Raw genomic sequence first — 57671 nt, 5'->3', positions numbered from 1 at the left:
ATTACCAAGCGCCATACCCATTTTTTTGACACCATAATCTAGTGCCAAAATAAGATGCGGCTTTACCGTTGGTTCAGCACTCTCGGCAATGCCAGTCTCAATGGTAATGTTACTGGTATTCAGGTCACTGGTACTAGGGTCACTATGACTGACACCAGCAGCATTGAGGCTATCAATGGCACTGTTTATAGCGTCTTTGCTAGTGGCTGTAAAAGGGCTATCTACCATAGTCACGGCTATCCTGTGGTTCTGTATCTGTATTTATAAGGCGTAATTCATAAAACATATGATATCAAGCGTGACCAATATCACTACTGAGATAATCAAAGTTGACACCGATTTTGTCCGCAGCGATTTGCCAACGTTCTTCAAATGGCGTATCAAACAACAAATTAAGGTCGGCGGGGCACACCAGCCAGTCACCATTACCCAGTTCTTGGTCTAACTGCTTTTTGCCCCAGCTGGCATGACCCAGACACAGTTGATAATGACCGACACCTTGTCCTGCAGCGATACGCTTTAGGATATCCTGGCTGGTTGTGATACAGACGTTCTCCGAAATCGCAAAAGAAGACGCCCACTCTGGTTGACCAGTATGCAGCACAAAACCAACCTCAGGATACATGGGACCACCTTCTAGTGCCACATCTTCCATCACTTGTGGATTGGTCACTTCGATATCTAAATCTTCTAATAGCTTACCGACTCGAGATTGCTCAAGTGGACGATTAACCATCAGACCTAGCGCACCATGCTTGTCATGACGGCAGATATAGATAAGCGCCTGCTCAAACCTGGGGTCTGACAGCTCTGGTGCAGCAATCAAGAAGTGATGGGTCAAATTGGTTTTAGACATAGAAACAAACGCAACCAAATAAAAAGGGTGAGAGACCACTATATGGTGATAACGGATAGAAAAGCAAGATTCACGCCACATGCTACTGACGGTTATAATTGTCTAGTAAACACTGTTATCTAGTAAACACTGTTTTGCTGACAAACAACAGATAATTTAGCGATAGTAGGCGTGCTATCTGATAGTAGGTTATTTGACATCAGACAATAAGCTGCGAGCATGATCACGAGTGACCTCTGTAATGGTCACCCCGCCAGACATACGGGCAAGCTCATCTACTTGTGCACTGTTAGTCAATATGAGTAGCTCGCTTTCAGTTTGCTCTTGATGATGCTTTTGTACCAATATATGCTGATGCGCCTGCGCTGCGACTTGGGCTTGGTGAGTAATGGCAAGCAATTGCTGCGTTTGCCCTAGTGTGCGTAGCAGCTCACCAACGACTTGTGCCGTACCGCCACTGATACCGACATCGACTTCATCAAATACGAGCATGGGCTTGGCAGCATTATTATCAGCATTGGTCGCTTGTAGTACTTGCATGACCAGCGCCATGCGCGATAGCTCACCACCTGAGGCGATTTTGTGTAGTGGCTGCATCGGCATACCGACATTGGCACTGAACAGTAAGTCGACATCGAAGCACCCCTGCGCGTTATAGTGACCTGGCTCTGCCTTTTCGGTAAATATGAACTCGCAGCGAGCATTAGGTAGTGCAAGCGGCTGTAACTGCTCAATAAGCTGTTTACTGATTGAGGGCGCCACTTTTGTACGCGCTTTATTTAGCTGAGCTGCCAATGCCAGATAGTCCTGCCAAGCTTGCTCGATTTGAGCAGCCATTACATCACTGCTCGGCTCATTTTCTAATTGCTCTAATTGCTCTTGCCATCCTTTTGCTTCGTCGATCAAATCACCTGCTGGCAAGTTGTGCTTACGAGATAGGCGATGACCCAAACTGATGAGATTGTCTAATGATTGCAAACGCTCAGGGTCAGGCAGTTGCTGCTCGGCATAGTCCGACAGTAGGGTCGTGGCTTCAGTGATTTGTTGCTGTGCCAAATGCAGCTGTTCAGAGGCTTGCTCAAACGTTTGGCTGACACTTACTTGATGATCACAGAGTTTAATAGCTTGTCCAAGCAACGTCATAACGTCTGGTTCGTCAGTATCGTTATCGAGCAGATGCAAGCCATGACTGGCCTCCTGCATGAGGGCTTCGATATTGGATAACTCTTCATGCTCAGATTCGACGTCTGCATAATCGACAGCCAATAAAGGTGCGATATCCGCCAGTTGGCTTTGTAGCAATTGAATACGGTCTTGACGCTGTGCTTCACGGCTAGCGATGTCATCAGCGCGGCGCTTTAGCTGCTGATACTCCTGATAGCTACTGGCAGTTTGTTCAGCTAGCGGCGTGATTTGTGCCATCTCATCTAACCATTGCACCACAAACTGTGGTTTCAGCAAGGCCTGCTGAGCATGTTGACTGTGTATATTAACCAGTAACGTGCCTAAGCTTTTTAGCTCAGCCAAGCTGACAGGTGACCCATTTAACCATGCTTTTGAGCGTCCTGTATCACTGAGCTGGCGACGAATAAGCACTTCAGGCTCTTCTAACGCTCGATCATTTTTGATAAACCACTCAGCGATAACAGGGTCATTTGCGATATCAAACTGAGCATAGACATCTGCATGTGCTGCGCCATGCCTGACCATCGCACTGTCTGCGCGCGCGCCGACACATAAAGACAGCGCATCTAATAATAACGACTTGCCAGCCCCTGTCTCACCAGTGATGACATTAAAGCCTTCAGCTACACTCAGCTCATGCTTAGCGATCAATGCAAACTGATGTAAAGTTAATGATACTAGCATCAACGCCTCTCGTGACAGACAATGGACTTCATATAAAACTCAAGGAGTTATCTATGAAACGGGATAAATAATGAGATGATTTTATCTATTTAACCGTATTAAGTAGATAGATATTGTAGGCAAATAGTATGGTGCTAAATAGGTTTAAATACAAACTTTAAGACGATGTATAATAGACTTTCTTCTAGGAAGAGTATCATATAACTATCGAAAATAGACCGCAAGTCATTACTATAATGTCTACAATATCAACTATTAGGATAGTTTGATGTCTCAAAACCAAGTAGGTATATAAACAGCCAATATATAAAATAACTCGGGCAGTGCTCATGACAGCCTATCCCTTATACTGATTAAATAGTCATACGAAAAAACACTAATTAAGTCGATGGTTATTCAGTACTAAGCAGTATTTTCCTAGTCGCTTTAACAAACTTTATGGATATAATGTGGTAGCATAATCTCACACAATGATAAAATGTAATACATGACAACAAGTCATGAGTTTGTAAAATTATAGGCGTATAGTGGGAAGCACAATGTCCCGATCAGTTGTTGTTCCAAAGCGTTTTCATAGAAGCTGCGATTACTTGTAGTGCGCAGACATCTAGTATAAAAGGATACAGTACGCATAGCAGAAGTGTCTGGTCATGACGCTATGCTGGGACGACTGTAACCCGTTACTTATTTTTTAGTTTTACCATAATTATTTGATAAGGAAGCCACGATGACAGCGGCGCAATTTACTAACGTAACAGTCAATGCACAAGCGACAATATCTTATGACGGTCGATGCTCGAGCCATACCATTATGTTTGAAGATGGTCGCCATAAGACATTGGGTGTTATCCTACCCTGTGATAATCTGGTAGAGCACTATCACTTTAGTACCAATACCTCTGAGCGTATCGAAATCACCAGCGGCGAATGTGAAGTGAAAATCAACGGCGACGAGGAGTTTAGCTACTACCGTGCAGGTCAATCATTTGTCGTCGAAGGCAATAGTGGTTTCAATCTTCGTACCGAAGAGATCGTTCAGTATGTCTGCCACCTAGAGGGCTGATCATATTAGAAGGCTGATAGTGTTAGCAGTACGATAAAAATACCGTTACGCTAATATCATTAATGATTGGCTAATAATGTCAACAACCAAAAAATAAACAATATCAGGTTGGTATTGTTTATTTCTGTTTTTAAGTCTTGTTCAATTGGCAATGAATAGTCATAGCTACATCTATTATCAGTGCTAACGACATCCTTTTTACTCCATCGCTTATCGCGATACCCACCTAATATTTAATAGGCCTACTATGGCAAAACCCATTTATTTTTATGGCATCCATGCGATTGATGCGCTACTTGAACATCGTCCTCTTGATGGTCTTAGCTTATTTGTGCAGCAAGGGCGCGAGACTGACAGTCATGTACAAGCCATCATAGCCCAAGCTGAGGCTAATGGTATTAGTATTCAGCCAACCCAAAAAGACAAGCTAACGCAGTTATGCGGTAGTCCGCAGCATCAGGGCGTGGTCCTCAATGCTCGTCCACTAGGTTTCGCCGATGAGGGCTTACTCGATACCATTATTGGTCGTGAGCAGTGCTTGTTATTGGTACTGGACCAAATCACAGACGCGCATAACTTTGGTGCATGCTTGCGTACGGCAGTTGCCATGGGTGTAGATGCGGTTGTTTGTCCCAAACATCACGCAGCAAGCCTAACGCCCACAGTAGCCAAAGTATCGGTTGGTGCAGCAGAAATGATGCCGATTATCAGTGTCACAAATTTGGCACGCACGTTGTCACAAATTAAAAGTGCTGGTGTATTTGTATTTGGTACGGCGCTCAATGCCGATGCCAAACCAATACATGCTGCTGATCTGACTGGGAAAACTGCTATTATTATGGGTTCAGAAGGAGAGGGAATGCGTCGCCTAACAATGGAAAGCTGTGATGAGCTTGTATATATCCCAATGTCAGGAAACGAGCATGGCAATTTACAGAGTCTAAATGTGAGCGTTGCAACTGGTATGGCATTGTACGAAGTTAATCGACAGCGAACTTTAGCTGCTGGGCAAGCATAAGATACTCTTGATGTAAGGGTTCTAGCTGTAGGTATAAGGATGCCAGATCACTTTCATTGAGTATGACGTTGTCCGCATGACGATTACGCTCTTCACGACTGAGCTGATTGGTCATAATGGCTTTGATTTTTTGTATACTTTGATCATCACGCTGACTGGCACGTGCAAGCTGCGTGTCCTCAGCGGCGTCCATGACTAGAATACGTTGACATAAATTAGCAAGTCCTGCTTCCGCAGCCTCAATCAGTAGCGGTGCGGACAATATCACATAGGGGGAGGTACTAGCCTCTAGCTGTGCTTTTGCCGTTTCACGTATCGCTGGGTGAGTGATAGCTTCAAGCTCAATCAGTGCTTCGGGGTTTGTAAACACATGAGTGCGCACAGCAGCTCTATCCATTGACCCATCACCGTTCAACACCCAATCACCGAATTTTTTCTGGATTTTGCGTAACGTGTCGCTGCCTTTGGCAACAGTTTCATGTGCAATCACATCTGCATCAATGATATCGATACCTTGTTCAGCAAACCAAGCGCTAGCAGCGGATTTACCACTACCAATACCACCTGTCAAACCGACTACAAGTGTTTTATTACTCGTTTGGGGACTTTGTGATTGATGCGAATAAGGGTGAGGCGTGTTTTTTAACATAGTAGCAGCTTGTCTAGTATATATAGTAAGGAATGCAGCGATAAACCAACCATTAGATTTCAAAAAATCTTGTTTATTCGTTTATACATGTCTGCTGAAAAGTTATGAGAATCATTTAGTAAGTATACATGCCAAGATACCAACTGACGATATCTGAACCATACAACAACGCCACGATGCCTGCGATAGCAATGTAAGGACCAAAGGCAAAAGGCTTGCTCTCACCTTGCTTTTTCATCAAGATTAACCCGACAATTGACCCAAGTAGGGACGATAATAGAATTATTAAAGGTAACATCATAGGCCCAAGCCAAGCGCCCAATACTGCTAATAGTTTAAAATCGCCTTGTCCCATTCCATGTTTTTTTGTGATCAAGTAAAACACCTTCACGACGATCCATAGCGACAAAAACCCTAGCAGTAACCCCCAAATCGACTGTATTGGCGACACAAACCAACTTTGTGAGTTCACCGCGAGCCCCAAACCTGCCAATGGAAACGTCAAACGGTCAGGTAGTAGCTGCGTATCAAAATCAATCCCTGTTAAAGCCACTAATGTCCATACCAAAACCAGAGCGGACAGCCCTGTAGCATTTACACCGAATTTATAGATCACTAACACTGATAGTAGGGCAGTTACCAGCTCGACTAAAGGATAACGTATACCGATTGATGCTTTACAATTGGAGCAGCGTCCGCGCAGCATTAACCAACTGATTAAAGGTATATTCTCATACCATCTGATTTTGTGGGCACAATGAGGACAGCGAGACGCTGGCCGACTCAAAGTGATTGGCTGGTCTTTCGCTACAATGTTTGCTATCGGTAGCGTGTGCTCGCGCGGCATGTCTACTTGTTCAGTCATGAACTGACTGCATTCTTGTCGCCATCCATGCAGCATCATGAGGGGAGTACGATGAATAACCACATTCAAAAAACTACCGATACAAAGACCCAATAGACTAAATATAATTAAAGCTAAGGCAGTATGTTCTTGTAGTAACTGTATAAATTGCATCGATCTATTATCCTACTACAGAGCCCATTTGGAAGATTGGCAGATACATCGCAATGACTAGACCACCGACCAAGACCCCCAGTACTGCCATAATTAAAGGTTCCATCAAACTGGTTAAACCATCAACAGCATTGTCTACTTCATTTTCGTAATAGACGGCGACTTTATCCAGCATCTCTTCCAAGCTACCGGATTCTTCACCGATACCAACCATCTGAATGACCAGACTTGGAAACAAGTTGGTAGATCGGATAGAGAATTGCAATTGCTGACCAGTAGACACATCATTTTTAATCTGCTGCGTAGCATTGTAAAATACAACGTTGTTGGTCGCGCCAGCAGTAGAGTCTAAAGCATCGATAAGTGGTACACCGGCAGCAAATGTTGTAGATAGTGTGCGAGAAAAGCGAGCGATAATTGCCTGATAGGCGATATTGCCAAAAATTGGTGCTTTTAAGACAGCGCGGTCTAAAAAATCACGGAATTTTTTAGAGCGTTTTTTAGCTTCTGAAAAACCTATAATGGCGCCACCGATAATAATAATCAAAATAAACCACCATGCTTGCATCCACTCAGACATGCCAACAACCATTTGCGTAAACGCAGGTAGTTCTGCACCGAAGGAGCCAAACAGATCAGAGAATACAGGGACTACCTTTATTAGGAGAATCATAGTAACGATAATGGCAACTACAATAACGGCAATAGGGTATTTCATTGCTTTTTTGATTTTTGCTTTTAATAGCTCACTTTTTTCTTTATAGGTAGCTACGCGTTCGAGCATCGTTTCAAGTGCACCTGATTGTTCACCAGATTCAACAAGCGAGCAGAACAAGTCATCAAAGTAGCGAGGATGTTTGCGTAGAGCAGAAGCAAAGGTACCACCCGCTTCGATATCCGCTTTAATCTGTAGGACTAAATCCTTCATACTGGGGTTATCAAGTGAGTCAGCGACAATCTCGAAAGACTGGGTGAGTGGAACGCCTGCTTTCATCATCGTTGCTAGCTGACGAGCAAAGATAGCAATATCAATGGCTTTAATCGGTTTTTTGAAGGTATACAAGGGTTTTGGTTTTTTCTTGATACCTTTAACCGTGATACCCTGTTTGCGTAGGGTCGCTTTGGCTAATTCTAAGCTGCGACTGGTCGTTTCGCCCTTTACTTTCTGCCCGCGTCTGTTCGTACCATCATAGGTAAAGTCCAACAACATATCTGTCTTAGCTTTTGCCATGTTACTACCCTCAAAATGATCCAGTATAGATATTACAAATGTATAGGAGGATGCCGAACGCGTAATATTGGCTAGGCATACTTTATTTTAGCGTAAAAAACCAGTGTTTATCTGTTTTATTTTTAATTACTAGCTATAAACTTATGAGAGACCGATATCAACACTTAAGTGTCTATTCAGAAGTAACCCGCATCATTTCTTGTATACTAGTGACACCTTGTAGGACTTTTAAAATACCCGAACGGCGTAGATCGCGGAAACCATTTTTGAGAGCAGCATCTTTGATATCTATGGCATTGCCGTCTTCCATAATAATACGTGAGATATCAGGGCTTACCTTCATCACTTCGTAAATACCGACACGACCTTTGTAACCTTCACGGCATTCATTGCAGCCTACTGGCTCATAAATAACATTATCTTGATTGTCTAAGTCGGCATCAGTAAAACCAATTTCTAGCAGGCTTTGCCGTGGAATACTGATCGGTTTTTTACAGTTTTTACATAGTCGCCGTGCCAAGCGCTGTGCAATGACTAGGTTGACCGAAGTCGCAATGTTAAAAGAAGCCACTCCCATATTGCGTAACCGGGTTAATGTTTCGGGTGCAGAGTTAGTATGCAAAGTTGAAAGTACCATATGTCCAGTCTGAGCTGCTTTTATAGCAATCTCGGCGGTTTCTAAGTCACGAATCTCACCAACCATGACAATATCAGGATCTTGACGTAAGAAAGACTTGAGCGCATTGGCGAAGGTTAGACCGACTTTAGGGTTGACGTTAACTTGGTTGATCCCCTCAAGGTTAATCTCGACAGGGTCTTCGGCCGTTGAGATATTGGTGGCGCCCGTATTCAAGATGTTGATACCAGTGTAAAGTGATACCGTCTTACCAGAACCAGTAGGACCAGTGATGAGGAGCATGCCTTGTGGTTTGTGTAATGCCTCTAAAAACATTTCCTGCTGATCTGGTTCATAGCCCAATGCATCAATACCGAGCATTGCTGATGAAGGGTCCAAAATACGCAAAACAAGTTTTTCACCGAACAATGTTGGTAGTGAGTTTACCCGAAAATCAATGGCTTTATTTTTAGAGAGTTTGAGTTTAATGCGTCCATCTTGCGGTACTCTGCGTTCAGAGATATCCATCTGTGACATAACTTTCAAACGGGCTGCAATTTTATTGGCAAGTTGCACAGGTGGATTGGCCATTTTTTGCATGACTCCGTCGACGCGAAAACGTACTCGAAAAGATTTCTCATAGGGTTCAAAATGTAAATCAGAAGCTCCCATACGTATAGCATCAACCAGCATTTTATTGACGAACTTTACGACCGGTGCTTCATCGATACCTTCATTAAGTTTCGTCTCATTTTCTTCTTCCTGACCTTCATCGAAACCAATATTTAAGTCACTATCGGAAAAACTATCAAAGCTTTGCATCGTATCAGCGTAAACATCCTCAATTCGTTTCTTGAGTTTGTTTTCTTCAACAACGATGGTCTCGATCGACAAGCGAGAGTTAAAAGCAATGGCATCAATGGCATCAACACGGGTTGGGTCACTGAGTGCCACAAACAGGCGTTGACCCCGCTTGAATAGTGGCAAAGCATTAAACTTACGAACGATCTTTTCATCTACCAGGTCTTTTGGAATAACATCAGTGCTTAGTGCATCTAGATCAAATAATGGGTCACCAAAAGCTTGCGATAGCATTTGGGCGAGGTGATAAGCATCAGCCAGTTTATTGTCTACAAGGTAAGGTACCAAACCTATTTGCTGTTGTTGCGATTCCATTTGCGCTGTTTTCATGTTTGCTTCACTAACAACACCATCACTGATGAGTTGTTGGGCTAGACCACCATACTTACTGGTTGCAATAGACATTATGACCTCTCCTTAATACCAAATATTTTGCATACGTCTTCGGTACGTACTAATTATTTACAATTTAAAATATTTGCGGTGATTGATACATTGTTTTCTCAGTAAATCTCTTTAACACTTTATGATCTTGCTTAATCTGTCATTCTTGGCATATTTACGTAAAGAGAAGCCAATAACGGCATTTAATATGGTTATGCTTAATAATATACGACTTTACTTTAGTTTGAAGGCTTTATATTAACAATCAAATCGTCATAGTATAAAAGTATGGCTGACAACCTTGACGCTTGCATGCAGTGATCAAAACGCTCAGCGCTTCTTGATAGAACCCTACTATAGCACTTGCGAATTATTTGTTATACTGGCGCGCATATTAGCCGAATTGGCATCAATACATGAGACAAGGTAAATGAGTATGCAAGCTTGGGTGATCGGTAATTGGAAGCAAAATCCAGCAACTAGCAACGATGTTAGTGTGTTGTTAGATGAGTTGCTGTCTAAAATGGGCACCCAAAAACAAACCGGAACGACAACTTCTAATAGCCAATGTAAGTTAATGGTAGCACCAAGCTGTATTCATTTATCCGCGGTCAGCGAACGCTTAGCAAGCAGCACAATACTCAGTGCCGCTCAAGATATTAGCACCTATAGCGCGAATGTTGGCGCGTATACTGGTGACTGTTCAGCACAGCAAGTCGCCGATGCGGGTGCTACTTGGACAATACTTGGTCATTCGGAGCGTCGCCAATACCATAAAGAATCTCACGATTGCCTGTTGAACAAGTTATCTCATGCATTTTCGGAGAACTTAGGTGTGGTGTTCTGTATTGGGGAAACACAAACGCAGTATAATGAGCATCAAACACTGGATATTATTGATGCACAGCTCTCGGTAATAAAAGACTTACTTGTCCAGCAGCCACATCTTATCTCGCTGCTCTCTGAGAAACTGATTATCGCTTATGAACCTGTATGGGCTATCGGTACGGGTAAAGTGCCGACGGTAGAGGAAGTCAGTAAGACGCATCAGTATATCAAGCAAGCTATTGCAGGCTTTGCTAGCAATGTAGACAATATCACGGTGCTCTATGGTGGTAGTGTCAATGCCAGTAATGCTGGAAGCTTTGCTGCAGATCCTATGATTGATGGTGCTTTGGTTGGTGGTGCTTCACTAAAGGCAGAGAGCTTTTTAGCAATTGCGAATGCTTTTGATCAAGCTAATGCTTAATTAGATAAATAATTCCCATATATCAAGATCATAGCCTACAGAGACTATTACGTACTGTGGCTTTATCAGTGGGTAAAAGTAGGTTTAACAGTGCCCTTGCAATCGTGTACAATGCGCCTTATTTATAGAATCGACCTAGCATCGTTGGACATTAGATGCTACTCCCATTAACCCTAAGTTTTATTTTTCGTTATCAGTCGTCATTACGCGGCAAAAGAGGCCACCATGTTTACGTTTATATTAGCCCTGCATATTATTGTGGCCATTGCCATGATCGGCTTGATTTTGATACAGCATGGTAAAGGGGCAGATGCTGGGGCTTCTTTTGGTGCTGGCTCGTCAGGTACGGTATTTGGCGCAGCAGGTACGGCCAATTTCTTGACGCGCGCGACAGCGGCACTAACCGTGGTATTTTTTATTACGAGTATGACGCTTGCGGTTCATGCTCGTAAGCAGGCTGAAGATCAGTTCCGTTTGGACGCGCCAGTGTCAGTACCGCAAACACCGCGTCCGTTAACAGAAAACCCTGAATAAGTGTCTTTTGAGCAGGCAACGCTTGCTATTTTGGCACGTTAGATTTACAATGCTTTCCTGTTTTCGCAATGCCTATTTCTACCGATGCCTACCTTAAGCATTATTTACCGTAGATTAGATGCTAGAGAACAGCGTAGTAAAATGCGATTGTGGTGGAATTGGTAGACACGCCATCTTGAGGGGGTGGTGGCGCAAGCTGTGGGGGTTCAAGTCCCCCCAATCGCACCAAGTTTTATAGACGTAGCATATCGTCAGGTTAGATATTTTAGTAGAAAATACTTAATTTATAATTTATTTAAAATAAGTGTTGACACTTCTATAAAGTCTCCCTATAATATGCGTTCTAGATTGATGCGGGGTGGAGCAGTCTGGTAGCTCGTCGGGCTCATAACCCGAAGGTCGTTGGTTCAAATCCAGCCCCCGCTACCACTTTTTATACTGATGTTTTGTACACTAAATTTGTCAGTACCGATTAGCCCACCATTATGCTTGTGGGTTTTTTTGTATCTAAAGGTCGGTGTTATCGCGGTATCTATCCTACTTGTGCTAAGCTCTAAGTCAATAGAGTATGATATTACTCGTCACTGGTCATCATCGGCCGCCACTGGCACGATGCTCCTTAAGCAACACTATCTTTTATTCCTCACGCTTTCATCGATAGTAGTGCTTTATGAATAATAAAAGCATTGTTTGGCTGAGCTTGATGTTTTTTATGCTCATCCCTATATAAAGGCACAACACATTTGATATGTTTGTGATTTATAATTATATAATGACCGTGATTCTTCTTACCAAACCAAAAAATTTATATAGATAGAAGAGTAAGACTTCAATACGGTTTACTAAGTACGACAGATAAGTGAATAGGAAAAGACAAAAAGATTATGAAGCTTTCGACTAAAGTTGCAGAACTGACTAATATTATTGCCCCTGCTGTGGCTGCTTGTGATGTGTCATTATGGGGTATCGAGTTTGCGCCACAAGGTCGCCGCTCTTTACTGCGCATTTATATTGAGGCATTGCCAGAAGAGCAAGCTCAAGATAAGCATGTGACAATCGAAGACTGTGCAGCGGTAAATCACCAAGTAAGCGGTATTTTAGAGGTACATGACCCTATTGCTGGCGAATATGTTTTAGAAGTGTCTTCACCAGGTTTTGATCGTGCATTTTTCTCAGATGAACAAATGCATGCGTATGTTGGTCAAACGGTAAGCCTGCGTTTGATCCAAGCTATTGGTACTGGCGATCAAAAACGCCGTAAAGCAACAGGTACATTAGACAGTATAGATGAGAGCTCTCTTAAGCTAACGTCAAGCGATGGTGAGCAGTTTGAAATTGCATTGAGCAATATTGATAAAGCCAACTTAGTTTATGAAGATGTCTGAACTCATACTATGATCGTAACTGCTAAGAACTATAGAGTGACTCATAAGAGAGTGCTGGTTTCATCTTCAAATAGTTTACGCGGCTTATAGTAGCGATATAATAGCAACACACAAATTATAAAATTTAAGTCAATTAAAAAATGATAGGACAGGTATAGCATGAGTCGTGAAATCTTAACGGTAGTAGAAACTGTCAGTAATGAAAAGGGCTTAAATCCTGAAGATATCTTTGAAGCAATAGAAGATGCTTTGGTGGTATCGACTAAGAAAAAAGTATATACCGAACAGCCAGAAGTGGAAGTTCGCGTATCAATCGACCGTGCAACTGGCGATTACGATACTTATCGTTACTGGACCGTGGTTGCAGATGAAGACCATGAAATGCCAGCTTGTCAGCTTGCGATCACAGATCTAGATCAAGAAGAATGGTCAATCGGTGATATCAAAGAAGAGCAGATTGAATCGATCGAATTTGGTCGTATTGCGGCTACTCAAGCAAAACAGGTCATCATTCAAAAAATCCGCGAAGCTGAGCGCGCGCTTGTTGCCGATGCTTTTGAGCCACGTGTTGGTGAGATGATGTATGGCGAAGTCAAAAAACAGACACGTGATGGCTATATCATTGACTTAGGTGATAACGCTGAAGGCTATCTATCACGCGATCAGATGTTGCCACGTGAGCAATTACGTGCCAAATCTCGTATCAACGCTATCTTATATCATGTGAATCGTGAGAACCGCGGTGCACAGCTATTATTATCTCGCACGCACCCAGAAATGCTATCAGCGTTGATGCAAAAAGAAGTGCCTGAGATTGCAGAACAAATTATTGAAATTCGCAACGTTGCTCGTCTGCCGGGTACCCGTGCTAAAATAGCGGTTAAGACTAACGATCATCGTATTGATCCAGTGGGTGCTTGTATCGGTATGCGTGGTACACGTATTCAAGCGGTACAACAAGAATTGGATGGCGAGCGTATCGATGTTGTGGTCTGGTCAGATGATCCAGCCCAGTTCATTATTAGCTCTCTAGAGCCTGCTGACGTTAGCAGTATTATTCTAGATGAAGATGCCCAGACAGCAGACATTATCTTTAGCACCAATGATCAACTAGCACGCGCGATTGGCTCGCAAGGTCAAAACGTACGTTTGGCGTCTGAATTGACAGGTTATAAGCTGAATATGATGCTCGAAGAAGAGTACAAGCAGCGTCAAGAAAATGAATCGAAAGCATTTATTGAGCTGTTTTATGAGCGCCTAGAAGTTGATCAAGACTTAGCACAGGCATTGGTCGATATCGGTTTCACCAGTATTGAAGAAGTGGCTTACGTACCTGTTGAGACCTTCTATGACATTGAAGGCCTAGACGACGAAGCCATCGACATGATTCAAGAGCGTGCCAAAGAAGTTGTCATCGCAGACGAATTGGTCAAACAACAGAACATGAAAGAGCCAAGTCAAGAGCTCCAAGAGCTTGAAGGTATGACAGTCAGCTGGGCTTATAAAATGGCACAAAAAGACATCATTACCGTTGATGACTTGGCAGAACAAGCCGTCTTCGACTTAGAAGACATCGAAGGATTAGACTCTGAAACTGCAGGAAAACTCATCATGAAAGCTCGGGAATCTTGGTTCGATGAATAAGCGGTAACTGCATATCGCTGTCTTTTGGTGATATGCTATTGAGAATAAAGTGCTAATACTTACATGTTGTAGGTACTGGCCTTAACCCAATCATTTGTAGCCAACAACTGAATTGAACATATAGCAAATAATAGACAGTAGGTGATAATAAATGGCAGATAAGACCGTCAAAGAACTGGCAGAAATGGTAGGCAAAACTACAAATGCTGTACAGCAGCAACTAGTAGATGCTGGCCTACCTGCTCGCGCAGAGGATGACCTAGTCACCGAGCTTGAGCAAGAGAAGCTAGTGACGTATTTAAAGCAAAGTCATGGTCAACAAGAAAAGCGCCGTATCAGTCTTAAATCTAAGACGACCAGTACCGCGCGTGTGACCGGCTCTTCAGGTAAGTCTAAGAGCGTCAATGTTGAAGTACGTAAAAAGAAAGTATTCGAGAAGCCTGACCCAGAGAAAATGGCTGAAGAATTGGCAGCCCGTGAACAGGCTTTAGCTGAGTCTCAAGAGCGCGCCGCTAAAGAGGCTGAAGAACGTGCAGCCACTAAGAAAAAAGCTGAAGAACGCCAAGCAGCCACATTAGCTGCAATGCGTGCAAGTTTAGGTTCTAGCAAAAAATCAGATGACAAGAACGATGATGTTTCTACATCAGTTGTTGTAAAAAAAGGTGGTAAAGCCACTGCTGAAGTTAAGCCGAAAGAGCAGCCGAAGAAAAAAGTGGCTGCAACCAAGCCTAAAGTAGAAACAGCTGCTGAGCGTAAAGCTCGCGAAACGCGTGAGAAAGAAGAAGCGCGTTTACGTGAAATCGAATTAGAAACCCGCCGCACTCAAGCTGAAGAAGCGCAAAAGCGTACGCTTGAGCAAATGCGTAAAATGGCCGGTAAATATACAGATCGCGAGCCAGTTACTGAAGTGCGTAAAGATGAACCATTGGCCGAAGGTTTGGTTGGTGATGCCCTAGAAGAATCATTTGAAAAAGAGCGTCGCGAAATCAAACGCGGTTCAAACAGTACTGGCACACGTGGCCGTCGTCGCAAAAATCAAGATGAGCGTGAAATTAAGAACCGTAAAAACGGTTTGCGTTCAACTCAGGCGTCACAGCACAAGTTTGAAAAACCAGTTGAAAAGATCGTCTACGATGTTGAGATTAGTGAGCAGATTTCAGTTGCTGATCTTGCGCAGCGTATGGCAGTTAAAGCTCGCGAAGTTACTAAATTGCTCATGAAAATGGGTGAAATGGCTCGTGAATCAGACACGATTGACCAAGCTACAGCAAGTTTACTTGTTGAAGAGATGGGTCATAACCCCGTGCCAGTCAGCGATACAAAAGTTGAAGATGATCTACAGTACGCTGTTGATGAGCGCAGTAGTAACATTCAAACGCGTCCACCAGTAGTAACTATCATGGGTCACGTTGATCATGGTAAAACGTCATTGCTCGATAAAATTCGTGAAACGAAAGTTGCGAATGGTGAAGCGGGCGGTATCACTCAGCACATTGGTGCTTACCACGTAAACACCGATCGCGGCGTTATTACTTTCCTAGATACGCCGGGTCACGCCGCCTTTAGTGCTATGCGTTCACGCGGTGCTCAAGCGACTGATATCGTGGTACTTGTTGTTGCAGCTGATGATGGTATGATGCCGCAAACAGCAGAAGCTATTGATCATGCACGTGCTGCTGGTACGCCAATCATTGTTGCTATTAACAAAATGGATAAACCAGGCGCTGATCCTGACCGTGTTCTTAACGAGCTGACTACCAAAGAAGTTATCTCAGAAGAATGGGGTGGCGATACGCCGATGGCTCGTATCTCAGCCAAAACCGGCGAAGGTATCGAGGACTTATTAGAATTCATTAGCTTGCAAGCTGAGCTAATGGAACTAGAAGCGCCTCTAGACGGTGCTGCGCAGGGCGTTGTTATCGAATCAAGACTTGAAAAAGGTCGTGGTCCTGTTGTTAGCGTATTGGTCAAAAAAGGTACATTGAAGCAAGGCGATTTGGTTTTGGCTGGTGAGCACTATGGCAAGGTTCGTGCACTAACTGACGAGCATGGTCAGCGTATCAAATCAGCTGGTCCTTCTATTCCTGTAGAAATCCTAGGTCTACCTGAGACGCCTGCTGCTGGTAGCGAGTTCTTGGTGGTTACGGATGAGAAGAAAGCCCGCGAAGTTGCAGATTTCAGAACCAATCGTGAGCGTGAGCGTCAACTCGAACGTCAGAATGCTATGCGTTTAGAGAGTATGTTCGATCAGATGGGTCAAGGCGATGTGTCATTCTTGAACATTGTGCTAAAAACAGATGTACGTGGTTCACTTGAAGCATTATTAGCTGCCCTAAATGAGTTGTCTACTGAAGAAGTGAAAGTCAGAGTCATCAGCTCAGGTGTTGGTCCGATTTCTGAATCTGACGTAACGCTTGCAGAATCAAGTGAGGCGGTACTATTAGGCTTCAACGTTCGTGCAGATGCGACAGCACGTCGCAAAGCAGATACTGCTAATATGGATATTCGCTACTACAGCGTAATCTATGGTTTGATCGACGATGTAAAATCAGCAATGAGCGGTATGCTTGCTCCTGAACATCGTGAAAAAATCCTTGGTGTGGCAGACGTTCGTGAAGTATTCCGCTCTAGTAAATTCGGTGCGGCTGCTGGTTGTATGGTCGTTGAAGGTACAATCTACCGTAACAAACCTATCCGTGTACTACGTGACGACCAAGTTATCTTTACTGGTCAATTGCAGTCATTGCGTCGCTACAAAGAAGACGTCAATGAAGTACGTACTGGCATAGAATGTGGTCTAGCGGTTCGTGGCTATGATGTCGAAGCTGGTGACAAAATCGAAGTTTTTGAAATCCAAGAGTTCGCACGTACTATCTAAAGCCACTGTTCGATAGCAGAGTATTCAGCAATGCAATAGGCGACATTCGCTAAGCATGTCGAATACTCCGTAAATATCTAGCGGTACATAGGCCTAACAGGTACACCCTGCTAGGCCTTTTTTGGCAAATATTCGTACTAAATTAATTGATAAGTCTATTAATAAAAATAAGTATCATTAAAGTAAGGTAATAAAATGAACCAACGTCTACAACGCTTGTCCGATCAGATTCAGCGTGAGCTTGCTGTTCTTATTCGTGATGAAGTCAATGACCCTCGTCTAACAGGGTTTGTCACAATCTCTAGTGTCAAAGTCAGCCCAGATCTAGGCTATGCTGATGTCTATGTCACCATCATGGAGCCTGAGCTCAATGATGCCATGACGAAGACCAACCATGAAGATAGTATCAAAGTGCTCAACAAAGCAGCAGGATTTTTGCGTACTGAACTGAGCCATAGCCTAAAAACACGTACTACGCCGCGTCTACGTTTTCATTATGATGAAGTGACTGCTCGTGGTAACTACATGATGGACTTGATCAGTAAAGCCGTCACTCAAACTGAGCAAAACGAGAATGACGAGTAAATTATAATTATGTCTATAGCGTCCAAACAAGTGGATAAAAAAGCGAATAAAACGCCTGACAAAATAAAAGTGTCGGGTGTTATTTTGGTGGATAAACCTCAAGGCATGACGTCACAGCAAGTCGTCTCTAAAGTGAAGTATTTGTTTAAATCACCTATGCATGACAGCAAAAAAGCAGGTCATACAGGGACACTTGATCCAATGGCAACTGGCCTGTTGCCGATTTGCTTGGGTGAAGCCACCAAATTCAGCCATTATCAACTGGATGCCGATAAATCTTATCAAGCAACTATTCTACTTGGTAGCCAAACGGATACTGGTGATGCTGATGGACAAATCATCGAACAAGCCTCTATTCCAGAGTTTGACGAAGACTTATTAGCGAGTATCGCACAGCAGTTTTTGGGTGCGCAGCAGCAAATACCACCGATGTATTCAGCACTGAAAAAAGATGGCAAAAAACTGTATGAATATGCTCGTGCTGGCATTGAGGTTGATAGACCACCGAGAGACATCATGATCAAGGCTATTGATCTGAATGTGATTGATGATCAGCAGATTCGTTTGACAGTAACGTGTACTAAAGGTACATATGTGCGTGTATTAGCGGAAGATATTGCAAAGGGTCTAGGTACGCTTGGGCATCTGACAGCACTGCGCCGTACACAGGTAGGTAAGTTTAGTATTGATAAATCTATCGTCTTATCATCGTTAAAAGAGCATGATTTAGAAGAACGTCAGTCTTGGTTACTACCTATCGATGCCTGTATCAATATCGATGCTGAGCTGATGCTTACAGAAGAGCAGTGTGCTCGCGTACATATGGGCCAACGTTTGAATGTATTTGATGAGCTAAATGGAAAACTCAGGGACTACATTTCTAATAATGTTTCTTATCAACTAACTAATGACAACGCCGTAAGTACCAATGATACCGATTTAGAAATCGACAAAGAAGGCGACGCTGATCTTGAGTCTTCTCAGCCTGTAGCACATGAAATACCTGTTGATATACGTTTACTCAATGAACAAGGAGAGTTTATTGGGTTGGGAGCTGTTAGTCTTAATGGGCGTTTGCAGCCAAAGAAACTTATTCAGCGCTGACACTGATATCACTTTGTATACAAACTATTAGTCTGATCCCCTCCGCTTTACTAATAGTTTACACTAATCACATACCGTCACATTTTATTGCAGGTTTCACCTATGGTGAAACCTGTTTTTTTTGTACATTAGATTTATCAGACAGGGAGTGCTGAGCTAAAAATCAAATGGATAAATATTATAAAAATAAATAATAAGAAGATAAATAATTAAAAATTAAGACTGACCTCATAAGGATGTATTTCAATAAAAATAGGATAGGTCAGTGGAAGATGTGAGATTGAATAATAATAAAATCAGTTTATCGAGTTAAGTAAACTACAAATAATTATAGATAATAAGGAATATCATGAAGACGATTGCTTTTTTACTACACAACAATTTTGAGCAAGCAGAGTATGAAGAAGTTAATAACAAACTAAAAGAAAAAGGTCATAAAACTCTTCTTATCACTACTAATAAAGACAAAGAAGTCCAAGCTATGCAGCAGGATGTTGATAAGGGCGATATCTTTACGGCTGATATTTTTGCGAAAGAAGCGAATGTTGAAGATTACGACGCATTGGTATTACCAGGCGGCACTGTAAACGCAGACACGATACGTGGCAACGAAGAAGCTCATCGTATCATCAACGCTATCAATGATGCAGGTAAGCCACTGGCAGCAATATGCCATGCTCCTTGGGCGCTTATTAATACGGGTATTGCCAAAGGAAAAACGCTTACTTCTTACCAATCATTGCAAACCGATTTAGAAAACGCAGGCGCCAATTACGTAGACAAAACAGTACAAATCGATGGTAATTTGATTACTTCACGTAATCCAGACGATATTGACAACTTCGCTGATGCAATACATAAAGCACTGTCTTAATCTTTTCATCTGGTTGAAGTTTAACCACGAATACATTTTAATTAATTACAACTATACTAGGGGAACATTATGTCAAACTCTAACCCAAACGACACTAAACTTGAGCAACAGCGTTCTGATTCAGCGAATGCGGCTCTTAAAAGCCAAACTGAAAACAATCATACTGAAGACAGTGAAGCTGCAGCAGATCGCATTGCAGATAATCTAGAGAGTGCTAAAGAAAACAAGTAATACATCTAATGCGTCATTCTTAACTGAATGACGCTATTTTTTTTGGTACTTATTTAGTTATTAAACAAACACTAGTAATCACAAAGTCTAAAAACAATTTAGGAGTTAATATGAGTAATTCAGCAGATAACATGGACGAGCAAGAAAAAGAAATTGCACAGCTCTCAGAAGATATCAATCCTAGAGAAGATAAGACGCCTGATAGTTTGGCTGAGGCAACTACGGCACCACTCGAAGATGACGAGTTGGGCGGTAACGCTAAGGAAAACGACGTTAAGTAGCAAATGAATGGTAACTTTGCTAGATAGACGATTAGACTTACAAGTATTATTAAAAACTGCTGCTAGTTCAGCGGTTTTTTGTTATAATCATCCTCACATTTAAATCAGGTTCTAGACAGTACATTGTATCTTGCCCAGCACTAAAACTAGGTAGGAAGTCAATATGCAGGAGTTTAGGCTTATTAAATGATTGTTATCTGTAACTGAGCTTGTCGTACACTAGGTCAACTCTAGTAATGCAGGGTTGTCCTGAATGGCGTACAAGTTATTTTATTTATTATTCTATTGCTTTAAAGCCGACTTAAATTGTAGTCCGTTCTAAAGCTCTTAGCATTGCCGGAGATATTTATGCTAACTAATACCGATCGTGAACAAATCATCGCTCAATACCAACGTGGCGAAAATGACACTGGTTCTCCAGAAGTTCAAGTAGCTTTGTTAAGTGCTCGTATCAATGATTTGCAGAACCATTTTAAAGCACACAAAGCTGACCACCACAGCCGTCGCGGTCTTATCCGTATGGTTAACACACGTCGCAAATTGCTTGATTACCTAAAAGGTAAAGATCTTGGTCGCTACACGACTCTTATCAGCCAATTGGGTCTACGTCGTTAATCTGACAAATACATCATGAGGGGCCACCAAAACTAAAGACACCATTATATGGCACAATCTTGAAGTTTTCGTTATACCATTCGGGACTTGTTTGTTGTTATCGATAATATAGATTTTTATAAAACGGCGTGGAATAGTTTCACGCCGTTTTTTTATGCTTATTCATTTTATAAGACAGGTTCAGATAATCTCGTAAATCATTAGGTAAGACGCGCAGTGTAGACAGCAGCTTTAGTAAAAACAGCATGAAATGTATATACGATCGAATTTTTTCTATTGATAGTCGCTGTGTTTTGCAATTAATTGGTCAATGGCTCCAAATCACTGTAAAATAATGCTTTGTGACTTTTACAACATATCTACTCCATACATGGCGATTATCTAAAAGTAGTAGTCTCTTAGCCTATAAGTTGATTGGATGAGCAAATACCTGACAGGTGATATCCGATAACTGTGAGTGCAAAGGTAGCCTACATGATTTTTAGCACTAAAGTCTTTTGACTTGACGCCTTTTTGATAGTATTTATAGTAAAGTCAAAATTGCACGACCGAATATATATGATAGTACGATGTCTAACACAGACAGATATAAGAGATAACCAATTAACGTTATTGGCAGTGATTGAGATGAGTTTTTAGAAAAAGAGTGTCAATCAGTAGTAGCCATATACATAGAATTTTAATGACAGATATCAGCTTATTAGGTTGCTGATATCACTTTTGTCAGTCAACATTAGGAAGATTATATGACAATGTTTAACACCATTAAGCGTGAATTTCAGTACGGTAACCAGCAAGTCGTTATCGAGACAGGCCGTATGGCTCGTCAAGCAAACTCTATTTTAGTACACATGGGCGGCGTAACAGTATTAGTTGCAGCAGTCGTAAAGTCAGAAGCTAAAGAGGGTCAAAACTTTTTTCCGCTCACCGTAAACTATCAAGAAAAAATGTATGCAGCGGGTAAAATTCCAGGTGCTTATGGCAAACGTGAAGGCCGTGCAAGCGAATTTGAAACTTTAACCTCGCGCTTGATTGACCGTCCGATTCGTCCGCTATTCCCAGAAGGCTACGTAAACGAAATCCAAATCACAGCGACGGTTGTATCATCAGATAAAACTCAGTCTGCAGATATCGCTGCACTAATCGGTGCTTCAGCGGCATTAGCTATCTCTGATGCGCCATTCAATGGTCCTGTTGCTGCTGCTCGTGTTGGCTTTATCAATGGTGAATACGTTCTAAACCCAACGTCTGAGCAGCTTGAGAGTAGTGATCTAGACTTGGTTGTGGCTGGTACTAAGTCTGCGGTATTGATGGTTGAATCTGAAGCAGCAGAGCTGTCAGAAGACCAGATGTTAGGTGCAGTATTGTACGGTCATCAGCAGCAGCAAATTGTTATTGATAATATCGCTTCAATGGCGGAAGAAATTGGTACTGCTAAGCAGCAATACTCTGCTCCTGAGCGTGACCAAGCACTTACCAGCAGCATGAAAGAGCAGTTCGGCGAGCAAGTGGCTGACGCTTATACCATTACTGATAAGCAAGCACGTTACACTAAGCTTGACGAAATTAAGCAATCAATTATTGATGCACTTGCTGGTGATGCTGAGTCAGAAACTTATGCTGATACCGTGTCTGAGCTTAAAGAAATCTATAACGACCTTAAATATCGTACCGTTCGTGACAATATCTTGTCAGGTAAACCGCGTATCGATGGTCGTGATCCTGAGACAGTTCGTGCGCTTGACGTACAAGTTGGTGTATTGCCATATACGCATGGTTCAGCACTGTTCACCCGCGGTGAGACACAGGCATTGGTTACGACTACGCTTGGCAACAGCCGTGATGTCAACATGATTGACTCACTAGGTGGCACAATTCGTGACCATTTCATGCTGCATTATAACTTCCCGCATTTCTCAGTTGGTGAAACGGGCCGTGAAGGTATTCCAAAACGTCGTGAAATTGGTCATGGCCGCCTTGCACGTCGCGGTGTACAAGCAATGCTACCAGATAGCGAACGCTTCCCATATGTGATCCGTGTGGTATCAGAGATTACTGAATCTAATGGTTCATCTTCTATGGCGTCTGTTTGCGGCGCAAGCTTGGCATTGATGGACGCAGGCGTACCATTAAAAGCACCAGTTGCTGGTATCGCGATGGGTCTGGTTAAAGAAGGCGAGCGTTTTGCTGTCTTATCAGATATCTTGGGTGATGAAGATCATCTAGGCGATATGGACTTTAAAGTAGCTGGTTCTAAAGACGGTATCACTGCACTTCAGATGGATATCAAAATCGAAGGTATCACGCCTGACATCATGGAGCAGGCGCTTAAGCAAGCACATGCTGGTCGTATCCACATCTTGGACGCAATGAATCAAGTATTGCCTGAAAGCCGTACTGAAATCAACGCTCATGCACCAAATTATGCGGTTATCGAAATCAACCCAGACAAGATTCGTGATGTTATCGGTAAAGGCGGCGCAACTATCCGTCAGTTGACTGAAGAGACTGGCGCAGTTATCGACATTGATGATGCCGGTACTATTCGTATCTTTGGTGAAAACAAAGCAGCCACCAAAGCCGCTATTGGTAAAATTGAAGCATTAACTGCTGAAGTTGAAGTTGGTAAAACTTATGAAGGTACGGTTGCTCGTATCGTAGACTTTGGTGCATTTGTTAACGTATTACCAAACACCGATGGTCTAGTGCATATCTCACAAATCGCAGAAGAGCGCGTAGAAAATGTATCAGACTATCTAAAAGAAGGCCAAGTCGTTAAGGTACTCGTACAAGACGTTGACAACCGTGGTCGTATCAAACTTACTATGAAAGGTGTTGAGCAAAACTAAGGCTCAGTATTTGATGTAGTTTGACCCAAAAAAACCGCCTTGAGTACTCATAAAGAGTATTTCAAGGCGGTTTTTTTTATCTTTAAAAACGATAACTGAGCAATTCATAATCAGTTTATAAGTAACAGTCAGTTTATAAGTAATAGTCTGTTTATAAGCTGATGCTTTTTGGGACGTGCACATCGATACGTAGCTTTGGTAGGTCTTGTAAATAGGTAGTCAGTAATGGCAATGTATCAGTCTGCCAATCTAGAGGCAGAGAATTTGCTTCAGTACTTTGGTGAGTTGCAGTATCACGTGGATTATCAAAAATAAGTGGACGTGCCAATAGTGCAACTCTGCGTATGCCTTTATAACGTATGAGCGGCATCATCTGCTGTTGTAGATCAATCAAGGCAGTGGTGAACCAACGCGTACGCGCAGGATGGTATGGATGATTTGATACTACAAGGTTAGCGATATAGCTTGGCTGATTGCCATTACTACTGATACCCAGACCTGCTTGCTCACGCATGCGCTTATGTAGTAAGCAGCTGCCAATATTTAAGCTACCATCACGGCAAGCACGATGATAGCGATGATAGTTATCAGGGTACAAGGTTTTGGCTCGTGCAAGGACAGGGTCCAATAGAACGCCAGCGTTATTGACAGGTAATATGAGCAGTTGTGCTCTACTATTCAATATAGACGCATGCGTAAGTTGCAGGTTCGCCATCCTAAGCCTCTTTATCAGAAATGCTGTTTTTATTGTAGCTCTGTTTGACCAGCGCTATCTGCTTCTAGCTGTGCTATTTGCTGTTCGAGTAGGGCGATCTCTTCTGCTTTCATATCGGTGAGTTTTTTGCTCATGGCCAACTGCTCAGCAGCCAGCTTTTCTTGTTCAGCTAAGCGCTTACGCTCATCTTCTAAACGATCAATCTCTTCTTTGGCTAGGCTGTCAGTCTTTGGTATAGGCGCGTTTAAGATAGCGGCGGGGCTGGGTAGTTCAGTGCTTGCACTCTCATCTAAAATGACACTTTCATTCATGTCTTCGCTATCATCAATGATAATATCGTGCTCGTCATTGGTCATGTCTTTTGAATTTGAAGCGGCTTTAGCGGCCTCAGTTTGCTCAGCCATTGTTGGTGATTTGCTAATAGGTAAGACAGGATCTGGTTGAGGCTTCGCCCAAATAAAGTAAGCCACAGCGATAAGTAGCAACGCAAAAATAAGGGTAATCCAAACTCGTCGGCCAGCTTTTGCAGAGGTTGCTCTAGAAGACTTGGTAGATAAAGGACGCATTTTTTTACGGTTCATATTATGATCGATTTATGTCAAGAATATAAGTAGACATACTATAGCAAACTCAAAATAAAAAGCCTATCTATTGAGAGATAGGCTTAATAGACCATGAAACAATGAGTGAGTAATACATAGGTACGCTGTTTGAGACAATTGCTGAGTAGTCAGCACTAAGCGACCAGTTTTTGACAATTAAGGTTTGAACTTTACGGTGCCGCTAGTACCTGTAGTCATCGCATCACGAGCAAGCTGATCCTCGAGATGGTTTTTGGCACTGATCGCATCAGGATCGGGACGATGCTCTGAATGTCCACATTGGGTACACTCAATGTACTCATCTGGCGCTGGCGTGACAATATTGACTTGTACTACCGCGTCCATCTCCTGGCATTTTGGACAACGCACTCCTGCCAAAAACCGACGCTTGGGTTTAGATGACTGATAGCGCATTTAGATAACCTCGTGCGTCGTCTGGTCGTTTGTAGCGTCGATGTTCTTAGTATCGACAAAGCCATTGTGACGTAGTAGAGCATCAATACTGGCACTACGACCACGGAAGTTTTCAAAGTTGGTCTTGGCTGGGAAACTACCACCAACGGATAAGACAGACTCACGAAAAGCTTTACCAGTTGCTGGGTTAAAAATACCCTCTTCCTCAAACTTACTAAAAGCATCCGCTGATAATAGCTCTGCCCATTTATAAGAGTAATAACCTGCCGCATAACCACCCGCGAAGATATGACTGAAGCCATTAGCAAAACGGTTATAGTCAGGCGTCTGCATGATAGCGATATCGCTACGTACTGCATTGAGTGTTGCTAAGATACCATCGTAATCAAGGGCTGGGGTATGAGCGTGAATCAGTAAATCAAACAATGCAAACTCGATTTGACGCAGTGTCTGTAGACCGCTTTGGAAGTTTTTTACCGCCAATAGCGCATCCAATTTATCTTTAGGCAATGGCTCACCAGACTCGACATGGCTACTGATAAGGGCAATGCCTTCAGCATCCCACGCCCAGTTTTCCATAAACTGACTGGGCAGCTCGACGGCATCCCACTCGACACCATTGACACCTGCGACATCACCGACGGTAACTTGGGTCAATAAGTGATGCAGGCCGTGACCGAACTCGTGGAACAGAGTCAATACTTCATCATGGGTCAACAAGCTTGGTTTGCCATCAAGCGCTGGTGTGAAATTGCCTACCATGAAGCAGACAGGTAGTTGTCTGTGGTTTTGCTCTTCATAGCTATAGCGAGACTGAAAACCACTCATCCATGCCCCGCCACGCTTGCCACTGCGAGCAAATAAGTCGAAGTAAAAACCACCAATCAAGCGATCATCGGCATCAAACAGCTGATAAAAGCGCACGTCATCGTGCCAGCGTGAGACAGAGCTAACATCAGCATTATCAAAGTCTTGCTCTTGTACCGTAATACCGTATAGGCGTTCAACAATAGCAAACAAACCATTAATTACTTTTGGTAATGGGAAATAAGGACGGATCTCTTCTTGCGATAAACTAAACGCGCTTTGCTTTACTTTTTCGGCGATATAAGCGCTATCCCACGGTTGTAATTCATCAATACCATAATCCTGCGCACATTTTTGTAGTTGTGCCAAATCAGCCTTGGCAGCTGGAGTCGCTTTGGCAGACAAATCACGTAAGAAGGTTTCCACCTCCAAGACGCTATCTGCCATCTTGGTCGATAGGGATACTTCAGCATAGTTGTCAAAGCCCAATAATTTGGCCTTTTGCTCACGTAATGTCAAAATTTGACTCATGATGTCGGCATTATTTAGCGACTCACCTTTAGTATTGGTATGAGTATCAAACTCAGAAGCACGCGTGACGTAGGCGTGATACAGCGTCTCACGTAAGCTGCGATCATCAGCATGGGTCATAACTGCCAAATATACTGGGATATTTAGCGTTGCCACGTAATAAGGAGTAGGGAGCGCATCCACATCAGCTTGGCTGAGGTTATCGCTGGCAAGCTCACGTGCCTTATACTGCTCGCCTGCATCCGCCAATAGTGCCAACCCACTTTCTGTTAGACCCTTCAGCTGTGAGTCTGCTAGAGGCAATACAAATGCTTGGGTCGCATCTAAGATATGATCTGAGAATGTTGCAGACAAGGTAGATAGCTCACTTTGGATAGCAGCAAATTTTTCTTGCTCTACCTTAGGCAGTGCTACCCCTGATAGCTCAAAACTGCGCAGTGCCAGCTCAATCGCGCGCGCACGTGCAGGCTCAAGTGTCGCAAAGAAATCTGTGTCATTGACGATAGTCTGGTAACGACTAAAGAGCGTCTGATGCTGACCAACCCGTGTGCCATAAGCGGAGAGCTTGGGCAGTAGCTCATGATGGACATGACGAATCTCGTCGTTACTCATCACGCCATTGAGGTGTGACAAGATACCCCAGCTGCGATCTAGCGCCAGATTAATATGATCAAAACGCATGACGTCTGCCAATGCCTGTTCAGCACTTACGCTGGTAGCGTCCGTCACTGCCGAAAGGTTATCTAGAAAATTATTGGCTTCATCGATAGCATCAACGACTTGGTTCTGTAGTGTGTGTGGCGCGGCATCGGCAAAGTCGACAAGGCGCAAGTCTGAAGAAGGAGTAGTCATAAAAGTATCCAATATTAATTGTTGTTATAGAGCAAACTGTCGTATCAGATCGCACTCGTTACGGTTTCAATCTGTAATGCACGGCTATTTTTATAGTTTACGATTTATAGATAAGTTATATAAAAGATGGGTTCGTTTCATAAAAATACAACCTGAATGTGCACAAACTGAGCGCGCGCACAATGTATGAGTACATAATATGGTCAGTAGAGTTCAGAAGACAGTTGGTTGAGACGATGTCTGTCTTTAACAATATAGATTGCTCTATTTACAAAGCGCTATCATTTGCTTGCATTTTAACCCTACAGAGAGTGAGGAGCAGCTGCTAGGATTAAGACAAAGGAATTCAAAAATTATGCACATATAAAGTGTGTACAACATGGAAAAGCAGAAGATGATCAGCAAATGGCCTTAGCAGTTTTTTATGAGCAGTCTATAGTTTGTGATTATACTGATAAAACCATCGCTAAGTATGGCATAGAGTAAAACAACATAACGCTGTACTAATAAGAAAATATATAAAATCGAAAGTAAATGATAATAAAACAAGGAGCACCATATGAAAGCGACTCTCAAAAGTTTACGTGAAACCAAAGCGAACCCAGCAGTGAGTATCTTTGTGAAGACTCACCGAGCACATCCTGCTAACGAACAAGATCCTATTGCCCTCAAAAATCAGTTAAAAGTCGTAGAAGATCGTCTGAATAAAGAGTATGACAAGAGCACAGCGACAATTATCTTGGATAACATTCATGCCAAGACCAATGACTTAAATCATAATTACAACCTCGATACCCTAGCTATATTTGCCAGTACTGATGATGTACAAGTTATCCGTATGCCAATTGACACAACAGAACGCGTGGTAATCTCAGATAGCTTCGCGACGCGTGATTTGGTACGTGACATGGCAAGCGCTGTCCATTATTACACAGTAATTCTAACCCGTGACAAAGCACGTTTAATCGAAGCTTCTAATGACCGTGTCATCAGAGAGTTTGACAAAGACGACGATGCGCAAAACAATATGGAAAATATTCAGTTCCCTGTAGAGAACAACGGACTGTATACAACGGGTGATGGTAGCTCGGATCGCTCATCAAATAACGAAAGCAGCCATCTTAAAGAGTACTTCAACCAAGTTGATAAAAGTGTGCAAGAGCTGTGGGGCGAGCACAAAATGCCACTCGTGATTGTTGGCGACGCAAAAAACATCGGTTACTACAAAGAAGTGTGTGATCGTCCAGACAACATCATTGCCACGGTATCGAACGCTACTAATTTAGAAGATGGTAGTGCCCAGCATATCGTGGACAGTGTACAAGACGCTGTAGAAGATTACCGTACATCATTGCATAAAGCAGCATTGGGTGAAATCGATAAAGCTCGCGGTGCCAATATGTTGCAAACTGATTTGCAAGAAGTATATCGTAGCGCGTTCCAAGGTGCTGGCGAGACTCTTTATGTGCGCCGTGGTTATATACAATCTGCCAAGATCGATGAAAAAGCTCAGACCCTAAGTATTGCAAGCGATGTCACTGCAGAAGGCGTCACTGACGATGCAGTTGGTGAAATTATCGAGCACGTCATTCATAACGGTGGTGAAGCGGTGTTTATGCCACAAGACATCATGGGTGAAGATCAGCCTATTGCTTTGGTAACTCGTTACTAATTAAACAGGTTATTAATCAAACAGGCATATTTTATTAACGATGCTTATCCATAAATAAGCTATCGGCAATAAGTAATTACGATAAAAGAGCGTTGGTTCCATATGGACCAGCGCTCTTTTTTATCATGCTTATTACTCATGTCCATGAGTACACATTATATTGGTTACGGATTCGAAGCACTGGTTCATATTGAGTCAGTGCTTTTTGCTATTCTTCACTTTCTAACAGTCAAATTATCGCAGATAAAGCTAAGTAACGATGCATACTTAGCATGGTTCAGAATAGAGCGATATTTCTCATCATGGTGCACGATGTTCTATGATAGTGCGTTTTTTAATTTACCTAGTAACTAACTTCTATCTTTTATGAACTGCTACTGCCAATCATATCAGAGCCCTATTTTTAGGAGAGTATCGAACTTGCTATTATTTACTCAGCCTATATGTATTAGGCTATAAGCGTCCCTAGAAGTAAATTTATCTTGGAGAAATACGACTAATATAGCGAATTTTTTAGTGAGCTAATTTTAAGTTGTGCGAAAAATAAGAGCCAAATCGATAGTGATGGATAATGGCTGGCATACCGCTTGCAGAGTTAATAGTACACGGTTAACTACCGTATGCTATTAATCTAAGAGCTAAAAAAATGCCGTCTAGGGTTCCGATATAGTAGAGGAAGGCTTTCTAAAACTATATGACTGGTCCGAGAGATGGCGGTTCGAAAGAACTACACGGAGGGATAAAAGCCCGGGAGACTCTAAGTGACACTGCTCACTTAAGCTCATAACTGTGGAGTTTTTTATGTCATCCGTTTCAATCACTACTTCCGATAGTTCATATTCAGATCGTTTCACCATGCCTTTACCAGGTGGCCACCATTGGTGTGGACGTATCAACAAAAACACTGTATTAACGCTCAAATCACTGGCAGCCAATGCCAATGCTAGCCTATATGTGGTTAATGCTGATGAGAAGCTTGAACGCTTCAACATGCCAGATAGTCTAAAAGCACAACACACCTTATACCTATCTGAAGGTCACGTACTCTACTCCGATATGGGCCGAGTGCTGGCCTCTATTATCAGCGATGACCATGGCTGGAACGATGCTATTTGTGGCCCTAGCACCGCTGCTATGATCAGCTCACAATATGGCAAAAAAACCTTCCAAGATGCTCGTAACGAGCGCTATCAAAACGGTCTTGACGGACTATTAACAGAGATGTCGAAGTTTGCGCTAAATGAGCGTGACCTTACGGCAACGGTCAATTTATTCTCCAAAGTTACCTCGGATCTACAAGGGCAGCTGTCCTATATCGCTGCTGACAACACCAACCAATCTATCGCCCTACGGTTTGAGATGAATTGCTTAGTATTCATCTGTAACGCTCCGCACCCACTTGATCCATCAGACATCTATGATCCAGCTGATATTGAGCTAACCATTCAGCAGGCAGCGCCTATAGTTCCAAAGGCAGAGCTTGATATTTGCCGTGACTCTTGCTCGCAAAACCAACGCGGGTTTGAGAACAATGCACGCTATTTTGGCGACTATACGAACGCCTAACTAAAGGCAGTATTCGATAGGCGAAATCAGCTATTAAATGTTTATCAATTAAGCGGCGTTAAGTACTAATCAAGTGGTTATCAATTTCTAATTTTTGACTGACAAAACGAGTTTTATAGGCTCATTCACATAACATTTATGCCTATAACGTTTACAACCAGTCATATCAACTAAGAGAGCAGACTCATGACAACTAACAATGATACTAAAAATAAAGATCAAGCTATTCAAAATCCAGCATCAACAACTTTAAAGCCAATCGATCCCAAGACGATCAAGCTACGTGAGGTTTGTGCTGCTGGAGAGGGATGGATGGCCGAGGTTAAGAAAAACCAGACCTTGCGCATTATAGATACTGAAGGTAATCAGGCAGTCGATACTTTGTTTATCAGCTGTGCTGATACGGCTGAACGTTATAGTGCCACGGATACCTTGGCACAAAATCAAAAGCTGTTTTTGGAGATGGGCAGTCAGCTATTCACTAATAGAGGGAAAGTTATTGCCACTATCACAGCTGACACTTGTGGTCGTCATGATACGTTGGGCGGTGCATGCTCATGTGAGAGCAATACCGTGCGTTACGCTCATGATACTTATCCCATGCATAGCTGCCGTAACAACTTTATGCATACTCTAGCAACGCATTCAGTTGCTCAAAAATATGATCTGAACCTACGTCACGTCGGACCAAACATCAATTTCTTTATGAACGTACCTATTACGCCTGACGGTAGTTTGGCGTTTGATGATGGTATCTCAGCCCCTGGCAAATACGTCGATATCACCGCTCAAATGGACATGATTGTCCTGATATCGAACTGTCCTCAGCTCAACAATCCCTGCAACGGCTATAACCCCACGCCCATTGAGCTAGTGATTTATGAGTAAGTAAGCGATTTTCGAACAAGACGATACTGCCTATTAATGAGAATGCTGAGGAAGTTGTGATGTTTAAAAAAGTATTGATTGCCAATCGCGGTGCTATTGCTTGCCGAATTATACGTACCCTAAAGCAAATGGGTGTCGGCTCAGTCGTTGTCTACACTGATGTAGATCGAGGCTCACTACATGTCAGTCAGGCTGATGAAGCCATCAACATTGGCTCTGGTCCTGCCAGTGATAGCTACCTGAATATGGACAAAGTATTGCAAGCAGCGTTAGATTCAGGCGCAGAAGCCATTCATCCTGGCTATGGGTTTTTATCAGAAAACGCTGCATTCTGTGATCGCTGCAGTGATGCTGGAATCGCTTTTATTGGGCCAACCTCTGAGCAACTGCTGAGCTTTGGGCTCAAGCATACAGCTCGTAAGCTCGCCATTGACAGCCAAGTGCCATTGTTACCCGGTAGCGAGCTGCTACAAGATGTGGACGAAGCATTACGTGAAGCCGAGCGTATTGGTTACCCTGTCATGCTCAAAAGCACTGCAGGTGGCGGCGGTATCGGCATGCGTCTGGTATGGAATGAGGTCGAACTAAAAGATGCTTATGAGTCTGTGCATCATTTGGCACAAAGCAACTTCAGTGATGCTGGGCTATATCTCGAAAAATTTGTAGAGCATGCTCGCCATATCGAAGTGCAAGTATTTGGTGACGGGGCAGGTAATATCATCACCTTAGGAGAGCGTGATTGTTCTATTCAGCGTCGTAATCAAAAAGTGATTGAAGAAACGCCAGCGCCCTTACTATCAGACGTACAAAGACAAAACCTACAAGAGGTGGCGACTAAGCTCATGCAACAGGTCAACTATCGCTCTGCTGGTACCGTTGAGTTTGTGATGGATGTGTCGACGCAAGACTTTTATTTCTTGGAAGTGAACACACGCTTGCAGGTTGAGCATGGTGTCACAGAAGAAATCTATCAAGTGGATTTAGTACGTTGGATGATTGAGCTGGCTGCAGGCGAGTTCGTGTTGCCAGAGTTGCCATTGCACGCATCAGGACATTCAATTCAGGTGCGTCTGTATGCCGAAGACCCTGTCAAAAGCTTTCAACCAAGCACTGGGATTTTAACGGATGCTTATTTTGACCCAGCCGCTCGAGTTGAAACTTGGATAGAAACAGGCAGTGAAATATCAGCCTTTTATGACCCGATGTTAGCAAAAATTATCGTGACGGCACCTGATCGCAAGCAAGCACTGGAGAAAATGAGCCAAAGTTTGGCCATGTCACGTATGGCAGGTCTTGAAACCAATCTTGAGTATTTGCAGCAGATAGTGGCTTCAGAGACATTTTATGCAGGCGAGCAGACTACGAGGTTTTTGAACACTTTTACATGGCTCAGTCAAAAAATCGAAGTGTTGCAGTCGGGCGTACAGACGGCCGTACAAGATGTACTCGGCCGAGAAGGTTACTGGGATGTGGGCGTACCTCCATCAGGTGCGATAGATGGTCTGAGTCTCAATACTGGTAATCAGCTGTTGGGTAACCCATTTAACACTGCAGGTCTTGAGTGCGTGGTTACTGGACCGACTTTATTGTTCCATTGCGACAGTCAGATTGCTATTACTGGCGGTAACATGGCCTGTACCTTGGATGGTGTAGAGCAACCAATGTGGCAAACCATTCCTGTACGTAAAGGTCAAAAACTCATTTGTGGCAATATCACCTCAGGTTGCCGAAGCTATATCGCTATCAAAGGTGGCATAGATGTCCCTGAGTATCTAGGCAGTCAAGCGACCTTTAGTTTAGGTCAGTTTGGTGGTCATGCAGGTCGTAACTTACTTATCGGCGACATGCTACCCGTTGTACAGTGCGATACGTCCATTGCTACTAAAGCCTTACCTGCTGCCCAGCAACCGGCGTTTAATGGACTATGGCAAATCGCGGTTATGTATGGACCACATGGCGCGCCAGATTTCTTTACGGATGCTGATGTGACGCAGTTCTTTGAGCATGAATGGGATGTCCATCACAACTCTAGCCGTACTGGTATCCGTCTGGTCGGACCTAAACCTGAATGGGCGCGTGAAGATGGCGGCGAGGCAGGGCTACACCCCTCAAATATCCATGACAATGCCTATGCTGTTGGTGCGATTGACTTCACAGGTGACATGCCGATCATTCTAGGACCTGATGGACCAAGCCTCGGTGGCTTTGTGTGTTTAAGCGTCATTGTCGCAGGTGAGCGCTGGAAAATGGGACAGCTCAAAGCAGGTGATCGAGTGCAGTTTGTCCCTGTCAGCTACGATCAAGCTGCACAATTACATCAGCGTTACGATGACATGCTACGGGCTGATCACTGTGATTTGGTGGATTATGATTTACCTATTCATACAGAAAAAGCAACATTGCAAACAGCCATATTAGACACTTTACCCATCAATAATGACCAACCAAAAGTGGTGTATCGTCCTGCTGGAGACAGCTATATATTGATTGAGTACGGCGAGCAGGTGCTTGATTTGCAACTGCGCTTCCGCGTTCAGGCATTGATGGAGTGCCTACAAGCACAGCATATCGATGCCATTATCGATATGACGCCAGGTATTCGCTCACTATTAGTGCATTACCATTCATTGAAATTGCCACAGGCAGCACTACTAGCAATTCTCAAGCAAGCAGAAAGCGCGTTACCCGATATTAAACATATGCAAGTACCGTCCAGAATTGTCCATCTTCCCATGGCATGGGCTGACTCTCAGACTAAGCTAGCAACGGAGAAGTATCAGCAACTTGTCTATCCTGACGCACCTTGGTGCCCCGATAATATCGATTTTATCAGACGTATCAATGGCTTGGCCTCTGCCCAAGCGGTCAAAGATATTGTCTATGATGCCAGCTATTTGGTTATGGGACTTGGTGATGTCTATTTGGGTGCGCCTGTTGCCACACCGCTCGATCCCAGACATCGTTTGGTCACTACCAAATACAATCCTGCCAGAACATGGACACCAGAAAACGCGGTGGGTATCGGCGGCGCTTATATGTGCATCTACGGTATGGAAGGCCCAGGCGGCTATCAGTTTGTTGGTAGGACGCTACAAATTTGGAACCGCTATCGCTCGCATCCAAGCTTTGAAGCTGAAAAACCATGGTTACTACGATTCTTTGATCAAATTCGCTTTTATGAAGTCAGTGAAGAAGAGCTGTTATCGATGCGAACTGCCTTTAAGGCAGGTGAGCTCTCGATTGAGGTTGAGGATAGTGTGTTAAACCTCGCTGAGTATTACGAGATGTTGCATGAAAACAAGGACAGTATTCAGACGTTCAAAGATCAGCAACAAGCCAACTTTGATGCAGAGCGACAACGTTGGAAGCAGCAAGGTCTTGACCAGTATGTGGGCGAAGATATTGACGCGGTAGAAGTATCAACAGAGGTCTCTGTACCTGAGGGCGGGGTAGTCGTCAAAGCTCATATGATGGGCAGTGTCTGGAAGATTTCTTGCGCGGTAGGTGATGTAGTCGACGAGGGGCTGACCTTAGCAATCATAGAAGCCATGAAAATTGAGATACCAATTGTCTCACCCGTTGCGATGCAGGTCGTGAGTATTGAAATTGAGATTGGTACTACAGTGAAACCCGAGCAGCCTTTATTTGTACTTGCACCCGTTACCGTTAACGAAGCACAGGTAACAGACATCGCAAGCTAGTAGGTTTGGCAAGGATGCATCTGATTGATAGTCAAAAAATACCGACAACCATATTTGAGAATAAGAGAGAACACTCATGCAAAAGAATTGGACGATCAAAGATTGGCAAAGCGCTTATGCCGAAGGAACTACCCAGCTAAGTGATCTATTAGATCATGTGGCAGGCATTAGCAATGACAATAATGCTTGGATTGAGATTGCGACTCCTGAGCAGCTAACTGCGCAGATTGACAGTATCGCCGCGAAAAATCCTCAAGAATTGCCACTATACGGTATACCGTTTGCGGTAAAAGACAACATCGATGTAGCAGGGTTTCATACCACGGCAGGATGTACAGATCCTCTATATTTAGCTGATAAAGACGCGCATGTGATCGCTAAGCTCAAGTCGGCAGGCGCTATCGTCATCGGCAAAACCAATCTTGACCAGTTCGCGACAGGACTGGTAGGTACGCGCTCACCTTATGGGGCAGTGGCCAACAGTTTCAATCCTGACTATATCAGTGGTGGCTCAAGCTCAGGCTCTGCGGTCAGTGTGGCAAATGGTATCGTGCCTTTTGCATTAGGAACGGACACGGCAGGCTCTGGACGTGTGCCTGCAGGTCATAACAATATAGTGGGTTTGAAGCCTACAAAAGGCTGGTTCTCCAGTATGGGTCTCATTCCAGCGTGTCGATTACATGATGTGATTTCTATTTTTGCGCTGGGTGTTGATGATGCGTGGCAAGTAGCTCAGCTAATGAAAGGCTACGATAAAGAGGATGATTACAGTCGTATCCATCCTGCCACTGCGCCAGTCGCCTTTAGTCTTGGCAAAATTGCTATCCCTGATACCTTAGAGTTTTACGGTGATACCGAGTCAGAGCAGGCTTTTGAGATAGCCATCTCGCAGCTACAGACGATGGGTTATGAGATCACACCGATAGACTTTACCGTCTTCAATGAGTTAGCAGAGGCACTCTATAACGACAGCTGGGTTAGTGAACGCACCTTTGCCATTGATCAGCTCGTCGAGCGTGATGCGCTACTACCTGTCACTCGCCAAATCATCAGTCAAGCTGAGAACTACAATGCGGTTGATGCGATGAGTGCTGAGTATTCTCGTGCTGCATTAAGTCGCCGTATTCAACAAACGCTATCTGAATTTGATGCCTTAATGGTGCCAACCGCACCAACCATCTATACCATCGATGCGGTCAATGCTGACCCGTTAACGAAAAACAGTCACATGGGTACTTATACTAATTTTGTGAATCTAGCGGACTTGTCGGCGTTGGCGTTGCCGAATCTAATCGCTAGAGATGGCCTACCGCGCGGTGTGACCTTTATTGCCATGGGCTGGCATGACGAAGCTTTAGCTAATTTTGGTCATCAGTGGCAAACCGCTCTGGATATACCAATGGGAACCTCTCACCATCTTTATCACTCCAGCACATCTCAAACCCAAACCGCTCAATCTAATCAACCACAATCGCTTATTCCACTGAGCACAGATGATAGTGATAGTAGTGTAGCACTAGCCGTGGTCGGTGCGCATTTGAGTGGTATGCCACTCAATTATCAGCTGACTGATAGAGGCGGTGTGTTGTCTGAGCAAACCCAAACGGCACATGCCTATCAGCTCTTTGCATTGGCAGGATCGAAACCTGCCAAACCGGGACTGAAACGCCATGACGAAGGACGCTCGATTGCAGTAGAAGTCTGGCGAATCCCCAAAGCAAAATTTGGTGACATCGTCAACGAAGTGCCTACGCCATTAGGCATCGGCAATGTCGAATTGGCAGATGGACGCTGGGTCAAAAGCTTTATTTGTGAAGAGTACGGATTTGAAGGTGGTACGAATGTGACCGAGTTTGGTGGTTGGAAATCTTATATAGCTGAACAATCAGAGTCCGTAACTTATATCAAATAACTCTAATCATTATCCGAAAACAGTAACGCAAGCAATGCCGATATCTCTCATGGTATTGCACAACAATAATCAACGGACATTCCCATAATGGGCCTGTCTTTATTCAAGGAGCAAGACTCATGAATCGACGCTTATTTACTTTTGCGGTTTTCTCAAGCTTTATGCTATTTGGTTGTGACAACACAGCTACCGTATCAGCACCTGAAGGGGAGGCGGCACCAGAAAAAGTCACTGCCTCAAATGACGACCCAATCTCTATCGGTTACAGTGATTGGCCTGGCTGGGTAGCGTGGCAGATTGCAATTGATAAAGGCTGGTTTGATGAAGCTGGCGTCAATGTTGAATTTAAATGGTTTGATTATTCTGCTTCGTTATCTGCTTTTGCCTCTAATCAGCTGGACGCCATTTCTGTGACCAATGGCGACAATTTGGTCAACGCTGCGAGTGGTAGTGAGGGCATTATTATCTTGGTTAACGACTATTCAGCAGGTAATGATCAGATCATTGCTAAACCATCAGTCACTAGCATAGCGGACCTAAAAGGCAAATCAATCGGTGTTGAAAAAGGCTTGGTAGATCATTTGCTGCTCAATAGCGCGCTGGCCGATAACGGGTTGACAGAGGCTGATGTGACACTGGTCAATGCCACCACAAACGAGTTACCGCAAGTCTTCACAAATGACAGTATTGACGCCGTCTCCATCTGGCAACCCAATGCCAATCAAGCCCTAAAAAATGTGCCAAGTGCAAAGGCTATCTATACCTCAGCGGATAAGCCGGGTCTTATTTATGACACGTTAGCCGTCAGTCCCGCCAGCCTATCTGAGCACAAGGCAGAGTACGCCAAAATCATCCAAGTGTGGGGCAAGGTCGTCAACTATATCAATGATCCAGCGACCAGAGATGATGCGATTAGCATTATGTCTAACAAGGTCAACGTGCCTGCTGATCAATATAGTGCCTTCTTGAATGGGACAAAACTGATGGGTCTTGAAGATAACAAGAGAATCTTTGCAAAATCTGATGAGCTCAGCTCTATCTATGGATCTAGCTATCATGTCAATCAGTTCAATATTGACAATCAGATTTATGATCAAAAGCTTGATATCGATAAATTGATCTATCCTGACTTGATTAATCAGTAAGGATAAGTGCCGTTTTATCTATTGCAAAGGCAGTGGTTGTTGAGTCTTCATCATCGTTTTAGAGGGTAGCCCATGAGTCATATCAACACATATCTAACCAAGAAAACCACTCTTGGGCTCAATGTACTCTCATTTTTGATTCCGATCTTACTATGGTGTGCGGTCAGCTACCTTCCTTTTATCTGGCATCCACAAGTTGAGATTACCGATGCTGGCGCGAGTACTTATCTACAAGAGGGTAGCCGCATTGATAAAGAGGTATTTTACCGCGAAGCACAAGATGCGATGGCCTCTGATGCAGTACCACCGCAAGGAAAACTGGTCAATCCTGTCTACTTGCCAGCACCGGATGAGGTAGCCACAGCGATGGTCACTGCCTTCGTTACCCCGCCTGCGCAAGCGGATGGACCGTGGTTACATGAGAGTCTCTGGCAGAGTATCCGTACGGTATTTATCGCTTTTTTTATCTCGTCTATCGTCGGTATTCCGTTAGGGCTGCTGTGCGGATTTTCTCAAAAAATCGCACAAATTACTCAGCCCTTCGTAGAGTTCTTTCGCTATCTACCAGCACCCGCATTTGGACCTTTGGCCGTGGCAGTGCTTGGTATCTACGATGGACCAAAAATCGCCATCATCGTGATTGGGACTCTATTTCAGCAGATTTTAATCATTGCAAATACCACGCGTACTATGGATCTTGGTCTGATTGAGGCGGGTTATACGCTAGGCACGACCAAACTAAAAAGCTTCTTTTATGTACTGCTGCCTGCCGTCTTGCCCGACGTCTATCGAGACCTGCGTGTTCTACTCGGCTGGGCATGGACGTATTTGATTGTCGCTGAACTGATAGGGACGACATCCGGTATTACTTGGTTTATTGTGCAACAAGCCCGCTACCAGCATTTTGATAACGTCTATGCAGGTATTCTACTCATTGGGTTTATCGGTTTAGGTACAGATATCTTGTTGTACCAGCTCGGTAAAAAACTCTTCAAATGGAAAGCGAGTATTTAAATGATAAATAACAATATGGTCTCTTCCTTCCCTGCAGATAGTGCTCGCACCACCCATAGCGGTGCCACTGATTATTTCAAAGCTTTGTATCAGAGAAATGTAGTGTTGCAAGTTGATCAATTGACCCAGTCGTTTGATCAAGGTGGTAGCCAAAAAGTAATATTGAAAGATGTCAGCCTAAAAATCTATGAGCGTGAGTTTGTATGTGTGATTGGTCCTTCTGGTTGCGGCAAGTCAACACTGGGGCGTATCGTTGCAGGCTTAGATGCGTATCCTAGCGGCGAGGTAGTCGTTGATAAAGAAAAAGTCAAAGGCCCAAGTGCTAGCCGCGGCATGGTTTTTCAAGGCTATACGTTATTTCCTTGGAAAACAGTCAAAGAAAATGTGATGTTTGGTCCTATCATGGGTGGCCGTAGTAAGTCGAGCGCAGAGCGTAGTGCCCGTGAGTGGCTAGATGTGGTCGGACTGACTAAGTACGAAAACCACTATCCACACCAGCTGTCTGGCGGTATGAAGCAGCGTGTTGCGATTGCGCGCGCACTGGTCAACGAGCCAAAGGTGTTGATCATGGATGAGCCATTTGGTGCACTTGATCCTTATACACGTCAAAAAATGCAAAAGCATCTACTAGATCTATGGCGTAATATTGATATTACCATCGTATTTATTACGCATGATATGGATGAGGCGGTGTTACTGTCAGATCGTATCGTGGTACTCAAGGCAAATCCAGGAGAGGTTCAAGAGATTATTGAAGTGCCGCTCGCACGGCCTCGTTCTCCCGATATTGTGACAGACAGTCGTTTTTTACAACTAAAAGCTCGTATCAATAGTATCGTTCACAATCCACAACCTGTCATTGACCCTGCATTGACAGATATGCCAGATATCCCGCGCATGACCCCTTTGGACAAACACAAATCCGTAACATAGCTATTTGTCTTAAGTTGAAAAAGGCAGTGTTCGGTCTCCGTTCTAACCTGCACAATCGTTGCTAGCCATATAGCGCAGCGGTTGTGCTCTATTATCATTAGTCACAAAAGCTGTGATGGGTTTATCGGTTTTGCTTAGCAATACTACTACGAGTTATCTCTGATTAACTGCTGCTGATAAATACGACTGCTGTTATACTCAGTAGCGTATTCATCTGCTTGCTGATCTTTTTATGACGAACAAATTTATGACGACCAGCTCTTTTGTGTTGACCAGCTACAATATTCACAAAGGCATGTCACCACTAAACCGCCAAGTAAAAATGCAAGGTATTGCCAAAGCGCTAGAGGCTGTCGGTGCAGATATACTATGTCTGCAAGAAGTGCAGGGACAGAACCTAAAGCGCAACATGCAATACAATGAGTACCCAGATCAGTCACAGCATGAATGGTTTGGTGAGTTTTTAGATCTAGAAAACAGCTATGGTAAAAACTCAGAGTATGAGAATGGTCATCATGGCAATGCCGTATTAAGCCGGTTCCCGTTAGACCCAAAACACAACGTCAATATTACCGTCAATAAGCTTGAACAACGCGGCGTCTTACACTGTGAAGTACAGCCTAATGGTTGGGAGAGACCGGTCGTTGTATTATGCGCGCATCTCAATTTGTTTGAGCGTGATCGTATCAAACAGTATCAAGCGATCAGCGACTATGTGCGACATGAGATCGCGCCTGACCAGCCGCTTATATTGGCAGGTGATTTTAATGACTGGAAAAAGATGTCTTGTGACAAGCTTGCGACCGAGCTGGGTATGATAGAAGCGTTTAAGGATTGTCACGGTAAACTATTACCGACGTTTCCAGCAAAACTGCCAGTACTCAGCCTAGATCGTATCTATGTGCGTAACTTGATAGTCAAAGATGCGTGGGTACACACTGGTAAGCCTTGGTCGGCACTATCAGACCATCTACCGATTAGCGCAGAATTGGCACTGCCATAAAACAGCATTACCGTACCGAAAAAATAATCAGTAAATTTCTATAAAATAAAGCTTCTATAAAATAAAGCTTCTATAAAAAACTCTATGACATAAAGTGCTAGTCAATAAATGGGTAAAAAATAAATTGCCCGATAATATATAAGGATATATAACGATGTCTAATAATCAAATACCGAACACTCAGCATGCGGTACTCATACGCGAATTTGGTGAGCCTGAAGTCATGCAATATCAAGAGGGTGTGGCAGTACCAGAGCTGGCCGATGAGCAAGTATTGATAAAAATTGCCTATGCTGGTATCAACCCTGTGGACTATAAGACGCGGCAAGGCAAAGGGTGGGGAGCGACTACTATCCAAACAGAAAAATTCGACAATGACCAGCCTGCAATTTTAGGATTTGATGTAGCAGGCGAGGTCGTCAGCAGTAATAGCGATAAGTTTGCTATCGGTGATAGAGTGGCTGCTTTGAGCTTTAGTGGTTGCGGCTATGCACAATATGCGGCAGTAGATGCCAAGTTACTTGCCAAAGTACCAGAAAATGTTACGTTGGAACAAGCAGGGGCATTGCCCTGTATTGGTCAAACCGCATTACAGTTTGTAGATTTTGCGGATATAAAAGCAGGCGAGCACGTGGTAATTAATGCACCAGCAGGCGGCGTTGGTCATTTATTGATTCAATTACTTATGAACAAAGTGGCGCAAGATAATATCAAAGTAACAGTTATTTGCTCACCAGAAAAGTACGCTAAGCTTGATGAGTTGATAGAGGTATCTAAGCTGGCAGGCTGGATTGATTACACCAAGGATGAGGATTTTCCTGAGCTGCAAGCGGATGTGCTGTTAGATTTGGTCGGCGGTGATGCAGGGATACGCGCACTTAGCGTGATGAAGCCTGAAGGTCATGTCTATGTATTACCCACCATTTGGGTAGATAAGCTCAAAGAAGCCGGCAGTCAAAAAAACCTAAACGTGGCAGGTTATAAGTCGCAACGTAACGGTGAAGATATGGCACGTGTTTTACAGCAAGTTGCTGATGGTAAGCTGATTTTGAAGATTCAAAAGATCTATCCATTATCTGAAGTCGTTGCCGCTCACCATGAGCTACAAAAAGGCGATGCTTTTGGCAAAATTGTCTTGTCAGCTGCTGATTGAATGTCAAGATCGCTCGAGTATTAGGCAGTATTCAGTCAGGATGTAGTCAAACTTATTGGTAATGGGATTTCTGTTGAAACCTAATAAAACCAACTGATGACTTAATAAATCATACAAAAGTTTTATGTTGGCCAACAGAACACCCCTGTAGTCGCCCCTTGTTTATCATAAGATAGAAAGTGAACGATACTAATAAAGGGACTAATATGACTACTAACGAAAAAACAAATGATCACATTGCTTATGAAGCCAAAGTCCGTGAAGACATAGAAGCGTGGAAAAACCCTGATAAAAGCGTACTTGATAAAGCGCTGTCCGTTATCAACAAACCCATCGCCCAGGCAGGTGATGCACTCATGAATGCGCCGCAATTCGGTGATGCGCTGACAAAAGCCACAGAGCAGTCTATCACCGCTTTGAGTGATGCCGCAAACTGGACATTGAATACCCAGGACGTCATCAATACTTATCAAAACGAGTCTGATATCGCAGGCTCTTCTATCACTACATTCTCTGATATTGAACGCTTACCGATCGCTGTCGTTGATAGACAGGTTGAATTGTTTAAAAGTAAATATGTGGCGTTAACGAGTGCTCAAGGGGTGACCACTGGAGTCGCCGGGTGGGTAGGTATACCTGCTGACGTGGTCGGTCTCATCACGGCAAATCTACGTGCGATTGGTGAGTATGCGACTTACTATGGTTTTGATATTAATAATGAAGGCGAGCAGTTGTTTGCCATGTCTTTGTTAGCGGTGGCGACGTCTGCATCAGCCGAGGAGCGCAAAGCTGCTTTGGATAATACTGATGCAATGGTCAAAGATCCACAGACGCAGGCATTTAACCAAGTTAACGAAGAGGTTATGTCGCGAGTAGTACGTCAAACGGCAACCAAAGTGGCGACCAATATGGTCAAAACAAAAGCAGCGCAAATTATTCCAGCAGTAGGTGCGGTGGTCGCAGGCGGTGTCAATGCCAGTTATACTGCCAGTGTCTGTGAGGCGGCGCACCAATGCTACAGAGAGCGTTTTTTGGATCGCCGTGCATAATTAGTATTTGCGCATAACTACTAACCGTGAAAAAAACTAGATGACTTAATCGTCATATGGCTCAATATAGCGCTACTATTAACGTATGAGCATATGCCGAAATGTCAGACTGATCCGTCCAGTAGCGACGGTCTTCGTTTTAGTAATGGTGTGCTTCCAAAAGCTTTGTGTTGTACCATGCATGACAATTAACTGACCAGACTCAAGATGAAGCTCAACTTTGTCTTGAGTTTTTTTATGCTTAAAAACAAATTTGCGTGTGGCACCTAGAGATAGAGAGGCAATAATTGGCTGATGACCAAGCTCCTTTTCGTCATCGGCATGGTAGCCCATACCGTCAACCCCAGAAGGATAATAGTTGAGCAAACAGGTATTAAAATCGACCGCAATACCGACATCTGCCAAAGCCTGTTCAATCTGTTGTTTCACGTGGAACACTATACTTGACCACGGTACCGTCTGCCGTTTATGCCCTGAATACTGATAATCGGCATCCGTCTCTCCCATCCAGACAATTTGACGAGTCGTCACATGGGTCTTACCAAACAATCTCACAATGTCTGGCTGCCACGGTAACTCATCTAATAAAGTGTCATAGAGAGTATGAGCATCATCGATAATGATACCCAAATCATTAACTTTACCATCATAAGGCAATAAATTATCGGTAGGAGCAGGGGCAAAGAGATCAGTCATAGATTAATGGTCGCTATTTGCTGTTTTGATGATGATCATTGATGACTCGGGCACAGAGTGTAGGCGCCTCAATCGGCAGTAGATGACCATAATCTGGTAATGAGATCAGACTGCCATCAGGTACAAACTTGTGCCACTTTTTACGTACTTTATCACTGATAAATAAGGTAGGCTTACCGGTGATTAACGTATAAGGGCAGCTTAATTTTTTGAGCGCAGCATCAATATGAGGCGCACCAAAATAGTTTGCCAGCTCTTGCTCAGGTGCAAACATAAGCGTGTAGCTGCCATCAGGATTTTTGCTTAGACTTTGCTCAGCAAATATCTGCAAGTGTGTATCACTGATGCGCTTATAAGCACGCTGCGCGCGTAGGCTCTGATAGTAGTCATCAGTACTCGACCACGTCGATTGCTTGGTTGATGTGCTTTTGAATGGTTCTTGGCTAAGCAGTACAGAGCGAGGTAATAGATTATATAAAGTGGCTTGGCTTTTGGTAAATGTGACAGGTTCTATGAGATACAGCTGCGAAAACAGCTCTGGACGCTTGGCAGCAGCGATTGCCGTGGCCGTTGCGCCTTGCGAATGTCCAATACCCACGACAGGCTTATCTTGCGTTTGTTCTAAAAACTCAATCAGCATATCAGCATCTTGCTCACGTGTGAGGCGACGGCTGTGCGGTTTATCATACCAGTAACCGCGCAAGGCAAGTGAGCTCAACTCAAATTCAGCCATCAGCTCACTCAGTAGCGGCATGTAGGTACCAACTGTAAAACTGTTACCACCATAAAAATGCGCTGGCGCACGCTGAGTCATCATTGACTCTACTGGCTGATTGAACTGGCTAAGGTTATAGTAGCGTGCTTGTTTTCCGCTCAGGGTGATGCTGCGTGTGAATGCGTCCATAAAATAAACACTTCCTTGTGACTTATTTATTATGATTTATTTGCTTGTGATCTATTTGCTTATCGTTTTAGTGAGTCTTAGTTGTCTTCACCTAAGAAGCCACCGCTTTGACGCTGCCACAATCTGGCATAGACACCGTTTAACGCTAGTAGCTCATCATGGCTACCTTGCTCGATGATACGTCCTTGATGCATGACAACCAGTCTATCTAGTGCAGCAATAGTAGAGAGTCGATGAGCGATAGCGATAACCGTTTTGCCTGTCATAATGTCATTTAGACTCTCAGTAATCGCATATTCAATCTCAGAATCTAGCGCACTTGTTGCTTCATCTAAGAGCAGAATCGGCGCGTTTTTTAGCATAACACGTGATATGGCGATACGCTGACGTTGACCGCCAGAGAGTTTGACTCCGCGTTCACCCACTTGCGTATCGAGACCGGTATTGCCTTTATCGTCATATAAGTCTTTGATGAAATCCCATGCTTGGGCTTGTTTTGCTGCAAACATAATCTCCGCGTCAGTAGCATCAGGGCGACCGTAAGCGATGTTTTCACGCACAGTACGATGCAGCAACGAGGTATCTTGAGTCACCATACCTATTTGTTGACGCAAGGATTCTTGAGTGACGGCATCAATAGCTTGACCGTCGATCAAGATTTTTCCGCTATCAACGTCAAAGAAGCGCAGCAATAAGTTGACCAAGGTCGATTTGCCAGCGCCTGAGCGCCCGACCAGACCAATTTTTTCCCCTGGTTTGATGTCTAGATGAAAGTTATCTAGCAGTTTGGTATATGAGTTAGGTGTGTGCGTAGTGCCATCATGAGACTCGCTGTCTTGCACGCGCTCCTCTTCTTCAGATTCATAACTGAAATCGACATGCTCAAATACAATACGACCATCAGTGACAGTAAGCGCGCTTGCATCAGGTTTATCAACGATCGTTTGCGGTGCTGATAGTGTACGCATGCCGTCTTGCACGGTACCGATACTCTCAAATAAACTGGCCGTCTGCCACATGATCCAGCGCGTCAAACCGTTTAGACGTAACGCCATAGCGGTCGCTGCTGCAATTGCTCCGACACCCACAGCGCCTTGTTGCCATAAGTACAAACCAATACCTGCGGTACTACTGACCAAGATGACACTGATGAGGTGGGTTGAGACTTCCAGATAGCTGACCCAGCGCATTTGTGCATGTACCGTACCCAAGAACTGTCCCATGGCGTTTTTAGCATAACCCAGCTCACGACGTGAATGGCTAAAGAGCTTAACGGTCATGATATTGGCATAAGCATCTGTGATACGTCCCGTCATCAGAGCACGAGCATCAGCTTGAACGATGGCAGTGTCCTTGAGCTTAGGAATAAAGTACCAAATCGTTAGTGCTACTAACACCAGCCAAATAATAAAAGGTATGAGCAGCAGACTGTCTAGGTTAAATAAAATCACCCCTGAGGTAATAAAGTAGACAGAGACATACATAAACATATCAGTGACGGTCATAACCGTATCGCGGACAGCGAGTGCGGTCTGCATGACTTTGGCGGAGACACGCCCTGAGAACTCATCTTGATAAAACTGCATCGACTGACCAAGCATACGCTGATGAAAACGCCAGCGCATTTGCATAGGGAAAACACCCTGCAAGGTTTGAAAATGGACAAACGATGACAACGCAATCCACAATGGGCTGACAATCATCACCGCAAGCATAAGCAGTAGCATATCGCCTTTTTCTGCCCATAAGTTTTGCGGTGTATAGATACCTAGCCAGTCGACGATATCACCAATCCACGCAAACAGCATGGCCTCATAGATACCGATACCAGCCGACAAAACCATAAAGAGCAATAGCCAGCCACGCAGACCGTTGGTACATACCCATAAGAACTTTAGCATACCATCGCGAGGTGATGGCAGCGGCATAGGGGTGTCTGGAAAGGCGGGTAGACGGTTTTCAAAAAAGCGAAATAGAGCATTCATAGGCAGCAATAAAACATCAATAGCAGTACGTCGAGATGAACGAGAATTCTCGTTATCTCAAATCTTTACTTTTGTGATTGGGGTTAGGTGCTATTTTAGCAAAATTACCCATCATACCTGCATGCTAATTGTAATTTGATCACCCATGATGCTCATTGCCAGCGCTTTGGTATGGGCAATAATAAATGGATTGCTGCAAAAAATATATTTTGCTACCTTTTACAGCGCGCTTATCTAACTCACTATTCATGTGCTTAAGTATAGCGTTGGCAGTTATGATGTGATCAGGCGCCCGTTGGATAGATAAAGTGGCTTAAGTCAGGTACTACTGGTATACAAACAAGCGCCCAATATAGAGGTGAGAAAAGGTAGAAGTGAATGATGTATTTAACAATTGCGGTGCTATGTAGCGTCGCTGTCTCCGTGCTCTTAAAAGTATTGCGTCAAAAAAATATAGATATACGTCAGACTATCGTGGCAGGGTATCCGGTGGCATTTTTATTGACGTGGGTATTATTACAGCCTGATATTGGTGCCATACATGCGCTTGATAGTGCTTGGGGTATTATCATCGCGCTTGGGATATTGTTGCCCGCTATATTTATCATTCTGGGCCGTGCTATTGAAGCAGTCGGTATGGTAGCAACGGATGCGTCTCAGCGCTTATCATTGATTATCCCTATTGTCGCCGCTTTTCTATTGTTTGGTGAAGTGTTGACGGGTACTCGTATACTTGGGCTAGCCTTAGGGTTTTTGGCACTAGGTGCGCTTGTCTATCGACCACAGCATAATGACATTACTCGGCAAGCAAAGCATACGCCACTATGGTTATTCGGGGTATGGGCAGGCTACGGCATTATTGATATCTTGTTCAAACAGGTCGCCAAACAAGGCGCCGCTTTTCCGTTGACGCTGTTTGTGAGCTTTGGTGTGGCAGGTATGCTGCTTTTTATCTATCTACTTATCAGCCGGGTACGCTGGCAAAAAGACGCACTCATAGCAGGTCTGTTACTTGGGGCGCTAAACATGGGTAATATCTATGCCTACGTACGTGCCCATCAAGTATTGTCTGATTCACCCAGTATCGTCTTTACGGGTATGAATGTCGGTGTTATTGCGGTGGCAACATTAATTGGCGTAGGCATATTCAAAGAGCGGCTTAACCGTATCAATATAGTGGGGTTGTTACTCGCTGTATGCTGTGTGGGCGTGCTCTTTTTGGCATAGTTTTTACCCAAAATAGTTGTATAAAAGTAATTTTAGAGATGCTGACACGTATCCTATATAGGCAGACAATCCAACCTATGATAAGGTTGTTTACAAATAGCATGGTTTATATGAGCCACACAGTCTCGTTATGATATTTGACCTCAACCAATAAAAACAGGATGCATCCTCAATGGAATACGATAAGCAATTACAGCACATAAAAAATGGCTCAGGTTTCATCGCGGCGCTTGATCAAAGCGGCGGCAGTACACCAAAAGCGCTAGAGAACTATGGTGTTAGCGGTGAAGCGTACGATAGTGATGAGGCGATGTTTGATTTGGTGCACGAAATGCGTGCGCGTATCATGACATGTGACTGTTTTGACAAGGAACGGGTGCTTGGCGCTATCCTGTTTGAAGACACTATGGAGCGCGACGTCAATGGTAAGTCGACTGCCAACTACTTATGGGAAGACAAAAATATCGTACCATTCTTAAAGGTAGATAAAGGGCTGGCTGAGCAGATGGATGGCGTACAAGTGATGAAGCCGATGCCCAATCTAGACCTACTATTGGATAAAGCAAAAAACTATCCAGTATTTGGCACCAAGATGCGTTCAGTGATCTATGAGCCAAGCGCTGATGGTATTGAGCTGGTGGTACAGCAGCAATTTGATGTGGCCAAGCAAATCATCTCAAAGGGTCTCATGCCGATTGTCGAGCCTGAAGTCAATATCGACAGCGCGCAAAAACATGATTGTGAGCTACTATTAAAAGCCGATATCTTGCGTAACCTTGAGCGCTTGAATGATGAACATCAAGTGATGCTTAAGCTGACATTGCCTGAAGAAGCAGGATTTTATCAAGAGTTGGTTGATCATCCAAAAGTGCTCAAAGTCGTGGCGCTATCGGGTGGCTATAGCCGTACCGATGCGTGCGCTAAGCTCAAGCAAAACCCCGGTATGATTGCGAGCTTCTCTCGTGCCTTTACCGAAGGCTTGAGTAAGCAACAAAGCGATAGCGAGTTTGCTGATACTATTAATACGTCGATTGAAGAGATTTATCAGGCATCTAATGTTTAATAGTACTGGTTTAATAAGATAGGTGTAATAGTACTGGCTTGATAGTCATACATAGACCAAAGAAAAGCCCGAACCTGACTATCAGGTTTGGGCTTTTCTTTGGTAGGACAATTATTTAATAGAGCTAAAAAGCTTACACCTCTTTATACAACTGACGTCCTTCCTTGTTGTATTTCTCCATCATTTCAGCCATTCCTTGACGGACTTCCTCAGCACTGGCTTCGCCAACTTGTCCGACCAGTTCAGTGTCGACTTTTTTGATCAAATGATCCGCATCGCTTAAGTCGCCTGATTGCGGTGTGACTTTTTTATTCACGGCGTCTTTGTCCAAACCTGCTGCATACTCACGTACGTTTTGGGTGATTTTCATGGAGCAAAACTTCGGACCACACATCGAGCAAAAATGGGCTGATTTGTGTGCGTCTTTTGGTAAGGTTTCGTCGTGATATTCGCGTGCGGTGTCAGGGTCGAGCGCCAGATTGAACTGATCATCCCAGCGGAATTCAAAACGCGCTTTGGATAGTGCATTATCACGTGCCTGCGCACCGGGGTGACCTTTGGCCAAATCAGCAGCGTGAGCGGCAATCTTGTAAGTAATAATACCGTCTTTGACGTCTTTTTTGTTTGGTAAGCCCAAGTGCTCTTTTGGTGTTACATAGCACAGCATCGCGGTGCCAAACCAGCCAATCATCGCTGCCCCAATTGCACTGGTAATATGATCATAACCCGGTGCAATATCGGTCGTTAATGGCCCCAAGGTATAAAAAGGCGCATCCGCACATAGCTCAAGCTGCAAGTCCATATTTTCTTTGATACGGTTCATCGCCACATGTCCAGGGCCTTCGATCATGACCTGTACATCATGTTCCCATGCGACTTTGGTCAATTCCCCAAGCGTACGTAGTTCACCGAACTGCGCCTCATCATTGGCATCTTGTAGACAGCCAGGACGTAAGCCATCACCTAGACTAAACGCTACATCGTACTGCTTCATAATCTCACAGATGTCTTCGAAATGCGTGTATAAAAAACTCTCTTTGTGATGCGCCAGACACCACTGCGCCATGATAGAGCCACCACGCGAGACGATACCCGTTAGGCGTTTTGCAGTGAGTGGTACATAGCGAAGTAGGACGCCGGCATGAATGGTAAAGTAATCCACACCTTGCTCGGCTTGCTCAATCAACGTATCACGGAATATCTCCCATGTTAGATCTTCTGCGACGCCATCAACTTTTTCTAGTGCCTGATAAATGGGTACGGTACCAATCGGCACAGGCGAGTTACGAATTAGCCATTCACGGGTTTCATGAATATGATTACCCGTTGATAAGTCCATAATGGTGTCCGCACCCCAACGTGTGGCCCACGTCATTTTGGACACTTCTTCATCAATAGAAGAGCCTAATGCTGAGTTACCGATATTGGCATTGATTTTCACCAAGAAATTGCGCCCGATGATCATCGGCTCAGATTCAGGGTGATTGATGTTGTTTGGGATAATGGCACGTCCAGCCGCCACTTCGTCACGGACAAACTCAGGGGTGATGATAGTGGGCGTATTGGCGCCGAAGCTCTCGCCGTCATGTTGGCGCATATCGGTCAGTTCGTGCTGTTTTTGCGTCTCACGTATGGCGATATATTCCATCTCAGGGGTGATGATGCCGCGACGCGCGTAGTACATCTGCGTGACATTTTGTCCGGCTTTAGCACGGCGCGGTTTGTCAATATGGGCAAATCTGAGATTGGCAGTACTGATATCGCGAGCACGTGCTTGCCCGTATGAGCTAGATAGACCGCTTAATTGCTCCGTATCATCACGCTCGGCGATCCAGTTTTCACGCAGTTTTGGTAGGCCTTTTGTCAAGTCAATCTCGACATTGGGGTCAGTGTAGACGCCTGAAGTATCGTAAACATAAAACGGCGGATTATGCTCACCATCTTTGTCACCCGTACCGCCAACTGGTGTATCCGCCAAGCTGATTTCGCGCATCGGTACTTGGATATCAGGTCTTGAGCCTTCGATATAGACTTTGCGAGAGGCAGGTAGGATACGGTGCAAGTCGCGTGCATCTTCTTCAAAGCGCGCATCACTGGCAGCACGGTGGGCAGGCGTTTTTAGGGCGTCTGCTTTTTTGTCTGCTTTGACGGTGTCAGTAGAGTCTGAGGTAAGAGGTATGTTGTTGGCTGGGTTATGCGTTTGTGCAGCTGAGGCACTGTCTAAAAAGGTGTTGTCTAAAGTGTTGTCTGAGATAGTCATATGCTGTCCTAGCGTGTTGGTTTTTGAATAAAATCAACACCGCCAGTATCTGCGGGTGCAGCATCTATCATTGAGACAAGTTTGGACTATCGACACCTAACAGCGAGCAAAAAATTGCCGCGGAAAATGGTCATCAAATAGGGGACGCAGCTTTGTATCTTCGCTCGTTGTCTGCTCATGCGGCACGCATACTCAGACAATAGTGATGATAAAAATGTATTTCTACGCGTCCTTTGTCATCAATAACAAAGTGCTTAAGACTTCCCTGCGTCGGTACTAACCGCATCAGGTTCGGCGGGTGATCTCTCAGCGAATGTAGATAGGCGGCTACTGTTATTAATGTTTAACTATAAACGCTTAATAAAGTAGGCCAATGCTACACCGCACCCCGAGTCTGTCAGTGTTGTAAATCAGATTTCATACTAGCAAAATTCTGTACTAACAGCTAATAGTATTTGAACGTAAGTATCAGACTCCAAATGCGACGTTTAATATACTTATCCAATAGGCCACTCAGTATCAGTAACGACTATCGCTTGGTATCACTGGGCTAGGCAGAGGTTGTCTAAATATTATGTAAAGCGAATAAAAGATTGCGACGGTTGTCATTAAATTGTCATAAAGATTTGGCAAGATAGCACGCATATCACAAACAATGCTTTTTTATATCGTCGTTAAACTTCAGGAGTTCTACATGCGTTATTCGTTATTAGCAGTAGCCGTCAGTTGCACCTTAATGCTTACGGCGTGTAATAAGTCAACAGAAACGACAGAGTCAGCTGCTGATACTAGTAGCGCTACGACCACTACTCAGACCCAGGAAACGACTGCTGCTGATGCTGGTTTTAAATCTGCTGAAAACATCGCAATGAACATCACGGGTGCAGGTGCCTCATTCCCGCAGCCTATCTATGCCAAGTGGTCTTATGACTACAATGGTGCGACTGGCGGGCAAGTTAACTATCAGTCAATTGGTTCATCTGGCGGTATCAAACAAATTCAATCAAAGACTGTCGATTTTGGTGCGTCTGATGCGCCATTGACACCTGAAGAGCTAGCAGAATCTGATCTTATCCAGTTCCCAACGGTCATCGGCGGCGTCGTACCTATCGTTAATATTGATGGTATTGAGCCAGGTGCTTTGAAGTTAGATGGCACGACTTTGGCAGACATCTATTTAGGTAAGATTAGCAACTGGAATGACCCAGCAATTGCAGCCATGAACCCAGACTTGACCTTGCCAGATGCGGCAATCACAACGGTATTCCGCTCAGACGGTTCAGGTACGACGTTTAACTTTACTGACTATCTAGCAAAAGTATCACCAGATTGGAAAGATACGGTTGGTGTTGATAAAACGGTTAAGTGGCCAACCTCTGCGACTGGCGCAGGTGGTAAAGGTAACGAAGGCGTCTCAAGCTATGTAAACCGCATGAAAAACTCTATCGGTTATGTTGAGTATGCATATGCTAAGCAAAACAACATGTCACATACCGCATTGAAGAACGCCGCGGGCAACATCGTTCAGCCATCTGCTGAGACCTTTGCCGCCGCAGGTGACATCGATTGGTCACAACAAGAAGGCTTTTATAAAGTCATCACCAACTCTGAGACTGAGCAAGCATGGCCTATCGCTGCTGCAACCTTTATCTTAGTACACAAGCAACCAGAGAATCCTCAGCAAGTTGCTGGCGTGTTGAACTTCTTTGATTGGGCGTATACCCAAGGTGATGACAGCGCTATGAGCCTAGATTATGTACCATTCTCTGATACGGCAGTGGCCTTATTTAAAGCAAAATGGAACGACGTAAAAGGTAGCGATGGTCAGCCAGTTTATAAGCCAGCGCAGTAAGTTGCTACTCTTGATTTTGACATAGTTAGACTCTCAAACAACCACTCTATAGGGAGCCTGGTTGTTTGAGAGGTTTTATCACAGCAATTTTGACCGTATTACTGACTGCGGTACTGATGGATATATTGAGCAGTTGCCATTGGTACACAGGATTGTTAATGCTCATGCGGGTGGGCTTGTTGTGATAAAGCTGAACAAACACACTGGTTTTTTGAATTCACTCTATTCAATGCTGAGACACTTATGACAGACTTAAGGTCCCAACTGGCTAAACAAAAACGTTACGACGCTTTATTTGTCAACTCTACCAAAGCGTTTGCCATACTGGTCCTCCTATCTTTAGGGGGCATTCTAGTTTCTCTCATCGTTGGTGCTTGGCCGAGTATTCAAGAGTTCGGGCTTGGGTTTTATACCAGCAACAATTGGGACACGGTCGCCAATGAATACGGCGCGCTTGCGCCTATTTACGGTACGCTAGTCACTTCACTCATCGCTATCGTGATTGCCGTGCCCGTCAGTTTTGGTATTGCGATATTTTTGACTGAGATGTGCCCTAAGTTCCTTAAAAAACCACTGGGTATTGCCATTGAACTATTGGCCGGTATCCCTTCTATCATTTATGGTATGTGGGGTTTGTTTGTTTTTGCGCCATTCTTTGGCGATCATATCCAGCCATGGTTTATTGAGCACATCGGCCCTCTACCTATTATTGGTAAATTGTTTGTAGGTGCTCCCATGGGACTGGGGATGTTCACGGCATCTCTAGTACTGGCTATCATGATTATTCCTTTTATCGCAGCCACCATGCGTGACGTCTTCTCTGTTGTACCAGATTTGCTCAAAGAGTCTGCCTACGGTATGGGCGCGACGACGTGGGAAGTTATGTTCAAGATTATCCTCCCTTATACCAAAGCAGGGGTTGTTGGCGGCGTTATCTTGGGTCTGGGGCGCGCACTCGGCGAGACCATGGCGGTGACTTTCTTGATAGGTAATGCTTTCAATATCAGTCCAAGTCTGTTTACTTCTGGTGTGACGATTACCTCTGCCTTAGCCAACGAGTTTGCCGAAGCCTCTAGTGAGCTGCATTTGGCCTCGCTACTACATTTAGGCTTAATACTGTTTGTCATTACCTTCATTGTGCTGTCTTTGGCCAAACTCATGCTTATGCGTATGGATCATAAAGCGGGCAACCGATAAATCATGTATCAGACTTTGATATTGATAAAAGATATGGGAAATAAAGACTATGCCTTCTAACAATGCGCTCAACGCACCACTACCAGTCAAGACAAGCTCTAAAGCACGTTATAACAAGAGTCTTTATAACAAGCGCCGTTGGACCAATAAGCTTGGGCTAGGGTTTGCCATGTCAGCCATGGTTTTTGGTTTGTTTTGGTTGTCGTGGATTTTAGTGACATTATTTGTTGAAGGTTTTCAGGGCATGATGGAGTTACCCATCTTTACCGCTGATACGCCGCCCCCTATGAGTGCTGGTGGTTTGCGTAACGCCATTGTTGGTTCGGTGATGCTCGCGTTCTCAGGATTGTTTATCGGTGCGCCCATTGGTCTTATGACTGGTATTTATTTGTCTGAGTTTTCTAAAGGGAGTATGCTGGGTAAGGTCACTCGTTTTTTGAATGACATCTTATTGTCAGCGCCTTCGATTGTTATTGGTCTATTTATTTATGCGCTGATGGTAAAAGGTCAAAGCTTCTCTGGTTGGGCAGGTGCATTAGCGCTAGCATTGATTGTTATTCCAGTGGTCGTGCGTACGACTGAGAGCATGCTCAATTTGGTGCCTAATAGTTTACGCGAAGCGGCATACGCACTTGGTACGCCTAAGTGGAAAATGGTGACGCAGGTCACGGTAAAAGCTGCCAAAGCGGGACTGACAACTGGTGTGCTATTGGCTTTTGCTCGTATCACAGGCGAGACGGCACCGTTGCTATTTACGGCACTTAACAACCAGTACTTCAGTACCGATATGGGTCAGCCGATTGCCAACTTACCCAACACCATCTATCAGTTTGCTATGAGTCCTTATGATAACTGGCATATGTTGGCTTGGGCGGCGGCGCTGCTTATCACGGCGTCTGTCTTGGTACTAAACGTATTGGCACGATTTATTGGTAATAGAGGTCAGGTTAAATAAGTCCTGATACCCTGTGGTATCGCAGCAGATACTCACTCAAATTTATATGAAATCAATTAAGATAGGTTGAATAATATTATGAATGATGTCATAAGCAAAGCCCGTACAAAAACCACAACAAATGATTTTGATACGGCAACAGACAGCCTATTGAGTAGACCTATGTCAAATAACCAAAAATCACAGCAACCCGTTGCGACTGATTTCAACAAACAAACCCGCCACGATATACCGAAAAACATGCCTGCGGCAAAAATGGAAGTGCGAGATCTAAACTTCTATTATGACGACTTTCAGGCACTAAAGAATATTAATATTGATATCGCTGATAAAAAAGTCACTGCCTTTATCGGTCCTTCAGGTTGCGGTAAATCTACACTACTGCGTACCTTTAACCGCATGTACGATCTATACCCAGGTATGCGTGCAGAAGGTACGATCAATCTCGATGGCAATAACATCTTGGGCAAAGACGTCGATGTCAACTTGCTAAGAGCACAGGTCGGTATGGTTTTTCAGAAGCCAACACCGTTCCCTATGTCTATCTATGACAATGTCGCCTTTGGGGTACGACTCTACGAAAAGCTGAGCAAAGACGAGCTCGATCACCGCGTGGAGTGGGCGCTGAAAAAATCAGCGCTATGGCCAGAAGTGAAAGACAAACTAAAAGCGTCAGGTCTGTCACTATCAGGTGGTCAGCAGCAGCGTCTATGTATCGCCCGTAGCGTCGCGACCAAACCTGAAGTCCTACTACTTGATGAGCCAACATCTGCACTTGATCCTATTTCGACTGGCGCGATTGAGGCATTGATTGAAGATCTCAAGAACGACTATACGATTGCTATTGTCACGCACAACATGCAGCAGGCTGCCCGTGTGTCTGACTATACGGTGTATATGTATTTGGGCGATATGATTGAGATGGGTGAGACCGATCAGATATTTACTAAGCCTGCCCAAACAGCTACGGAAGACTATATCACTGGTCGTTATGGTTAATATCGAGCGATACCAAAGGTAAGTAGTAATGCGTTAAAACTGAAGCTGGATCAAACACCAAGTACTCAATAGAACACTGTGAGTCAAGCTGTTTTATCCAGCAAGCACACACTGAGCTCATAAAATATAGATTTCAGGGAATACCTCTCATGCAAAGTGATAAGCATATCTCCAAAAGTTTTGACCAAGATCTTGATGAAGCCATTCGTTTGTTTTTGTACATGGGTGATAGCGCTGCAAACCAAGTGGCCAAAGCGATCCATGCACTGATTGACAAAGATGAGATACTGGCGCAAGAGGTCATCGAGATGGACTTTGATATCAACCGAATGGAGGTTGAGCTCGATGAACACATCCTGCTATTGGTTGCGAAGCGTCAACCTGCAGCGGGAGACTTGCGCTTAGTCATGTCGATCAGTAAAGGCGTGGTAGATTTAGAGCGTATCGGTGATGAAGCCGTAAAAATCGCGAAAATGGCAAGCAAAATTGCAGCACAAGGCAAATCGTTTTATGGCTATGCTGAGGTACAGCACTTGAGCAATCAAGTAAGGTTGATGCTCAACAACGCGCTAGAAGCCTTTAGCCAATCAAATGCTGAGCAGGCATTTGAAGTGATGCGTAATGACAGTGTGGTCAATAACGAATATCAATCCGCTATCCGAGCATTGATGACCTATATCATGGAAGACTCTAGACAAGTCTCAAAGGTCATCAATATTATGTGGATTTTGCGTTCGCTTGAACGCATTGGCGATCATGCACAAAACGTAGCAGAGTTAGTC

Annotated in this window: 47 protein-coding genes, 2 tRNA genes and 2 riboswitches (2 of these 51 cut by a window edge); of the genes, 34 read left to right on the top strand and 15 right to left on the bottom strand. The window is 44.0% G+C overall.

What is annotated here, in order from left to right:
• The 3 genes from ruvX to recN form a co-directional block, all read right to left on the bottom strand.
• A protein-coding gene (ruvX, locus tag NJD71_RS04555; RefSeq protein WP_319050759.1) for a Holliday junction resolvase RuvX crosses the window boundary here: on the bottom strand, positions 1-228 show its 5' portion. The gene continues 399 nt to the left of window position 1, outside the view; the window shows 228 of its 627 coding nt (coding positions 1-228); it begins with the start codon at positions 226-228; the stop codon falls past the left edge of the window.
• A 64-nt stretch (positions 229-292) separates the two neighbouring features.
• Complete coding sequence (locus tag NJD71_RS04550; RefSeq protein WP_319050758.1) at positions 293-856, bottom strand: YqgE/AlgH family protein; 564 nt, start codon at positions 854-856, stop codon at positions 293-295.
• Between the two features lie 189 nt (positions 857-1045).
• Entirely contained in the window at positions 1046-2725 is a 1680-nt protein-coding gene (gene recN / locus NJD71_RS04545; protein WP_319050757.1) for a DNA repair protein RecN, read from the bottom strand.
• Positions 2726-3452: 727 nt separating this feature from the next.
• Here recN and ppnP point away from each other — a divergent pair.
• Both ppnP and rlmB read left to right on the top strand, forming a co-directional pair.
• Positions 3453-3788 carry a pyrimidine/purine nucleoside phosphorylase gene (gene ppnP, locus NJD71_RS04540; RefSeq protein WP_319050756.1) on the top strand — a complete coding sequence of 112 codons (336 nt, stop codon included), beginning with the start codon at positions 3453-3455 and terminating at the stop codon, positions 3786-3788.
• 247 nt (positions 3789-4035) lie between these two features.
• Complete coding sequence (gene rlmB, locus NJD71_RS04535; RefSeq protein WP_319050755.1) at positions 4036-4806, top strand: 23S rRNA (guanosine(2251)-2'-O)-methyltransferase RlmB; 771 nt, start codon at positions 4036-4038, stop codon at positions 4804-4806.
• Here rlmB and coaE read toward each other — a convergent pair.
• The 4 genes from coaE to pilB form a co-directional block, all read right to left on the bottom strand.
• Entirely contained in the window at positions 4769-5455 is a 687-nt protein-coding gene (gene coaE / locus NJD71_RS04530) for a dephospho-CoA kinase (RefSeq protein ID WP_319050754.1), read from the bottom strand. The two genes, rlmB and coaE, sit on opposite strands and share 38 nt — an antisense overlap.
• Positions 5456-5570: 115 nt before the next feature.
• Positions 5571-6473, bottom strand: coding sequence for a prepilin peptidase (locus NJD71_RS04525; protein WP_319050753.1), 903 nt, complete (start codon positions 6471-6473; stop codon positions 5571-5573).
• Between the two features lie 7 nt (positions 6474-6480).
• Positions 6481-7704 (bottom strand): type II secretion system F family protein, encoded by a 1224-nt coding sequence (locus NJD71_RS04520; protein ID WP_319050752.1) that lies wholly within the window; start codon positions 7702-7704, stop codon positions 6481-6483.
• 172 nt (positions 7705-7876) lie between these two features.
• Complete coding sequence (pilB, locus tag NJD71_RS04515; protein WP_319050751.1) at positions 7877-9586, bottom strand: type IV-A pilus assembly ATPase PilB; 1710 nt, start codon at positions 9584-9586, stop codon at positions 7877-7879.
• Positions 9587-9995: 409 nt separating this feature from the next.
• Here pilB and tpiA point away from each other — a divergent pair, with 409 nt between their 5' ends.
• The 14 genes from tpiA to pnp all read left to right on the top strand — a co-directional run bounded on the left by tpiA (position 9996) and on the right by pnp (position 23794).
• On the top strand, positions 9996-10814 hold the full coding sequence (tpiA, locus tag NJD71_RS04510; protein WP_319050750.1) for a triose-phosphate isomerase: 819 nt from the start codon (positions 9996-9998) through the stop codon (positions 10812-10814).
• A 225-nt stretch (positions 10815-11039) separates the two neighbouring features.
• Positions 11040-11348 carry a preprotein translocase subunit SecG gene (secG, locus tag NJD71_RS04505; RefSeq protein ID WP_319050749.1) on the top strand — a complete coding sequence of 103 codons (309 nt, stop codon included), beginning with the start codon at positions 11040-11042 and terminating at the stop codon, positions 11346-11348.
• A 143-nt stretch (positions 11349-11491) separates the two neighbouring features.
• Positions 11492-11576, top strand: a tRNA-Leu gene (locus NJD71_RS04500).
• A gap of 124 nt (positions 11577-11700) precedes the next feature.
• Positions 11701-11777: transfer RNA gene (locus NJD71_RS04495), tRNA-Met, on the top strand.
• 455 nt (positions 11778-12232) lie between these two features.
• Positions 12233-12733: a ribosome maturation factor RimP gene (gene rimP / locus NJD71_RS04490; RefSeq protein WP_319050748.1), complete on the top strand. Its 501-nt coding sequence runs from the start codon at positions 12233-12235 to the stop codon at positions 12731-12733.
• 159 nt (positions 12734-12892) lie between these two features.
• Positions 12893-14377: a transcription termination factor NusA gene (gene nusA / locus NJD71_RS04485; RefSeq protein WP_319050747.1), complete on the top strand. Its 1485-nt coding sequence runs from the start codon at positions 12893-12895 to the stop codon at positions 14375-14377.
• 151 nt (positions 14378-14528) lie between these two features.
• Positions 14529-17255 carry a translation initiation factor IF-2 gene (gene infB, locus NJD71_RS04480; protein ID WP_319050746.1) on the top strand — a complete coding sequence of 909 codons (2727 nt, stop codon included), beginning with the start codon at positions 14529-14531 and terminating at the stop codon, positions 17253-17255.
• A 195-nt stretch (positions 17256-17450) separates the two neighbouring features.
• A complete protein-coding gene (locus tag NJD71_RS04475; RefSeq protein ID WP_319050745.1) occupies positions 17451-17840 on the top strand; it encodes a ribosome-binding factor A in 390 nt (129 codons plus the stop codon).
• 9 nt (positions 17841-17849) lie between these two features.
• On the top strand, positions 17850-18944 hold the full coding sequence (truB, locus tag NJD71_RS04470; protein WP_319050744.1) for a tRNA pseudouridine(55) synthase TruB: 1095 nt from the start codon (positions 17850-17852) through the stop codon (positions 18942-18944).
• A gap of 349 nt (positions 18945-19293) precedes the next feature.
• A complete protein-coding gene (locus tag NJD71_RS04465) occupies positions 19294-19818 on the top strand; it encodes a type 1 glutamine amidotransferase domain-containing protein (protein WP_319050743.1) in 525 nt (174 codons plus the stop codon).
• 69 nt (positions 19819-19887) lie between these two features.
• A complete protein-coding gene (locus NJD71_RS04460; protein ID WP_319050742.1) occupies positions 19888-20049 on the top strand; it encodes a hypothetical protein in 162 nt (53 codons plus the stop codon).
• Positions 20050-20159: 110 nt separating this feature from the next.
• Complete coding sequence (locus NJD71_RS04455) at positions 20160-20330, top strand: hypothetical protein (protein ID WP_319050741.1); 171 nt, start codon at positions 20160-20162, stop codon at positions 20328-20330.
• Positions 20331-20678: 348 nt separating this feature from the next.
• Entirely contained in the window at positions 20679-20945 is a 267-nt protein-coding gene (rpsO, locus tag NJD71_RS04450) for a 30S ribosomal protein S15 (RefSeq protein ID WP_045443035.1), read from the top strand.
• A gap of 746 nt (positions 20946-21691) precedes the next feature.
• On the top strand, positions 21692-23794 hold the full coding sequence (gene pnp, locus NJD71_RS04445; protein ID WP_319050739.1) for a polyribonucleotide nucleotidyltransferase: 2103 nt from the start codon (positions 21692-21694) through the stop codon (positions 23792-23794).
• 151 nt (positions 23795-23945) lie between these two features.
• Here the strand turns inward: pnp and NJD71_RS04440 are convergent, their stop codons facing one another.
• From NJD71_RS04440 to NJD71_RS04425, 4 genes are all read right to left on the bottom strand, one after another.
• Positions 23946-24509 (bottom strand): hypothetical protein, encoded by a 564-nt coding sequence (locus NJD71_RS04440; RefSeq protein ID WP_319050738.1) that lies wholly within the window; start codon positions 24507-24509, stop codon positions 23946-23948.
• A 29-nt stretch (positions 24510-24538) separates the two neighbouring features.
• Complete coding sequence (locus tag NJD71_RS04435; RefSeq protein WP_319050737.1) at positions 24539-25090, bottom strand: hypothetical protein; 552 nt, start codon at positions 25088-25090, stop codon at positions 24539-24541.
• Between the two features lie 177 nt (positions 25091-25267).
• Positions 25268-25525 carry a YheV family putative zinc ribbon protein gene (locus tag NJD71_RS04430; RefSeq protein ID WP_319050736.1) on the bottom strand — a complete coding sequence of 86 codons (258 nt, stop codon included), beginning with the start codon at positions 25523-25525 and terminating at the stop codon, positions 25268-25270.
• Positions 25526-27715, bottom strand: a complete 2190-nt coding sequence (locus NJD71_RS04425) for a M3 family metallopeptidase (protein ID WP_319050735.1) — start codon at positions 27713-27715, stop codon at positions 25526-25528.
• A 559-nt stretch (positions 27716-28274) separates the two neighbouring features.
• Here NJD71_RS04425 and NJD71_RS04420 point away from each other — a divergent pair.
• The 11 genes from NJD71_RS04420 (at position 28275) to NJD71_RS04370 (ending at position 43751) form a co-directional block, all read left to right on the top strand.
• Complete coding sequence (locus tag NJD71_RS04420; RefSeq protein WP_319050734.1) at positions 28275-29387, top strand: AOC03_06830 family ribosome hibernation factor; 1113 nt, start codon at positions 28275-28277, stop codon at positions 29385-29387.
• 642 nt (positions 29388-30029) lie between these two features.
• Positions 30030-30143: riboswitch (guanidine-I (ykkC/yxkD leader) on the top strand.
• Between the two features lie 45 nt (positions 30144-30188).
• Positions 30189-30953, top strand: coding sequence for an urea amidolyase associated protein UAAP1 (locus NJD71_RS04415; RefSeq protein WP_319050733.1), 765 nt, complete (start codon positions 30189-30191; stop codon positions 30951-30953).
• 186 nt (positions 30954-31139) lie between these two features.
• A complete protein-coding gene (locus tag NJD71_RS04410) occupies positions 31140-31841 on the top strand; it encodes an urea amidolyase associated protein UAAP2 (protein ID WP_319050732.1) in 702 nt (233 codons plus the stop codon).
• A gap of 59 nt (positions 31842-31900) precedes the next feature.
• Positions 31901-35542, top strand: a complete 3642-nt coding sequence (gene uca / locus NJD71_RS04405) for an urea carboxylase (protein ID WP_319050731.1) — start codon at positions 31901-31903, stop codon at positions 35540-35542.
• Positions 35543-35618: 76 nt separating this feature from the next.
• The gene (gene atzF / locus NJD71_RS04400) at positions 35619-37454 is read left to right on the top strand and encodes an allophanate hydrolase (protein WP_319050730.1); all 1836 of its coding nucleotides are present in this window, start codon (positions 35619-35621) and stop codon (positions 37452-37454) included.
• Positions 37455-37573: 119 nt separating this feature from the next.
• Entirely contained in the window at positions 37574-38599 is a 1026-nt protein-coding gene (locus tag NJD71_RS04395; protein WP_319050729.1) for an ABC transporter substrate-binding protein, read from the top strand.
• 72 nt (positions 38600-38671) lie between these two features.
• Complete coding sequence (locus NJD71_RS04390) at positions 38672-39613, top strand: ABC transporter permease (RefSeq protein ID WP_319050728.1); 942 nt, start codon at positions 38672-38674, stop codon at positions 39611-39613.
• Positions 39614-39628: 15 nt separating this feature from the next.
• Complete coding sequence (locus NJD71_RS04385; RefSeq protein ID WP_319050872.1) at positions 39629-40546, top strand: ABC transporter ATP-binding protein; 918 nt, start codon at positions 39629-39631, stop codon at positions 40544-40546.
• Between the two features lie 247 nt (positions 40547-40793).
• On the top strand, positions 40794-41549 hold the full coding sequence (locus NJD71_RS04380; protein WP_319050726.1) for an endonuclease/exonuclease/phosphatase family protein: 756 nt from the start codon (positions 40794-40796) through the stop codon (positions 41547-41549).
• Positions 41550-41703: 154 nt separating this feature from the next.
• Positions 41704-42702: an NADP-dependent oxidoreductase gene (locus NJD71_RS04375; protein WP_319050725.1), complete on the top strand. Its 999-nt coding sequence runs from the start codon at positions 41704-41706 to the stop codon at positions 42700-42702.
• A gap of 206 nt (positions 42703-42908) precedes the next feature.
• Entirely contained in the window at positions 42909-43751 is an 843-nt protein-coding gene (locus NJD71_RS04370; RefSeq protein ID WP_319050724.1) for an EcsC family protein, read from the top strand.
• A 78-nt stretch (positions 43752-43829) separates the two neighbouring features.
• Here the strand turns inward: NJD71_RS04370 and NJD71_RS04365 are convergent, their stop codons facing one another.
• The 3 genes from NJD71_RS04365 to NJD71_RS04355 all read right to left on the bottom strand — a co-directional run bounded on the left by NJD71_RS04365 (position 43830) and on the right by NJD71_RS04355 (position 47336).
• A complete protein-coding gene (locus tag NJD71_RS04365) occupies positions 43830-44447 on the bottom strand; it encodes an alpha-ketoglutarate-dependent dioxygenase AlkB family protein (protein ID WP_319050723.1) in 618 nt (205 codons plus the stop codon).
• Between the two features lie 13 nt (positions 44448-44460).
• Positions 44461-45351, bottom strand: coding sequence for an alpha/beta fold hydrolase (locus NJD71_RS04360; RefSeq protein ID WP_319050722.1), 891 nt, complete (start codon positions 45349-45351; stop codon positions 44461-44463).
• Between the two features lie 77 nt (positions 45352-45428).
• Positions 45429-47336 carry an ABC transporter ATP-binding protein gene (locus NJD71_RS04355; protein ID WP_319050721.1) on the bottom strand — a complete coding sequence of 636 codons (1908 nt, stop codon included), beginning with the start codon at positions 47334-47336 and terminating at the stop codon, positions 45429-45431.
• Positions 47337-47714: 378 nt separating this feature from the next.
• Between NJD71_RS04355 and NJD71_RS04350 the strand changes: the two genes are divergently transcribed.
• Together NJD71_RS04350 and NJD71_RS04345 are read left to right on the top strand one after the other, a co-directional pair.
• Positions 47715-48563 carry an EamA/RhaT family transporter gene (locus NJD71_RS04350; protein WP_319050720.1) on the top strand — a complete coding sequence of 283 codons (849 nt, stop codon included), beginning with the start codon at positions 47715-47717 and terminating at the stop codon, positions 48561-48563.
• Between the two features lie 172 nt (positions 48564-48735).
• A complete protein-coding gene (locus NJD71_RS04345) occupies positions 48736-49626 on the top strand; it encodes a fructose bisphosphate aldolase (protein ID WP_319050719.1) in 891 nt (296 codons plus the stop codon).
• Between the two features lie 133 nt (positions 49627-49759).
• Here the strand turns inward: NJD71_RS04345 and thiC are convergent, their stop codons facing one another.
• Positions 49760-51886, bottom strand: coding sequence for a phosphomethylpyrimidine synthase ThiC (gene thiC, locus NJD71_RS04340; protein WP_319050718.1), 2127 nt, complete (start codon positions 51884-51886; stop codon positions 49760-49762).
• Positions 51887-52131: 245 nt separating this feature from the next.
• Positions 52132-52287: riboswitch (TPP riboswitch) on the bottom strand.
• Between the two features lie 293 nt (positions 52288-52580).
• On the opposite strand from thiC, the gene pstS reads away from it, so the two are divergent.
• The 5 genes from pstS to phoU form a co-directional block, all read left to right on the top strand.
• A complete protein-coding gene (gene pstS / locus NJD71_RS04335) occupies positions 52581-53738 on the top strand; it encodes a phosphate ABC transporter substrate-binding protein PstS (RefSeq protein ID WP_319050717.1) in 1158 nt (385 codons plus the stop codon).
• Between the two features lie 243 nt (positions 53739-53981).
• Positions 53982-54935 (top strand): phosphate ABC transporter permease subunit PstC, encoded by a 954-nt coding sequence (gene pstC, locus NJD71_RS04330; RefSeq protein ID WP_319050716.1) that lies wholly within the window; start codon positions 53982-53984, stop codon positions 54933-54935.
• A 49-nt stretch (positions 54936-54984) separates the two neighbouring features.
• Positions 54985-55890, top strand: coding sequence for a phosphate ABC transporter permease PstA (pstA, locus tag NJD71_RS04325; RefSeq protein WP_319050715.1), 906 nt, complete (start codon positions 54985-54987; stop codon positions 55888-55890).
• Positions 55891-55968: 78 nt separating this feature from the next.
• The gene (gene pstB / locus NJD71_RS04320) at positions 55969-56889 is read left to right on the top strand and encodes a phosphate ABC transporter ATP-binding protein PstB (RefSeq protein WP_442967648.1); all 921 of its coding nucleotides are present in this window, start codon (positions 55969-55971) and stop codon (positions 56887-56889) included.
• A gap of 149 nt (positions 56890-57038) precedes the next feature.
• Positions 57039-57671, top strand: partial view of a phosphate signaling complex protein PhoU gene (gene phoU, locus NJD71_RS04315; RefSeq protein ID WP_319050714.1) — the 5' portion only. 150 nt of this gene lie beyond the right edge of the window; only the first 633 of its 783 coding nucleotides appear in the window; its start codon is at positions 57039-57041; the stop codon falls past the right edge of the window.

The organism is Psychrobacter sp. PP-21 (assembly GCF_033790785.1).
GTDB lineage: Bacteria > Pseudomonadota > Gammaproteobacteria > Pseudomonadales > Moraxellaceae > Psychrobacter.
This window is presented reverse-complemented; position numbering and strand designations above follow the sequence as displayed.

Excerpts from the sequence above, each read along its gene's own strand:
- NJD71_RS04550 (WP_319050758.1), bottom strand. The coding sequence starts at position 856 with ATGTCTAAAACCAATTTGACCCATCACTTCTTGATTGCTGCACCAGAG.
- recN (WP_319050757.1), bottom strand. The coding sequence starts at position 2,725 with ATGCTAGTATCATTAACTTTACATCAGTTTGCATTGATCGCTAAGCAT.
- ppnP (WP_319050756.1), top strand. The coding sequence starts at position 3,453 with ATGACAGCGGCGCAATTTACTAACGTAACAGTCAATGCACAAGCGACA.
- rlmB (WP_319050755.1), top strand. The coding sequence starts at position 4,036 with ATGGCAAAACCCATTTATTTTTATGGCATCCATGCGATTGATGCGCTA.
- coaE (WP_319050754.1), bottom strand. The coding sequence starts at position 5,455 with ATGTTAAAAAACACGCCTCACCCTTATTCGCATCAATCACAAAGTCCC.
- NJD71_RS04525 (WP_319050753.1), bottom strand. The coding sequence starts at position 6,473 with ATGCAATTTATACAGTTACTACAAGAACATACTGCCTTAGCTTTAATT.
- NJD71_RS04520 (WP_319050752.1), bottom strand. The coding sequence starts at position 7,704 with ATGGCAAAAGCTAAGACAGATATGTTGTTGGACTTTACCTATGATGGT.
- pilB (WP_319050751.1), bottom strand. The coding sequence starts at position 9,586 with ATGTCTATTGCAACCAGTAAGTATGGTGGTCTAGCCCAACAACTCATC.
- tpiA (WP_319050750.1), top strand. The coding sequence starts at position 9,996 with ATGAGTATGCAAGCTTGGGTGATCGGTAATTGGAAGCAAAATCCAGCA.
- secG (WP_319050749.1), top strand. The coding sequence starts at position 11,040 with ATGTTTACGTTTATATTAGCCCTGCATATTATTGTGGCCATTGCCATG.
- rimP (WP_319050748.1), top strand. The coding sequence starts at position 12,233 with ATGAAGCTTTCGACTAAAGTTGCAGAACTGACTAATATTATTGCCCCT.
- nusA (WP_319050747.1), top strand. The coding sequence starts at position 12,893 with ATGAGTCGTGAAATCTTAACGGTAGTAGAAACTGTCAGTAATGAAAAG.
- infB (WP_319050746.1), top strand. The coding sequence starts at position 14,529 with ATGGCAGATAAGACCGTCAAAGAACTGGCAGAAATGGTAGGCAAAACT.
- NJD71_RS04475 (WP_319050745.1), top strand. The coding sequence starts at position 17,451 with ATGAACCAACGTCTACAACGCTTGTCCGATCAGATTCAGCGTGAGCTT.
- truB (WP_319050744.1), top strand. The coding sequence starts at position 17,850 with ATGTCTATAGCGTCCAAACAAGTGGATAAAAAAGCGAATAAAACGCCT.
- NJD71_RS04465 (WP_319050743.1), top strand. The coding sequence starts at position 19,294 with ATGAAGACGATTGCTTTTTTACTACACAACAATTTTGAGCAAGCAGAG.
- NJD71_RS04460 (WP_319050742.1), top strand. The coding sequence starts at position 19,888 with ATGTCAAACTCTAACCCAAACGACACTAAACTTGAGCAACAGCGTTCT.
- NJD71_RS04455 (WP_319050741.1), top strand. The coding sequence starts at position 20,160 with ATGAGTAATTCAGCAGATAACATGGACGAGCAAGAAAAAGAAATTGCA.
- rpsO (WP_045443035.1), top strand. The coding sequence starts at position 20,679 with ATGCTAACTAATACCGATCGTGAACAAATCATCGCTCAATACCAACGT.
- pnp (WP_319050739.1), top strand. The coding sequence starts at position 21,692 with ATGACAATGTTTAACACCATTAAGCGTGAATTTCAGTACGGTAACCAG.
- NJD71_RS04440 (WP_319050738.1), bottom strand. The coding sequence starts at position 24,509 with ATGGCGAACCTGCAACTTACGCATGCGTCTATATTGAATAGTAGAGCA.
- NJD71_RS04435 (WP_319050737.1), bottom strand. The coding sequence starts at position 25,090 with ATGAACCGTAAAAAAATGCGTCCTTTATCTACCAAGTCTTCTAGAGCA.
- NJD71_RS04430 (WP_319050736.1), bottom strand. The coding sequence starts at position 25,525 with ATGCGCTATCAGTCATCTAAACCCAAGCGTCGGTTTTTGGCAGGAGTG.
- NJD71_RS04425 (WP_319050735.1), bottom strand. The coding sequence starts at position 27,715 with ATGACTACTCCTTCTTCAGACTTGCGCCTTGTCGACTTTGCCGATGCC.
- NJD71_RS04420 (WP_319050734.1), top strand. The coding sequence starts at position 28,275 with ATGAAAGCGACTCTCAAAAGTTTACGTGAAACCAAAGCGAACCCAGCA.
- NJD71_RS04415 (WP_319050733.1), top strand. The coding sequence starts at position 30,189 with ATGTCATCCGTTTCAATCACTACTTCCGATAGTTCATATTCAGATCGT.
- NJD71_RS04410 (WP_319050732.1), top strand. The coding sequence starts at position 31,140 with ATGACAACTAACAATGATACTAAAAATAAAGATCAAGCTATTCAAAAT.
- uca (WP_319050731.1), top strand. The coding sequence starts at position 31,901 with ATGTTTAAAAAAGTATTGATTGCCAATCGCGGTGCTATTGCTTGCCGA.
- atzF (WP_319050730.1), top strand. The coding sequence starts at position 35,619 with ATGCAAAAGAATTGGACGATCAAAGATTGGCAAAGCGCTTATGCCGAA.
- NJD71_RS04395 (WP_319050729.1), top strand. The coding sequence starts at position 37,574 with ATGAATCGACGCTTATTTACTTTTGCGGTTTTCTCAAGCTTTATGCTA.
- NJD71_RS04390 (WP_319050728.1), top strand. The coding sequence starts at position 38,672 with ATGAGTCATATCAACACATATCTAACCAAGAAAACCACTCTTGGGCTC.
- NJD71_RS04385 (WP_319050872.1), top strand. The coding sequence starts at position 39,629 with ATGGTCTCTTCCTTCCCTGCAGATAGTGCTCGCACCACCCATAGCGGT.
- NJD71_RS04380 (WP_319050726.1), top strand. The coding sequence starts at position 40,794 with ATGACGACCAGCTCTTTTGTGTTGACCAGCTACAATATTCACAAAGGC.
- NJD71_RS04375 (WP_319050725.1), top strand. The coding sequence starts at position 41,704 with ATGTCTAATAATCAAATACCGAACACTCAGCATGCGGTACTCATACGC.
- NJD71_RS04370 (WP_319050724.1), top strand. The coding sequence starts at position 42,909 with ATGACTACTAACGAAAAAACAAATGATCACATTGCTTATGAAGCCAAA.
- NJD71_RS04365 (WP_319050723.1), bottom strand. The coding sequence starts at position 44,447 with ATGACTGATCTCTTTGCCCCTGCTCCTACCGATAATTTATTGCCTTAT.
- NJD71_RS04360 (WP_319050722.1), bottom strand. The coding sequence starts at position 45,351 with ATGGACGCATTCACACGCAGCATCACCCTGAGCGGAAAACAAGCACGC.
- NJD71_RS04355 (WP_319050721.1), bottom strand. The coding sequence starts at position 47,336 with ATGAATGCTCTATTTCGCTTTTTTGAAAACCGTCTACCCGCCTTTCCA.
- NJD71_RS04350 (WP_319050720.1), top strand. The coding sequence starts at position 47,715 with ATGATGTATTTAACAATTGCGGTGCTATGTAGCGTCGCTGTCTCCGTG.
- NJD71_RS04345 (WP_319050719.1), top strand. The coding sequence starts at position 48,736 with ATGGAATACGATAAGCAATTACAGCACATAAAAAATGGCTCAGGTTTC.
- thiC (WP_319050718.1), bottom strand. The coding sequence starts at position 51,886 with ATGACTATCTCAGACAACACTTTAGACAACACCTTTTTAGACAGTGCC.
- pstS (WP_319050717.1), top strand. The coding sequence starts at position 52,581 with ATGCGTTATTCGTTATTAGCAGTAGCCGTCAGTTGCACCTTAATGCTT.
- pstC (WP_319050716.1), top strand. The coding sequence starts at position 53,982 with ATGACAGACTTAAGGTCCCAACTGGCTAAACAAAAACGTTACGACGCT.
- pstA (WP_319050715.1), top strand. The coding sequence starts at position 54,985 with ATGCCTTCTAACAATGCGCTCAACGCACCACTACCAGTCAAGACAAGC.
- pstB (WP_442967648.1), top strand. The coding sequence starts at position 55,969 with ATGAATGATGTCATAAGCAAAGCCCGTACAAAAACCACAACAAATGAT.